The following is a 57,671-nucleotide window of genomic DNA, read 5'->3' on the forward strand; positions in this document are numbered from 1 at the left end:
TTATATTTGCACTTCTAGATGTATTTTAGAGAGGATTAAATTATTGATTAATCCTCTCTAAATTGGTTATCTACAACTATGAAACTAAAAAACTTCTCTTTTTACTAGTTTCTTGTTCTATTTTAATTGGTATATCTTATTAAAATAGTTCTTTCAAAAAAGAACTTTTTTAATCTTTGTTTTTCTAATATTCCTTTGCATTATCAAAAATTTTGTCTGCCAATATATCTTTGAAAATTTCTTTCTCTAATTTCAAATAATCTCTCTTACTTATACCTAACTGATAAATCGTCAGATTATTATTAGATTTTACAGTTAGTATTTTATATTTTGAATCATATGAACAAATATATCTAGTACAAGTAGTGTAATTATACTTTTTGTTTCTAGCAAATCCATTTGGCATAGTCATTGCAGTCATTATATTATAAGAGTATGAAAGTCCTCTCTAAAACTATTGGGTTTAAAATATTCATTTATATTTATAATATTTAAATCCGTGGTTTAAGATTTCTTACTACTATCTCTTAAGATAAAATTCTTCACCTATATCAAAATGCTTAAGTCCTCCTTCATATATTAGCGTATCTCCTTTTATTCGGAACTTCATAATGACTTTATCACCATCATAACAAATTAGCTGGTCGCCTTCTTGGATATAGTCCCCTTTAGGTGCATAACCATATAAATATCCGAGATTTGCCAAGTATTGTCCATTTTCGTCTAGCTCTATACTTCCATAATCAGGTATATCTTTTTTATTTTCATAAAGACCTTTTTTTACAGTATATCCGTCTGTAAAATATGTATCAAAAATTCGATATTTTCTACTACCTGAATCATAAACTAGTGAACCTACATCAGAACCTTCAATTATCTTACCATTGAGTTGTCTAGACTTAGTTAAATTTTCATCATAGAGAATTCTCCTCAAATTATCTCCTATTAAGTTATACTCAAACATTATATCGTTTTGGTCCAAAAGCCAAATTCTAATTGTCATTTCACTTTCATTAAAGCTTACAGAACTAGCATTGTCACCTGCTACAATCTCACAATTTATGGGTTTTAAGTCTAAGACTCCCACTATCTTGTTTGCCTTTAAATCATAAACAAATAGACCAAAATAACCATGCAGTACTACATAATTTTCCGAGTCATAATCTAAAACCACCTCAACACCACAATTAGTTTCTGAAGTAATCTCAGGTTTCTTTTTAAGTTCATCAATAATAAACTTCTCATTATCTTTTTTCTTTTCTTCTTCTATAATAGAAATTAAGTATAATTGATTTTCAAATAATATAAAAAATAATAAAATTTTTGATAGATTTTCTTTACTTTATACGAAGTATTAAATAAGAACACAAATATATACATATAGAAATCAAAATACGAGGAAGGTGGTGCTATTGAAAATAACTGAGGAAAATTTTATTAAACAATTAAGAAAAAGAAATGAAGAAGCCTTAGATTATGTTATTGATAATTATGCTTGGATTCTTAAAACTGTTATAAAAAAACATTTATTTTATCTACCACATTTTTATGAAGAATGCATGAATGATTGTCTCCTAGCTATTTGGAATAATATTTACTCTTATGATCCTACAAAAAGCAGCTTTAAAAATTGGGTTGGAGGAATTGCAAAATATAAATCTATAGACTATGTAAGAAAATACTTAAAAGATTTAGATAATGAAAATATAGATGGTTTATCTATACCTGTAGAAGATAATTCTTTAAAGGAAATATTATCAAATGAAATCAGCGAAGAAACCAAGAATATGCTCAATAGTTTATCTAAAGAGGATAAAGAAATTTTTAAAAAATTATATTATGACGAAAAAAATATGGATGAAATATCTAAAGATACAGGCCTTAGTAAATCTATTTTATACAATAGAATTTCTAGAGGAAAGAAGAAAATGTATAAATCAGCTAATATCGAAGGAGGTTTTAAAAATGAAGGATTCTAAAAATATCTATGAATTTTTAAATCAGATATACTTTGACATTGAAGATTATGAAAGAGAACAGTTAAATGATATAGAAAAACAAAATTTCAAAAAGACCTTTAGAAAAAATATTAAAAGAAAATTTAACCTTAAAAAACTTGGTAATATAGCTGCAGTTTTAATATTATCCATAGGGGCGTTAAGCCAAACAGATTTTGGGAAGAATGTTTATGCTATTACAGAATCAAAAATTTCAGAGATTTCTTCTTATATAATATCTTATTCTATAGAAAATACTCTCGGTGTTAGAAAAAATATCGAATCTTATTCAAATGCAGTTAATCAAATAGTAAAGCATAATGGAATAGGTATAAAATTAACAGATGTATTTATAGATAAAGATGAATTAATACTTTGTATATTTTTAAACGCAAATGAGCCTATAGAAAACTCTATACTAACTCGTCATATATTTATAAATGGTAAAAAGGTAAACCCTCCTGTTATTAGTTCCAGAGTTACAAAGATTGTAAATTATAAAACCATGGCTAAAGTTGAGTTTATAAATATTAAAAATATTGAACTTAAAGAAGATATTAATATAAAAGTTATATTTGATAATTTACAATATTCTACAGGAGATTCTAAAAAAGAGATAGAGGGAAAATGGGAATTTGAATTCACTGCAAACGGTAAAAATTTACTAGAAAACACTCATACTTCTGCATTGGATTACTCATTTTATATAGATAATAAAAAGTATATGTTAGAGGAGTTTAGATACAATCCTGTAAATCAAAAAATACATGGAAAAAGAAGAATAAAAGATAGATATGAATCAATTGGCTATAATATTGAATTAAGGGGAAATGACAATTTAGGAAATCAAGTTGAATTTCATTTATTACCTTTATCTGATGCTGAAGAAGATTTAGTATTTAAATACCAAAATTTATTTAGGGATTTATCTGACGAAATCACTTCTATCACTTTAACTCCATATGCTGCAAAATATTCTGGAGAGATTAGAAGAAATGACTGGAAACAGGTTGGTGAGGAATTTACCATATTTTTAAATAAATAATCATACTATTGTAAAAGTAAAAGCTCTTTTCTGGAAAGAATTAAAATATTATTAAACCAGAAAAGAGCTTTTACTATATTGTTATATAACCTTAGTTCCCTATACTAATATATAATACAGTTGTTTTTTGATAACCCATTAATTTAAAGTTTCAACTTCAATGAATAATTTTTTTAATCTATTAACCAATACCATTATAAATATTCTCAAAATAACTCCTATAAGGGATACAAAAAATATTAACTTATTAATATTAAATAACAATGCAAAGTTCATTAAAACAATGTTAATAACTGAAATAATAGTATAACCCTTTAATTTTGCTATATTCTCATTGGCTATATCAGTATAATTATTAGAATCTAAATATTCAATAGAAGATTCTAATATCTTAAAAAATAAAATTAGTTCAATTATATTATATACTGCCATAAAAACCAATATAGGTATAGAATAATTTATAGGTTTATCAGAGAAATAATTCAATAATCCAGCTATAAAAGATATACTTGCAGCCAATACCCCTATAACTTGTGTCTTATGAAATGATTCTACCTTGGTTTCTTCATATAGTTTTCTTAGTCCAATTGATATTAATAATAATCCTACAAAAGCAGGAAGAATTTTTATGGGGCCTAACTTTATATTAAATGTTGCAATAAAGATTCCCCAAAAAATCTGTTTATATCCTTTGAACATTAAATTTCCCCCCTAGCCCTTAGATATTTCACTATTTCCCAAGTATTAATATTATAATTTGTATATTCAATATTATATACTCTACTATAGAAGAGATCTCCATTTGAATCTCTATAATAAAGCTTTGGCTCTAAACTATATAATGCAAATTTCTCTAAAATATTCTTTTTTGGCTGTCTAAAGGCAGATTTTATTCTTATAACATCATTATTTTTATATTGAACTTCTGATATATCTGTATAACTAATATCTCCTACTTTTATTTCTATTAAATCATTTACATCCTTTAATAATGGCGACTCCATATTTGTTATAGTTATATCTTCTTTAACATCAATTATCACTGAAGAAGTTCCATCTGAAGAACTGGTGCTACTTAAGGATTTCAAATGTTTACTTTCACAATCGTTATTATCCTTATAGTAATTATAAAATATTATTCTACCAAGATCTATATCCATTACCTCACCATTATCAAAAGTAATCTTTGCCTTATTTAATTCAATTTCATCAAACTCTCCCAAACTTCTTACATCTATTGTAACGTAAAGGTTACGAAAAATATATCTACCATAAACTTCTTCCCTAAAATTATTTCCTCGTAAAAATACAGGAAATATATCTCTCATACTACTAGAGTTCCCTGCATATGCTACAAGATTAGGATATTCCTCAAAATAAATATCAGTAATCCTTCTATTATCTGAAACATTAGTTAGGTATTTTAAAATAAGTTCTCTTTCCTTATATGAATTATTAGAAATATCAAACATTGTTTCTACATAATTCTTAAAAAATACTGGTTTATCTAACTTCATAAACATAGCAACTCCTATAGAAATTACTAATGATAAGCTAATAGTGAATATCCCTATTTTTAATGCTTTTTTATTTAATCCCATAGAATTCCCCCCATAAAATACATCATAACACAATAGGTATTAATTTACCTGTTATTTTTATTCTGCTTTCAATCAATTTCTATGGTGTAATAAAATGGACACTAATATTTACTTTATTCCCTTCCTCTTCTTACCTTTTCTTTTATCAATACTTCTAATGGTCTTCTTTTTACCTGACTCTTTATTCCATCTAAAATCTTGTTTGTCATTACTTTGCTCCTTAGAGTTTTTCTTGCTAATCTTATGATTTACATTGTCTTTTACAATTTTTCTTGTCTTTAGGTTCATCCTTATCTTCTTTTCTATTTCAATTAACTCTTGTTTATCCCTAGGTGTAACAAATGTAAATGCTTCTCCAGTTTCTCCAGCTCTACCTGTACGTCCTATGCGGTGAATATAAGATTCTGGATCTTCAGGTATATCATAGTTAAATATATGGGTTACTCCTTCTATATCTAAACCACGAGCAGCAACATCTGTAGCAACAAGAAGTTGTATCTTCATATCTCTAAAAGCTTTAATTACTTTTTCACGTTTGTTCTGACTAAGATCTCCATGTATTTCATCTGAATTATACCCACGGCTTCTTAGATCATCATTAAGAGCCTTTACACGTCGCTTTGTACGGCAAAATATTATAGCCATAAACGGTCTTTCTTCATCAATAATATTACAAAGTGCATCTTGTTTACCTCTATCTGTAGTTTCTATTACTACTTGATTTATTTCATCTAACGTAATATTTTCACCTTGTATCTGTATCTGAACAAAGTCTTTCATATATCTAGCAGCTAGAGTTCGAAGTGTATTAGGCATTGTTGCTGAAAACAACATTGTCTGACGTGATTTTGGAGTTCTATAGATTATATCCTCAACATCTTTTAAAAATCCCATATTTAACATTTCATCTGCTTCATCTAAGACAATCATCTTTACTTTTCCTAAATCAATACTATTCCTTCTCATATGATCTAATAATCTGCCTGGCGTTCCAATTACAATATTAACACCTTTGTTTAATTGCTTTAGCTGTTTCTCAACATCTTGCCCACCATATACTGCTAATATATTTACCCCCTTAACTTGCACTAGTTTTTTAGCTTCATTAGTTATCTGAATTGCCAATTCTCTAGTGGGTGTAATGATTAGAGCCTGGATATATGGTTTTGATATATCAATAGTTTCCAAAATAGGTAACATAAAAGCAAATGTTTTACCAGTTCCTGTATGAGCTTGAGCTATAACATCTCTTCCTTTTAATAGATGAGGAATAGCTTGCTCTTGGATAGGAGTTGGCACTGTAATACCATTCTTTGTTAATATATTTTCTAATTCCTTACTTATTCCAATTGTTTCAAAATTAATTGCCATTGTATCATCACCGTCCTTTTTAATTTATTATTAGCCTTCCCGAATAAATTCATTCAATTAAACTTCCTGTCTTTCAATAGTAAATCATAACTAATTGTTCTATAAAATTAAACTTAATTTTATGGATTGTAAAACAATCCACTAGTATAATTTTCCTTTTGTATCCCTTTGTTCACCTCAATAACTATTGTTTCCTATATTTAATATATAACCAGATCATATCTTAATCCGTCAATTTTCATGACATAATCACTTTAATATTAAAAAAGTGGGATATCTCAAATGAATATAGAGGATAGAAAGCTTTAGCTGAAAGAATTGTAATTACAAAATGAGCTGAAAAATAATATTTCTGTTCACAAACTACTTAGATATCATAACAATAAATTTGTGAATTTCATTGTCATTTTAATTTTATATTTATTATTATTACAAGTCAACTTTTAAAAAATATATGAAAAATTGGTTTTACTATCTTTCAGTAAATACCTACTTCTTACTATATATTCTTTTAATCTTCATCATTTACAAATCTTGCTTCGAGTATTTAATTTGTATAAATGACAAAAGCAAAAATCTATAATTATATAAATGCTCAATTATGGATAAAATATATTGATACAAGTTGATTTATAGACTTCAACCTTAAAAAGGATGGTTTTATGAATATAAAAAAAGTTTTCTTTGAAGGAAAAAATTTAAGAGTATTAGAATTGTTTATTAGAACCTCAATATTATATTTTACATTATGTATATCAACTAAACTAATGAAGTTTAGTCAAACTAGTACAATTACTCCCTATAATTTTTTAACGGCAGCCATAACTAGTAATATTGCCGCATTCCGAATAGTTGATCCAAAATCTCGGTTAATTGATGGAATTTTAATAATATTATTATATACCTTAATTCATTTATGTATTTCTTATCTATATTTTAAAGTTCCATCAATAGTTACACAAAAGCCAATAATATTAATTAAAAACGGTAAAATTATTAAAGAAAATCTTTCTAAAGCAAAATTAACAATAGATAATTTATTTTCAATATTAAGAGTAAAAAATGCTAATAGTATTGAAAATGTAGAATATTTACTTGCTGAAGCTGTTGGTGATTTCAGTATCGCCATAAATAATAATAATCTTCCTCCAACAAAATCAGATATGAGTATAGAAACTAAGGAGGATATCCTATCTGAAATAATTATATATAAAGGAAGAATTGATAACGAAGTTCTAAATAAAAACAATTTAAATTATAGTTGGATTGAAAATCAGCTTAAATTAGCAGATATAGATAGTATTAACAAGGTCTACCTAGGAGTTTTGACTCCAGATAAAAATTTATATGTAAATTTATAAATTAGGAGGAAATTTTATATGAGTGTTTTCGGAGTTATCAAAGACATTTCTTTATTAGAGTATTTAGTTAGAACATTTTTTATAGGAATAATATCTTTCTTAATAGGCAGATTTATTATGAAAAGAGCCATAAATCAGCTTACTGCCTACGATTTTACAGTATTTTGGATGCTAGGAGCTATTATAGTAGCGCCTTTAACAGATGGTGAAATCTCTTTTAAATATATAATAGTTCCATTATCAACTTTACTTTTCTGGCATTATATAGTAAGTCTTCTATCCTTTAAAAGCAGAAAGTTAGGATTATTTCTCAATGGTAAACCTACCATTCTAGTTGAAAATGGCAAGATACTTAGAAAAAACTTCAAAAAACAGTTTGTAAATATTGATTTGTTTTTAAGTCAATTAAGACTTAAAAATATTTTCGATATTTCAGAAGTAAAATATGCTATTTTAGAACCTAATGGAAATCTAAGTGTTGTAAAAAAGGAAACAAATAGGTATGTTAATTCTACTGACCTTAAATTAAATCCTAAACCTGTAACTTTACCTGTAGTAGTTATTAATGATGGAAAATTATTTGAAGATAACTTAAAAAATTTAAAATTAAATAAAGAATGGCTTATGGACAATCTTAGCATTTATAATATAGATGATATTTCTGAGGTTTATCTCGCTACAATAGATAATTCTAAAAACTTATATGTAGCTAAAAAAAGTATATAGTATTATTAATATAAATTCCGTAATTATGTATTTATCTTATATTAATTTTTCAACCTTTCTTCCTAAAGAATTAACTATGATAAATAATTCAAACTATTAACACAGAATAAATATTTAGATAGGTTTTTATTTAAACATATTTTCTAATCAATGTTTAAATAAAAACCTATTTATCTATGAATATTGTAAACTCTCCTGCAATTTGCTTGTAATGAAATATGATTTAAATATAATCATATTTTTTTATTTTATTTACATAGGATGACATCACCTTTTCTGCTTTTCACTTCCATATATTTTTTAACCTCAATTATTACTTCATATAAACTATCGCAAATCTATAGATATTTCATTATTTTTATATTAATTAAACAAATTAATAAATTATAATATACAGATAGAGAAGTTAAAGTTTAAAATAATAGGATTAAAAACATTTAATTATATTACGAAATTGTTTATCTATATAATGAAATTAATTAAAATCAGAAAATATTTTATTAAAATACAACATTTCAATCCTCCAGATTGTATTATTAATAGAAAACATTACAAGGAGGTGTGAATTTGGAACACTCTTCACTTTACACCAATGATGAGATAGTAGAAATATATAACCGCCATGTAGACACTGTATATAAAATTTGCCTAATGTATCTAAAAAATATTTCTGATACTGAAGACGCAGTTCAAAATATATTCCTTAAACTTATACATGGAAATCATAGGTTTGAAAGTCTAGAACATGAAAAGGCATGGTTAATAGTTACATCTCAAAACTATTGTAAAAATACTCTTAAACATTGGTGGAGAAAAAATAGAGCTGATATTGACAATATACCAGAGCTTTCATATAAAGAAGATTCTCATCCCGATAACACATGGGAAAAAATACTATTATTACATGATAAATATAAGATAGTGATTTATCTATATTATTATGAAGGCTACTCAACAGAAGAAATATCTAAAATGCTCAATGTAAACAGTTCAACAATACGTACAAGACTACGTACAGCTCGTAGAAAACTAAAAATTATTTTAGAGGAGGATGATATATATGAAAAAAGAAGATTTATATAATAGTTTTGACTCCATTAGACCAAATGATTATCAGAAGTCAAGGATGCTAAATGGAATATTAAATCCAAATAGGAAACTCGTAAGTACCAAGCCTAGAAGAACAAAAATAGTAATAGCCGCTGCTGCTATTTCCCTAATGACTACGACTGTAATAGCTGCTAACATTCCAGCTTTTCAAAATCTTTTAGAGAAAATAAATCCTAATATTGTAGAATTCATAGAACCTGTGGAAAAAATATCTATAGATCAAGGAATTAAAATGGAAGTTGTAGCAGTTGGTCGCTATGATAATATGGTTAAAGCCTATATCACTTTTCAGGATTTAGAAGGAAATCGCATAAAGGAAGACCTTAGCTTTTTAGATTATTATAATCTTGAAGGTGCAAATAGTTGTGGCTGGTCGTTAATAGATTATGATGAAGAAAATAAAAAAGCAACAATTTTGGTGGAAGCAGAAAACAGTACAAAATTCGAAGGTGAAAACTTAACCTTTAAAATCGAAAATATTTTTTATGACCATAAAGAATTTAAGGACTATAAAATAGGAATCGATTTAAATAAAATGATGCAAAATCCATCTTATGTCGATGCAACTACTGAGCAGTTTTTGTCTTGGTCTAGTGGCAGATTATATGGAGGACTTGCTTCTGATGATGAAATAATTCCTATTTTAGAACCTCATGCTATAGATTTTAAATTTCCAGATATAAAAACATCCATGATTTCCAATATTGGAGTTATAGACGGAAAACTGCATGTACAATTATGGAGGGATAAAAGCTTTGAAGGTCAAGGTGTTAATATCTATCTAAAAAATTCTAAAGGTGAAAAAATTAATAGCGACACTGATATTAACTTTGGGATTGATAAATCTAAGAAACCTACAAATAATACGGACTATCCATCCTATAAGGAATATATATTTGATATAAATACTGATAATTTAAGCGGATATGAATTATTAGGCAATTTTAATAGCTCACAGCAATTAGAAGGAAATTGGCAAGTAAGTTTTAAAGCAGAGGAAAATAAAATATTAGAAAAGTCAGATAGCCTAGACTTAGGAGATGTAAAAATTGAGAATATTAGCATCAACCCTTTTGCCATATATTTTAGAGGCGAAGGAATAAACGGATTTGATCTTTCTGAATTAGATATAAAAATTAAGGCAGAAAATAATGTAATTAGCGATACAAAATCTGATATTATATTTAGCAGTTGTCGTTGGGAAGGAGAAGAACTTAGTAATTTCATATTATCATATGAAATTGAAAATCCTATTGATTTAAATTTAATAGAATCCATTACTGTTAATGGAATAGATATCCTACTTAAATAATATCTTATATCTAAAATAGCTGTGATTCCTATGAATCATGGCTATTTGGTATAGTGATACAGGAACTCCTCGTATCTAGTTCCCAGATATAATTGTCTAATTTCTTCACAAATAATAAATCTATATATTTTGGTATTTTTCTCACTCTACAATATAAATTATATTACTCTATAATTATAAAATATTAAATTTTTAATTAATGCACTTCTGATAAAAACTATAGTCTATAAATTCTTTATCAATCAACTAATTGATCTATCTATATTCAATTAGAATCCTAATATTAAGATAATAAACCCTATAAATCTTTGTTTTTAAAGATATATAGGGTTTTCTTCCATTGTTTGCATTTATTTTTTATACTTATTGTTTCTTTTTACTTAAACCTGTACCCAAAGCTATTCCAATAGATACTCCAATACATATTCCCAAAGCAATATTATCCATTAAAGCACCAATGGCTGTCCCTAAAGATAAGCCTATGCCTATTCCAATAGCTAATTTATCATCTTCATCTTCTTTTTCCCCTTCATCTGCACCTTTTTCATTTTTCATAATAAATATCCTCCAATTATGTCTTGTTTCTTTCAATTTATTATACCATAAATACTTAAATAACAAAATTAACTTACATGTTAAAATACTCCAATAGCATAATTTACTTATGATTATATTTCATACCATTAAAGATTAAGATAACTAATTATAAACTTATTCCTGCACTTAATTATATTATTTCATCAGATTAACCTATATTTCTATATAAGGGTTTCAATCTAAAAAATTTACCATTACTTTATTTTTTATATTATAGATTTTTTAACAGTTTAGTTAAAGGTCTTTACCAACATCTACTTTTCCTAGCTCAAATAATATAACTCCAATACTACAATCTAGATTATCAAATTCGTCAAATGATTCCACTTTTTCTTTGAACGCTTCTTTTACATCTTCTAATTTCATTCCCTTAATATTAACACCATCTACTAATATATTGTCTGCATCATAAGTTAAATAACCTGTTGGATCATCATATTTTATTTCGTATTCATAGACAATACAATCTTCAAGATGAATTATGCTTTTTGTGTTATTTAAAAAGTTTACTTTAACTGCTATTTTATCATCTTTACTAATATAAGTAGCTATATCGTAACTCATAGGAGGCATTGTTTGTCCTGCGATATCTTCTTTTAGATCCCTGTCTAATGTTACTTTATATCCTGCATCAATAAATGTTTGCAGTGTTGATTCTCCAACTAGGACTTCGGTATCATTTACTGTTAAAGGTAATGAATCAAACCTTCTTTCTTTTTTTCCACACCCTGTAATAGAAACTAATAATAATACACTTAATAGAACAATTGCTATTTTCCTTGCTTTGAACATTTAACTATCTCCTTTGCTTAATTTATGCTATAAATATTGACATATCTTTCCAATGAACAATAATACACTCTTTGTATTGGAAAATCAACTGAAATGTCCATTATATGATAAATAGAAAAATTTTATTAACAATTTATACCTATTTTACATATCCTATTATGAGTACCTTTATTTTCACTTTTAAATTTGAATAGGGGGTGTTCTCATGAGTGACTTATTAGGTAGAAGAGGTTCATGTAATAACGATAGTTCTTTACTATTTTTCTTCTTATTGTTGGTTCTCATCTTCTGTAACGATGATATGTTTGGTGGATGTAGAAGATATTAGATTTTGATATTAATCGGGGCTAGTCCCCGATTTTTATATATTAGTGTTTTACTTTAAAACTATATTTGAAATCCATCTCTAGTATTCAATAATTCTTTACTATTTAGGGATAACTATTTCTTTTCCTTCTTTTCTCCACTGTCTAAATTCAGCAACAGCTGTTAAAAGTACATCTGTTGAAGAATTAAGTGCAGTTTCACAGGAATCTTGAATGACTCCTATAACAAAACCAACGCCAATAACTTGCATAGCTATATCATTTGGAATACCAAACATACTGCAAGCGAGAGGAATCAGTAATAGTGATCCGCCTGCTACTCCTGAAGCACCACAAGCACTGACTGCCGAAAGTATACTTAGAAGAAATGCCGTACCTATATCTACTTTAATGCCTAATGTATGAACTGCTGCAAGTGTTAATATAGTTATTGTAATTGCTGCACCTGCCATATTTATAGTAGCTCCAAGTGGTATGGATACTGAGTAAGCATCTTTATCTAATCCTAACTTCTCACACAATTTCATATTTACAGGAATATTTGCCGCTGAACTACGTGTAAAAAATGCTGTAATTCCACTGTCCTTTAAGCATTTTAAAACAAGTGGATATGGATTTTGGTGAATCATTACAAATACAATAATTGGATTCACAACAAGAGCTACAAAAATCATGGTGCCAATTAATAAAATAAGCAATCGTCCATAATTCAATAAAGAACCAATACCATATACAGCAATTGTATCAAATACTAAACCCATAATACCTAATGGCGCTAAACTAATTACCCATCCTACTATTTGTGATAATGCATCTGAAAAATTACTAACCATAATTTTTGTAGATTCATTTGCAGCTTTCAATGCAAGCCCAAGGAATACTGCCCAAACTAAAATCCCTATATAATTAGCATTAGAAAGAGCAGTTATAGGATTATCAACTATATTAAGTAATAATGATTTTAATACCTCATTTATTCCTCCAGGTGGAGCTATATCTTGAACACCTTCACCAAGTATTATTGATACTGGAAATACAAAACTTGCTATAACAGCTGTAAGTCCTGCTAAAAATGTTCCTAGAAGATAAAGAAGTATTATAGATTTCATATTAGTCCTCTGACCACTTTTGTGCTGAGAAATAGCAGACATTACTAAAAAAAGTACTAATATTGGTGCTACTGCTTTTAAAGCACCTACAAATAAAGCCCCTATAATTCCAATTGGTTTTGCTATATCAGGAATTGTAACAGCTAAAATAATACCTATAATCAATCCTATAATAATCCGTTTAATTAAACTCAATTGATTCCATTGTCTTAATAATTTTATCACTTTTTCTATTCTCCTCTACTGATTATTTTATAAAATTCTTAGGAACTTCGTTTTCCTTAGATATATTTTAAAAAGAAAATATTGTATATAGAAAACAAAAAAATAATTCTTATCATATTTATCCTTCCAAATTGATACAAATAATTGCACTTTATTAGTATTAATATATATTGTTTCCTTATTAGGATATTTAATTAGAACTTTTATTATAGAAATAATATAATTTTAAAAAGAAGGATTTATATGGAATAATCTATAAAATCCATAAGGAATTTAATATATTTTATTGAGGATAGGTATATTAGGGTTATTTCTAAATTAGAAATAATATGAAAAATTACATTATCACTTATGAGTATATTTGTTATGAGTATTTATCTATAAATAAAACTCCACCTAAAAGATGGAGTTTTATTTATTTTACTTCACAACTATATTATATATCTTGCCTGGAACAAATATTTCTTTTACTATTTGTTTTCCTTCTAAGAATCTAATAATGTTCTCATCAGCCTTTGCTTTTTCTCTAGCTATATCTTGAGAATCATCAATATTAATTTCTATTGTTCCTCTTACTTTTCCATTAACTTGTACTGGAAGTGCAATTACTTTATCCTTTGTTTTCTCTTCATCATATACTGGCCATGTAGTATCATGTAGATATCCTTCTAAGCCTAAAACCTTCCACAATTCTTCAGTAATATGAGGTGCTACTGGATTTAACAATATTATAAATGTCTTAAGATCTTCTTTTGTTATACTGCCATAATCATTAAATTCATTTAATAAGGACATTAAAGCTGCTATTCCTGTATTGAATTTCAATGTTTCAAAGTCTTCAGATACCTTTTTTATGGTTTTGTGAATACTTGATTCTAATTCATTTGTATATCCTTCGCCATCAACTATAATATCTTGAAGTTTCCACACTCTTTCTAAGAATCTTCTACATCCTTTTACTCCATTTTCTGACCAAGGTACTGATTTTTCAAAATCACCAATAAACATTTCATACGTTCTAAGAGTATCAGCTCCATAATCCCTTACTATATCATCAGGATTTACCACATTTCCACGGGATTTTGACATTTTCTCATTATTATCTCCAAGTATCATACCGTGTGAAGTTCTCTTTGCATAAGGCTCAGGAATAGGAACTACTCCAATATCATATAAGAACTTATGCCAGAATCTTGAATACAATAGGTGAAGTGTAGTGTGTTCCATTCCACCATTATACCAATCTACTGGTAACCAGTATGCCAACGCTTTTTGAGAAGCAAACTCCTCTTCATTACATGGATCAATATATCTAAGGAAATACCAAGAAGATCCTGCCCATTGCGGCATTGTATCAGTTTCTCTATGAGCTTTACCTCCACATTTTGGACATGTAGTTTCTACCCAATCTTTTATATTAGCTAATGGTGATTCTCCAGTATCTGTTGGCTCATAGTTTTCTACTTCTGGCAACATAACTGGTAATTCTTTTTCAGGTACTGGTACCCATCCACATTTATCACAATGTACTAAAGGTATTGGCTCTCCCCAATATCTTTGTCGAGAAAATACCCAATCCCTAAGCTTGAAGTTTACTTTTCTAGTACCAAGATTTTTCTCTTCTAACCACTTAATCATATATTCCTTTGCTTCTACTGCATTCATATCATTGATAAAATCAGAGTTTACAACTACTCCTTCCTCTGTATCAGTATAAGCTTCTTTTTCTACATCTCCGCCTTTTATTACTTCTATTATAGGAAGATTAAACTTCTTAGCAAATTCCCAGTCACGAGTATCATGAGCTGGTACTGCCATAATTGCTCCTGTACCATAGGACATAAGGACGTAGTCAGAAATCCAAATAGGGATTTCATTTCCCGTAGCAGGATTTATAGCTCTTAATCCTTTTATTTCTACTCCTGTTTTTTCTTTAGATAATTCAGTTCTCTCAAAGTCTGATTTCTTACTTACTTCATGTTGATATTCTCTAATTTCTTCTAAATTTTCTATTTCATTTTTATATTTTTCTATTAGAGGATGTTCAGCAGAGATAACCATATATGTTGAGCCAAATAATGTATCAGGTCTAGTAGTAAATACTCTTAATTTATCTTCCTTTCCTGAAATTTGAAAGTCTACTTCTGCTCCCTCAGATTTACCAATCCAATTTGTCTGTTGAGTTTTTACTCTATCAATGTAATCAACATTATCTAAGTCTTTAATTAATCTATCGGCATATTCAGTAATTTTTAACATCCATTGATTCTTTACTTTTCTTACTACTTCACCACCGCATCTTTCACAATTGCCTTGAATAACCTCTTCATTTGCTAATCCAATTTTACATGATGGACACCAATTAATAGGCATTTCTTGCTTATATGCTAGACCTTTTTCAAATAATTTTAGAAATATCCATTGAGTCCATTTATAGTAATGAGGATCTGTAGTATTTATTTCCCTTGACCAATCAAAGGAAAATCCAATTGATTGTAATTGGGATTTAAAACGAGAAACATTTTCCTCTGTAACTATAGCTGGATGAATCTTATTTTTTATAGCAAAGTTCTCTGTTGGTAATCCAAATGCATCCCATCCCATTGGAAATAAAACATTATATCCTTCAAGTCTTCTCTTTCTTGAAACAATATCCAATGCAGTATATGGTCTTGGATGCCCTACATGTAGCCCATTTGCTGATGGATAAGGAAATTCCACTAGTGCATAAAATTTTGGCTTATCAGACTTATTTAATGCCTTAAAAGGCTCTCTTTCTTCCCAAATCTTATGCCATTTTTGTTCAATTTCACTTGGCTTATATTCTCTCATATTATTTCCTCCTTCATAATACAATTCTCATGTTAGTAAAACTCATTTAATTAAGTCGTTTATCCCAGTCTCGAATCTCAAATCTATTTACTCCCTTTCAGTAATATAAATTTGGATCTTTGTGCGTTTGACCTACTAAAGCTCACAACCTCTATCTACCCCGTAGGGTATAATTCAGTGGTGTCCCTTAGGACCTATCGTTCACTAAGTTAGGTCATCTTCCGCAGTCTCACTGCACAAATTCATTCGCTCGTTATCACTCACATGAATTTGGCGTTCGTTGCGTTTGACCTACTAAAGCTCACTATCATTCGCTAAGTTAGGTCATAAAAAAACCTTTCATCTCATATAGAGACGAAAGGTAAATTCCGCGGTACCACTCTTATTGATATTTCTATCCACTCAAAAATATAACGGCATTTAACCGACTAAGATTACTTTTTCACCTTAGTAACTCTAGGACGAGTTCAGCCTTCATCAATACTATCTTCCACCAGCCGATAGCTCTCTATAATTAATTAGGACTTACTACTTCCTTTCACAGTATTTATCAATTTAAGACCTATTATAACCAATAAATCATTTTAAATCAAGATATTTTTATAATTTATAGTTTTACTATTATATTTTATTTAATCTTATTCAATAATTCTACTATTTTACCTAGATATATAATCTGTCAACACGAAAACAAATACCTAATTTAAAATTAAATGCTTCTATAGTATATTCTAATTTAAATATTTTTTCTACTATATTCTATATTTTATACAATCATATGGCGTTGCCCAAGCTATTGTTTCTCTTTATTCAACCTTAGCATTACTATTATTTTTTCAATATCATATCAATCATTAATAGCTATAAATATCACCTTCACAAATGGAAATATTCGCTTTATATAATACTATATAGAAAATTGAAATAAGTTCCTTTTTGTTATAGATAAAAATAATAATCTTAATACTCCTCCCATAATAAATGGAGGAAAATATTTTGAAATAGATGATTGGCAAGAAAATATGTATACCATGGCTAATAATCTTACTTATGAAAATATAAAAGATTTCAGTGCTACTCTAAAAAAACTTAGTAATAGTCTGTATTATGAGGAAGCAGAAACTGATTTGATTATTGAATTATTGAAATTAATAAAAAATATGGATATTAGAAAGTTTAGAGATTCAAATCATAAGCAAATAGCTAAATACATCCATATACATTTGCGAAAAAGAACCTTGAATTTGCTTAGAAATAGAAAAAAAGAGTTATCCGACTTCATGGAAATTAACCACGACATATTAGCAGATACAAGCGAAACTAATATAGAGAGTACAGTTTTAATCTCTATATTAATCAAATCATTAATTAAAAAGCAACAAGACATTATTATAATGAAATTTATACACGGGTTATCTGAAAAAGATATAGCTAAAATATTAGGTATTAGTAGACATAGCCACAAAGGATAGCATATGGGCAGTATTAACTGTGGCTCTTATATTTTATATCCTAAAAAATCAAGAAAAAAGGGATCTTCGACAGGAAGAAAGAGAAATGAAATATCAAAATATTATATCTAGCTTATGTGAAAAATTGAGTTTAATAGAAGATATTAAAGATGATGTAAGTAAAATCAAAAATTTTGTTTTAAAAAATAATCTTAAAACCTAAAAGCTTAAACAAATAAAAAAATTATTCAAGGAGGTTTACATTTCACTTCAAAAAAGTGCTTGTATATAGTGAGAAGGAAATAACCGGTTATAAAATTCTCAAGATATAGTATTAAGGTATGAGTAGGATGAATATTATAGAAACGAATATAGTATTTAAAAACTAGCCTAGGTAGTTTAATAAATCTTCTATGGTAATAATTCATCATACTAAACATAGCAGTAAAAATCTATTTAGTAAAAATTAATATTTAATTAAAAGTCTTTAATTTGAAGCTTCTGATAATATTCGTTTATAGGGCTATAATCAGATATTTGGTTTTCATTAAGTAACAAGCATGTTAATTTGCTAAGCTTTTTTAAGGAATTTATGTCATATATTTTATTAGAATTTAACTTTAGCTCCGTTAAATTTTCTAAATTACTAAGGGCATTTATGTCTGAAACCTGATTATTAGATAAATCTAATTTTATTAAATTCGTTAGATTCTGTAAAGTGCTTATATCACTTATTTTATTGTTATTTAATTTTAGCTCTGTTAAATTTTCTAAATTTTCAAGTGCACTTATATCAGAGATTTGATTATCAGATAGATTCAGTTTGGTTAAATTTATTAGATTATGCAAAGGACCTATATCACTTATTTCTGCATTGAACAAATTTAGCTCTGTTAAATTTTCCAAGTTATTTAAAACACTTATATTCTTTAGATTACTTTTGCCTCCAGAAATATAACCTGGCAAATGTAATTTTTGCAAGTTGGATAGGTTGCTTAGAGGACTTATGTCTGCATTCCCATCATACCCTAAATACAGTTCAGTCAAATTAGTTAAATTTTCAAAAAAGCTTAAATCAATAGATTCATAAACTCCTAAACTTAGCCAATTTAATTTTGTCAATTTACTTAAAACTTTTACATCGTTAGATTCATTAAGGTATAAACTGAGCTTAGTCAAATTTGGTATATTACTTAAGAAGTTTATGTCGCTAATTTCATAAGAATAGAAGTATAATTCAGTTAAATTGCTTAAATCTCCTAACACATTAATATTTGTATAATCAATATGCTCACAATGTGAAATATTAAGTATAGTCAAATCTGATAGATTACTTAAAGGGGTTATATCCTCTATCAAAGTATGACTTATATTCAGTTGAGTTAAATTCTTTAAATTATTTAATGACCTTATATCATGAATATCATTGTAAGCTAGATTTAACTTAACTAAATTAGTCAAATTACTCATGCTACTTATATCCCTAATATCATTCCATGACAGGTCTAACTCTTCTAAATTACTTAGATTCTCAATTCCACTTAAATCTTTAATATTAGCTGAAGTAATTTCAAGGACAGTAATGTTTTGCAAATCTGATTTATGTATTTCACCTGTTATTTTTGATGTCTTTTCTCTAATTGCTTGCTCTAAATAAGGATCTGAAAAGGTAATGAAATCATTATTGTGATTATTTATTGTATTGTTAGAATTTTGAGTTAATCGATTGGCTCTATCTTGATTATAATGCATACCTATCCATATTATACAAATGCAGACTAAAATAACAGTAAAATATTTTTTCATTTAAAAACCTCCCTAGATATTAATCTTATATTGTATATTTTTTCTATTAGAATTAGATTTGTCATCCTTCATCTCTAACATAATAAACGAGTTATTTTCATTTACTTGTAAAAATATGATATCATTATTCTTATTTTTATCATCTACTACATGTAATCTATTATTTAATGTAAATACAACTTATCTTTTTTCGAATTATTAATATATAAAAATGCTGCTTTACTCGCACTAAAAATTATTTAATTCCCTTTAAATATTACTGAAGGACATAATGATAGTAACTCATTGGATTTATCTACTAATCTATTTCCCTTACCCTCAATAAATTCCCTTAATACCCCACAGCATTTTATAAGAAAGTCTTGCAATGCTCAAAATTTAACATCTTCATATTATATAATAGCTATTTTCTTCATGAAACTCTTTTATTACAATATAAATATATAACTTACTTATATAATTTAAAGTCACCTCTTTCCAAGATCCTACAAGTTTTTTAAGAAATCCATTTCCATTTTTAGTTTTTTATTTTAGTTTTTTTATTTTCTATTTTTAAGTTCCGTTTTTGCCTTAACAATCCATCCTTTTTTCCTTCTTCGTTTCTCTATTAAACCCTCCACTCTAACTTCATATTTCTTAACCCACTGATGCAACTTTCGATATAAAACCATGAGTATATCTACTATTATAATTATTCTTCCATTAATAATAGACGTATTCATTATTCAACAACAATTTCCTCTTCATTTATATAACAATTATTCAGAACATAATACCATAAATCAAAATTACTTAATAGCTCATTAATTTATGTTAATTCTCTATTCAAAAAAAGATTTTAATGTTTCTTCATAACTTGGAATATCCATAATTTCCAATTCTACTTCTTCCCCAAATAAATCTAATATTATTTTTTTCATATGACAAATCAACCTCCAAGGTGCTAGATCATTTCTTTCCTTAATAAATACATCAGCATAATATGGAGATTCTCCTTGGCTATTTCTTGCATCTAACAAATTACCAGCTTTATATTTAGGAAATATTTTGTATTTGAAATTATTCTTAAATATACTTGTAGGATAATAAAGGATTGTGACCAAGTGAAGTTTTTCTCCATTTAAAAACTCCTTGTAAGATTCTAAAAATTTATGATACCCTTCATCTCCTTTCTCTATATAAAGATTATTTTCTATATAATATTCCATACAATCTAAGTCCATTAAATCAAAATGAAATACTATATCTTCACCTCTTAAATCCGACGTTATATCAAATTCAACTTCAGTAGGAAATTCAGAAAATCCATATATACCAAACCAATAATCCCAATGCCGAATCTTTATGTATCTTTTCACTTACATCTCTCCCTATAAATTATCTTTAAGCTTGTCTTTAATATATTCTTCATAGGATTCATCAACCTTTTTAATACATATATCCTCCCATCTTTTTATTTTAGTTATATATCTATACTTAATTACCTCCTTTCCATAGCCTTATAATCAATCCTTGTATCATACTTAATCTCTATACATTCTAAAGATTTACTATTTATAAATCTTGTAAATAGTTCATTATTACATCCTACAACAGTAAATTCTAAATCATAATCCGTACATATACATATTGTTTTATTTAAATCCCACCAATATGATGGTGAAAACTTCTCATTTTCACCAAAAGCATCCCTTAGCTCTTCTAATTTCATTAGCTCATAAATATCCTCTAAACTACCTTTAAATAGTTTATCTTGGCTCCAATCTAATGTCTTTAGCCAGTCATAATAGAAGAAGTATTTTTCGCAATTTAGAGGTCTTAATATACTTGTGATTTCATCAATTTGTTCTTTTTCTAAGGTTCCCTCATCTGGTGCTAAAAGATATCTTGGCCATCTCCTACCATTTTCTTTAAAAAAAGCATATGTATTTATTTCTGGTCTAAATTCCACATTATATTCTAAAGCCAATTGTCTCCATAATATTCTCTCTCCTAGAACAGCTTCATCACAAACATCTTCTGCCCAAAGTGTACTTCTATCTGTAAACAATTTATCTTTATACATGGGATGCAAAATTTTAATATATCTACTAAAGTTATTTGGCAATAAATTACCTACAATATTACCCCTATAGTTCTCATCAGTTGAACTTATGATTATTTCTATTCCATTTTTAATCCATTCAAATTCTTCTATATCTCCGTTTTCAAGCATAAGGATACCTCCAATTTATTTACACCTTATGTTAAAAGATTAAGGCATATATAAGATTCATTATACTTACTGTAAAATAATCTCTTTTGCAATAATATATCCACACATCCCTAAGGATGCTGTTAAATAAAATACCCTATACCTATTTTCTTTTAAGTAGTCACCTAATTCCCTAACATTACTTACTCCAATAGTCGGAAATCCATATTTTAAAGTTTCTGAAAGCTTATTAGCCTTATCTAATAAAAAGTGTTCTATTTTAACTTGATAAATTTCTAAAATAATATTATTCAAAATAACATTTTCAAAAGCATGTGCAAGTAAACCTTGAAATCTAATAATTATTTTTTCATCATCATAATTTTTAGTATTTATTTGCAAAATTTGTTTTTCAAAGTCAACCATATAAGAAATAATCATATTATCATGCACAACCCCATATTCTTTAATAATATTATTTTTCACTTTCTAAATCTCCTTTTCTTCTATGCCATTCATTCCAAAATGCTATATATCCATTTCTCTCAAATTCATCTTCTGGTATATTTTTAGTTAATGACTCTTTATAAAACTTTTCCACCGTATCAGCAAAACGTAATACCTCTTCTTTATATTGAATATAATAAACAAATACAGTATTTCCTTTTTCAGTAATAAGCCTAACCATCTCGTCCTCATGTAAAACGGTCCAATCAATTCCATTATTACATCCTATGATTTCTACTTCGTCTAAAGTTTCATTAGGAATCATAAAATGTCCACAGCAAGGTAGCATCTGGTCTCCATTAGTTAATAAATGGTCCTCAGATAAACTCTTTAACATTCTAAGAGCTGCTGCACTAACAGTACATGAATAGGATAATTCTTCTTCTCCTATAGTAACAGTTACATCTCCATGAAGACATAAATCATTAGGGTCATCCTTGGTTTCATCTATCCAATAAAGTTCCTTTACTTTTATTTTGAAATTTTGATAATCTAACTTAAATTCTATTATAAAAACTCCTTCCATACATCAGTAAGATATTCTTCTTTTAAGGCAAATCTATTCTCTAATTTTTAACAACAATGCAGACACCTGTATTCTCTAAAACGAATGAGATATCTTTTCTGCTCATCATAGATAAATTTATTTCCTTCTTTATAGGTTTAAAATAATATTCTGTAAAATAATCTATTTCATCATTAACCATTAATAAATGTTCTAATGGTATATTGTTTAATCTTGGCATTATAGTATAATGCTTTGAATAATCACCTCCAAGATAAATACTCCATATCTCTATCTCAGTATGAGGTTTCATATATTTAAATAGATAATTCTTAAAATTTTCTATGCTTGAATCTTCCTCCTCCAACTCAACATCATGACAATACTTTCTAGTAATTAAATTAGATATTTCCATATAGTCCTTTGAATGATAGCAATTTATCACTGAAAACCCTTGTACAAATTCAATTGTATTTTTAGAAACAAAAACTTCTTTAGACTGTTCCATATCCACCTCTGGCAATGGAAAATCATAGGCTAATAAATGTATTATACTCAACTCATATCACCTCATTTTTCCATAAATTAAGATTAATTGGCAGCAATTTAAATTTTATTCCTTAGTCTTCAAATTGAAACAGAAATTCAAGATAGTTAGTCCCTCATTATTTTAAATTCTGTCACTATATTCTTCTCATCAAACCATATAGCCAGCCATTCACTATCTATTCTTATTAATCCTCTTTCTGGTCCTAAATAATATACTATATTATCTAACTCCTTGAAATATTCAGTATCTGAAGGTTCACCCAGCAACTCCACAATGTCATTTTTATCCATACCTATTATTTCATGATTTCTCAATAAATCATCTACCATCCAAACTCTTTTTTCTTTTTCTGCAATCCATCTTTTATGATTAAATTTACTTCCAAACTCATTTAATCCTAGTAATCCAAAAGATACAATCATAGGAAGTAAGGTTAATATAAGACTTATGTAAATATACTTCTTATTTGTTAAATCTGAAGTCCTGAATAAACCATATATTATAAAAGCAAAGCAAATAAATGGTAATGAAACACCAGTTATACTATATAAACTAATTCGAGAATGAAACAAACTCATTCCAAATATAACTATACTAAAATATACTAAATAAAAAGTTAATAATATAATAAGTATAATTTTTGATTTTTTTGACATTTTATCTGTCACTATCTCCCTCCTAAAACAAAGAATAGTATTTAGATTTTTAAATACTACAATTTAAATATAATCTATAGACCCTTTATTTCCTTAACAAAATCCATAGCATTCTTTAAATCATCGTTATCTGGCCTACCTTTGGCAATACCTCCAATTACTTTGAAAGGTCCAAAAGTATCATATCCTTTACAAGCAAAACTTCCGATAATTTGAAAACCTTTATTTTTTAGGCCTATTTCTATAGAACTATTATAGGATTTCTTCCCTTGACCACTTGTTGAAAAAACAAATGCTTTTCTGTTTAACAGTTCTGGTAAATTATCTATTAATTTAATTATATCCTTATGAAATTTCCCATAATAGATTCCCGAACCAAATCCAATTAAATCATAATCCGCTAAACTTTTTGGATTTAATTTAGACATTTTCATTAAATCAGCATTTAAACCTTCTGCCATTACATTAGCAATTTTTTCAGTATTACCATGATGGATAGAAGCATAGATAATTAACGTTTTCATGATTTTCCCCCTTAATCATATTAATCATGGAATTTCTTCACTTATATTATAATTCATTATGTATTAGTTTGCATCTTATATATATTATAAATATTCAATATATTTCTTAATCCTTAATAAAGTAATGAACTCTCCTATATAGAGTTTCTCCTATTTCTTATTGATTTCAAATATTTATCTAATATAAAAAATAAGACCCTAGGAATCTAAATCTTTCCTAGGGTCTTATCCTTTAAAATTCTGCCGATTTAACTGTTCTTGGGAATGGGATAACGTCTCTAATATTTGTCATACCTGTTATATACATAACAGCTCTCTCAAATCCAAGACCATATCCTGCATGTTTAGTGCCTCCGAATTTTCTTAACTCTAAATACCACCAGTAATCTTCTGGTTTCATACCATTATCTATTATCTTTTGTTCCAATACATCAAGTCTCTCTTCTCTTTGAGATCCACCTATTATTTCTCCTACACCTGGAACTAAAAGGTCCATAGCTGCTACTGTTTTATTATCTTCATTCATTCTCATATAGAATGCTTTTATTTCCTTTGGATAATCAATTACAAATACTGGTTTTTTAAATATCTCCTCTGAAATATATCTTTCATGTTCAGTTTGTAAATCAATTCCCCATTCTACTGGATATTGAAATTCTTGTCCTGATTTTTTTAGAAGATCAATTGCCTCAGTATAAGTTATTCTACCGAAATCTGAATTAACTACATTTTCAAGTCTTTCAATCAAACCTTTATCTACAAAGCTATTAAAAAACTCCATCTCCTCTTTAGCATTTTCCATAACATATTTAATAATATATTTCATCATATCTTCTGCTAACTGCATATTATCATTGATGTCAGCAAATGCAATCTCTGGCTCTATCATCCAGAATTCTGCCGCATGTCTAGCAGTATTAGAATTTTCAGCCCTAAATGTAGGTCCGAAAGTATATACATCTTTATATGCAAGAGCAAAGGATTCTGCTTCTAACTGTCCTGATACTGTTAAACTTGTTTCTTTACCAAAGAAATCCTTTGAGAAATCTACTTTCTTGTCTTCAGTTAAAGGTACATCTTGTAAGTCTAAAGTAGATACCCTAAACATTTCTCCTGCACCTTCTGCGTCAGATGCTGTAACAATTGGAGTATGAACATATACAAATCCTCTCTCTTGGAAGAATTTGTGTATTGCATAAGCAAGTATAGATCTTACTCTAAATACTGCATTGAAGGTGTTAGCCCTAGGTCTTAAATGAGCTATTGTTCTCATATATTCAAATGTATGTCTTTTCTTCTGCAATGGATAATCAGAAGCTGAATAGCCTTCTATTTCAATATTACTTGCTTTTACTTCAAATGGTTGTTTAGCTCCTGGAGTTGGAACTAAAATTCCTTTTACTTTTATAGATGAACTAAGTGGCAATTTTTCTACTTCCTTAAAATTGTCTAATCCTTCTTCAAAAACTATTTGAATATTTTTAAAGAATGTTCCATCGTTTAATTCTATAAATCCAAAAGTTTTAGATGATCTAGAAGTTCTTATCCACCCTTCTAGCTGAACCTCTTGATTTAGATATTTATCCGTTTCTTTATAGAGCATTCTAACTGTTGTTTTCATTTTTATTCTCCTTTCTTATTTCGATTACTTTGACCTATCATCTCTCATTTTCTATCTATTCTAGTCCTTGGGCTGAGTTCGCAGTCTCGAAACTCAAATCTATTTGCTCACTATCGTTCACATAGATCTGGTTATCGTTGCGTTTGACCTACCATCGATTTGCAAAAAGCGCAAATCGGGTTAGGTCATAAAAAAAGCCTTCATCCTAAAAAGGACGAAAGCTTAACTTCCGCGGTACCACCCTAATTGCAATAGCCACTTAAACACACAATAATGTGTTTCACTAATAACGGTGTGATGCCGTCTAAGTCTACTTTCCTAAGATTTCGGTTAGAAACTCAGGGATGTTCTTCAATATAAGCTTCGTACCTATTTCCCACTATCATAGGCTCCCTTTAACTACTTCTTATATCTACTCTTCCCTTCAAGGTTTTCTTTACTTTTATACTATTATAGTTATTTTACCTAATGTTGTCAAGGAATATAACTAATAATATAATTAATAGTGAATAGTAAAGAGTTTTAAGTAAAAATTTATGATCTTTTAACTATTCACTATTTATTGTAACTTTATCTCAACTTTTGTTCTTCCTCTATATAGTCTAACTCTTCTTTGAATACTTCTCTTGCTGTTTCTATTTTTACAGGGTCCTGAGTTTTAAGTGCAGATTCAAATTTTGAAATTGCATAATCTAATTGATTCCTTATATCCCCTATACTCTCCTCATACATTCTTTCACTTCTGAATAAAAGAAGTTTATTTTTTTCCTGCTCTCTAGGAGGAATCTTTAAGTAACTTATTTCTTCCATTCGTTTCTCTATCATTTCATCGGTCATATCATTATTTTTATTCTTAATAATTTGTTTGACTTTATTTCCTGTAGAATTTACTTTAACTTCTACTTCTAATATAGAGTTAATATCGTAAGTATATGTCACGTCTATACTTTCTTGCCCTGCTAAGGCTAATGGAACTTCTACAAATAGTTCCCCTAATGATATATTATTCTTTGCAAATCTACTCTCTCCTTGAAGTATATTTATTCTTATTTTACTTTGATTATCATATACTGTATATAGAGTTTGAGTTCTGCTAGCAGGAATTACAGTATTTCTATCTATTATTGGACAGAAATAACCTGATTCTATTCTATTATTTTCTCTTTCCATAACAACCTCTGTTCCCAGAGTATATGGGCAAACATCTGTTAAAATTACTTCTTTTATATATTGGTTCCTTTCTTTCATAGCAGCTTGAACTGCTGAACCTAAAGATACTGCTTCATCAGGATTAATTGATGTGTTGGGAAACCTTCCAAAAAGCTTGTTTACAAATTTTCTTACAATAGGAAGTTTCGTAGAACCTCCTACAAGTATTACATCATCTATTTGAGATAATCTCAAATTCGTATCACTTAAACTTCTTTTTATAGGATTTCTCATTTTTTCTAAAAGAGGTTCACAAGCCTCCTCATAATCTTCCATATTTATTTGAAACTCAATTTGTTCACCATTTATAATACAGTTCATAGAAGATATTTTACTATCTGAAAATCCCCTTTTACATTTCTCTGCCTGATCTAATATATGTGATAAAATTTTCAGATCCAGAGAATTTATATCTATATTATTTTTTTTAATAAATAGATCAACTAGAATTTGAGTAAAATCCTCTCCACCTAAATAATTATCTCCTGCAACCGCTCTAACTTCAAGTATATTGTTAAAAAGTTCTAAAATAGAAACATCAAATGTACCTCCGCCTAAATCAAATACTAAAATTTTAGCATCAGCTCTTTTTTGATACAATCCATAAGCTATAGCTGCGGCTGTAGGCTCACTTATAATACGTTCTACTTTAAAACCAGCCATTTCTCCTGCCTTTTTAGTTGCTTTTCTCTGTTCATCGTTGAAATATGCAGGAACGCTTATTACTGCTTCTTCTATTTTTTCGCCAAGAAAATGCTCTGCATCTTCTTTTAGATATCTCAAGATAAATGATGATAACTCTTCAGCTTTAAATTCATCATTGCCTAATTTAAAAACTTTTTGACTTCCCATATCTCTTTTAAAAACTTGTGCTGTATTATCATAATAAATTGCACTTCTTTCTAGTGCAGTTTCACCTACATATATATTAGAATCTTCATCTATGCTAACAACAGATGGTGTTATATTTTTCCCTAAACGATTGGGAATTATTCTAGGACCATTTTCTGTAAAATATGATACTGAACTATTTGTTGTCCCTAAATCTATTCCTATTATCATTGTATTCTCCCCTTATTTTTCAGATGCTAATCTTTTAATTGCAACATGGGCATAAACGTAATCCGGCTCATATTCCAATAATATATTGTAATACTTCAGTGCTTCTTCCACCTCTCCTTTGGCTTCTGCTAACATCCCCATCAAAGCAAATTTTTCATAACATTTTCCATAGGGACAGTCTTTACATTTTTTGTATTTATCCATTTCAGCAATATAGTATTCAGTCTTTTCAATATCACCCATATTTATATATGACCTTGTTATATTGTATAGTCTGGCAGGCATATATCCTGTATCTGTAAAATATTCTTTTTCATCGCCTATATCTTTGATACAATATTCAATTGATTTTTTAAAATACTTCTCTTTTTTAAATCCTAAAAATTTATACATCATTGCCATACGAAAATAGATATCACTCAGATTATCATAATCTGTTTTGTCAACATATTTTAATGCTTTTTTGTAATACTGTAAAGCTTTTCTATATTTATTTTGATATATATAAAATCTTCCTAAATCAAAATAAGCATCAATATTATTTTTATCTTTACAAATTGCATCTTCATAATAATATTTTGCCTTCGACAAATCACCCTTAAGTCTATAAAAATCTCCCTTTGTACGTATGATTTCATTTATATCTGCATCTTCTACATTTTCCATATGTTCCTCACATATTTTAATGCCTTCATCATATTTACCCATTATTGGATATAGTTTACTCAAACTCTCATAAAACACATTACTATTAGGAAATCTTTCTAATCCCTTTTTTAAATATTCCTCAGCTTTGTCATATTGTTCCAATATCCTATAAGTTTTTGCTATATTATTAAATGGTAAATATGTTTCATCTTCTTCCACATATTCTATAGATTTAAGGTAATACTCCAAAGCCTTATCATATTCTTCCAAATTATGATAGTTGACTCCTAAATTGTTATATGAATACGGATTTGTAGGATCTAACTCAATTGATTTTAAATAATTATCTATACATTCTTCAACTCTACCAAGTCTTGAAAGGGTAAGTCCTCTTACAAGATAGTTATATCCTGTTTCTTGTATCTCAATTAATTTATCTCTATATTTTAAAGCTTCATTATAATAGTTTCTTCTTTTACCTCCTGTTGAGTGTTGTGCTTTTTCCTCTAACATACTAGCAATTGCAGAATAGGCTTCTGTACGTTCTGGATTAATATCGAGAAGTTTCACATAATATTTTATTGCTTCATCAAGATTATGTTCTTCCTTATAAGCTGCTGCTAAACGATAAATAATTTTTTCATCATTAGGATACTCCTTATTAAGCTCTGTAAATATATTTATTGCTTCATTATATTCTTCCAATTCATGATGTATATATCCTTTATAAAATACAAATTCAATTTTTTGAGTTAATTTAACAGCTTCATTCATAGCATTAAGAGCATCTTGAAATTCATACATAGCTACACATACATCTGCTTCCGTATATAAAATATCCAAATAAAATTCTTCTTTATAGTCATTTTTTACATGCTCGTCTTTTAAATCTAACACTAATTTATATGCTTCTTCCTTTACTTCCGCTATGGTTTCCAATGTTTGCCTTAAAGCTTTTACTTTATAAAGCTTTATTTCTTCATTATTTATACCATTGTCTTCAGCTCTTTTTATAATATCTAGACAATCTTCGTATTTGCCAAACAGATGGAATGTCTTTATTGCTAGAAGATATGGTATATAATATCCTGGCTCTATGTTTACAGCATTATAATAATCATCAATTACATCCTGATACCTTTCCATATTGTAATAAGCTTCCTGTCTACATAAATATGCTGGATAATAACCAGATGCCCTTCTAATTATTTCATCACATATATCTATACATTCTTCATTATATTCATATCTTAAAAATGTCTGTGCTTTATAATTCATATATAGTAGTTTGTTGCTTTCATCTTTTTCATTTTGAATTGCCTTTTCTAAATAATTTAAAACTTCTTTCAAATTTTCTTCACTTTGTTCTTTTAAGTTTGAAAGAGTCATTGCAATTGTATAATATGAATATCCAAAATTTGTTAATTTTTTTGCTGTTTCTTCACTTCCATCATCTTCTATTTTTTCTAAATCATCTACCCAAGCCAGTAAAAGAGGGTATGCTTTTTCATAATTGTTTACAGATAAATATGTTCTTCCCATTAAATTATTATATAATGGTTTTTTATCTTCAGGAATCTCTACATCTTTTAAAATATCTATAGTATCGTCAAATCTATAGTTTTGATACAAGCACCATCCTAATTCTATTAATGTTTCAAAGTCATTGGGATTTTCATCAAGTTGTTTCTTATAGCTTTCTATTAAATATTCATTTGCTCTCATCATTTCATTTAAAGCATTTTGGTCGCCAGAAAAAACATATAGCATATCAAGGAACCATTCTTTTGCTTTAAGATATTCCTTTTCTACTAAAAAACATTTACCTAATCCTAGTTTTGCACTATAATGATTTGGAAATTTTTCAAGAAGTTTTTCATAATATTCTTTTGCTCTGGAGATTTCACCTATCTGAAAAGAGACTTCTCCTACGTATAAGATAATATAGTCACAATTAGGATATTTATTTCCCAATTCCATTATAATTTGTTCTGCATGTTTATTGTTTCCTAATTTTAAATAATGTCTAACAACTTCCACATCTTCATAAGGATGATAGATTATATTACTTTTCATTATCTCAATTTCTTTTTCTATGCCTTCTAACTCATTATAATCCAGCATATCTTTTACTTTAAAATATTGCTTTATATAATCATCATATTCTCCCAATTCAGGACCTTCAAATAAATAAAAGTCCAAAAAATCCTCATAAATAATAGAATTGCATACGAAATCTATAAAATTTTTAGGGAATTTTTCGTAAAGTTTTTCCTTATCCTCTACAATACCAAATTGTTCATCTATTAACTTCCACACTTCGTGGGGCAGATAGTATTTATCCATAAAAAAAGCAAGTAATTTTTCTTCAATAATCCCTACTGTATCTAAACTTACACAGATATCATCATCTAATAACTCTTTCCATTTATCAATGGTTATTCTGTCTGGAAAATCAAAATATATTTCTTCTATTTTTCTCATCCATTTTCCAATATCATCTAAGTCATCAAATTCTTTAAATGTTTTTTCTTTCTTTAATTCTTGTATATATGTAATTGCATCTTCATATGATTTTCTAAGTTCTTTAAACCCTTCTGGATCATCTTCTGGATTTACATTTACAAGTTTTTTTCTGTATGCAGATTTAACTAGCTCTTCATCCTCAGTTTTTTCGATTCCTAATATCTTCCAAAACCTTTCCATTTTCTTTTCGCCCACCTTTATATAAGTCTATATTTCTATTAGATAAATTTATTCATACTATTATATGTCGGAATTTTTAATAGAAAACTTTAGTTCTACAAAAATAAAATCTTCATTGATAATTCTTCTAAAATCTTTGTTTATAAATTCTTAAGTAAATCTAAGTATAATGATAATTTAATAAATTGCAATCCTATATCACACTTAAATTCAATTTTAGAACAACCTATAAAACTGATTCTATAGGATTTCTAATCATTGACAATACTATTAATCCTAAGCTCTCAGCAAAAAGTAAAAAATTTAGAAAGCACATTCAACTAATCCAAGTTCATCTATAAACAAAATAAAAAAACTAGCTTTCTACTAGTTTTCTTTGTTTTCTTCCATGTTTTTTTCTTTTATATTTGATATAAAAAAGAATAAAAAATAATATAATAAACCCATTACGAAAAAAATAAAAATCTTAAAAACAAACACTTTAAATCAAGTTCTTCTGAACCAGTTAACATATGAATAAGATCAAATGTAAAATTTAAAACAGTTAAAATAATTGATACCTTAAATGCATTGAAGATAATGGGTTTATACAATATTCTCGCTCCTTTTAAAATTTCTTATCCTGCTACACAATAGCTTTCTTTATAGATTAATAGGTTCAAACTTAAATTATATAATCTAAAAACACTTAAGTGATCTATGAATTACTTATCTAATTATTTTTCAATAAATTCATAATGGTTTTATATACTAATTGAGGCGCTATTTCAAAGGAGTATTTCTTCTCAATTCTCTCTGTGAATTTATGTGCATCTTTACCAAAAGCTCCTATATCCAATACTGGTAAATCCAACTTTTGCATATCTTCTAATGGCAAATTATATTTAGTCCCAAAACCAGGCATATTGTTTTTTAATGCTGCTATAATTTTAGGATCCTTTGGTGCTGCTCCATAGCTTAAATCTGAAATATAAGGGAAAAATTTCTTGTATACCAGATTATAATCCGATTCTGTTGTGTTTATAGCATCGGCTACTGCATCAAGTAGTGCTTTTTCTTTTGGTGCACTTCCTTCTACATAAATATGAGGATAATATGGGGGCGTATAATATATTATAACAACAGGTTCCCTATAAGACCATAGATTATGAGTCTCTTCTACTAATTTTAATGAAAATTCTCTTTGGTCTATTGACTCATTTTCTAGCATTTCCTCAGTAATTTTCCTAATTTTTTCATCAAGCTCATTTCCAATTTCCGACTTTACTTTTTGATATAATTCCTCATACGTTAATACTTTTGCTTTCCAAGGAAGTTCTTCATATTTTCTTCCTGCCAATTTACAAAATCTTTCATATTGTGTATTTAGACTATCAATAGTTGACTGAAAAGCTTCCAAAGCAGCATTCTTCATCTTTATCAATACTTCATCTGGCGTACTGCAATGTGTTGCATAATTGAAAAATAGAGTAGAGGTTTTTGCTATTTGCACTGAATATTCCGGCTTTAAATCTCTTTGTTTTAAAGTAATTGGAGGAAGGGAAACCTCTCCTTCTGCTACATCACAAAAATCAACATTTAAATTAATTCTATTTGTAATAGAAGAAGCTATTTGATTTGGATCTATTCCTTTAAATGATTCTCCAACATGTGTTTCTTTTCCTACTATATAGAATGATGGCATCAATTTACCTACCGTGCCTATATATACATATTTATTTTCATCACCTTCAAATTCAGATGTCATATAATCGGTATCTAAAAGCGCCAAATACTCAAGCTCTTCCTGCTCTTTTATCTTAATTAATTCTGGTATAACAGATAGCATACCACCAGAGTTCCCTTCTTCATCACAAACAGCAGCGTATATTAAATTACCTTCAAAATTTTCTATATTCTTTGATATATATTCCATCAATGCTATTATAATAGCATCACCAGTCTTCATATCGAAAATTCCTCTGCCAAATAAATATTCACCTGATTCTAAATCACGTCTTACCTCTTCTGGTAATGTAGATGATATCTCTTTAAATTTCTTTGTTAACTCATATGGCTTATTGGCATATTCTTTTAAACTACCATAATCAGAAATACCAACTGTATCACTATGACCTATCATTAATACAGTATTTTTACTATTTCCTTTCTTTCCTTTTAACATTGCCATAACAGATTTTCTACCTAGATTATCATTAGGCATATGTACAAATTTTATATGATTAGGATTTTCTTTATAATAATCCATCTCTGAAAAAATATCATAAATTTTTTGTACAGAATCTAACTCTCCTAGTGTTTCTACTACGCTTAGTTGATTTGTTAATTCCACTGCAATCTGCTCAATTCTCTCTGCAATCTGCTTATTCATAACATACCTCCTAAATCTAAATTCTCCATTCTCAATTATTTATTTTCTCTTAGCCTCTGGATAAAATGCAGGATTATTGAAAAAATCATCCTTCAATTCTCTAACTTGGTTTCTCATTAATACTAATCCTATCATATTAGGAATGATAATAGAAGCTAAAAGTATATCTAAGAAACTATATAAAAATTCTATACCTCCATATGCACCTAAGAATATTGCTATTAGATAAATAAATTTCATTACTTGAGAAAACTTTGTTCCAAATAAATATTCAGCTTGTTTTTCACCATAAAATACAATAACTATTATAGTGGACATTACAAATAATGTAATGCTCAAAGTTACGATTCCTCCTCCAAGATTTGCCCCCATTAACGCCTGAAATGCTCTTGCAGGCATACTAGCTGCTTCTGATGATGGAATTGTCTTCCATATGCCAGAGGTTAAAACAACCATAGCTGTCATGGTACAAACGATTAAAGTATCAACTATGATTTCAAATATACCCCAGAATGCTTGTCGAACTGGATGGTCGGTTATTGCAGCTGCATGAGCTATAGGTGCTGTACCCATACCAGCTTCGTTAGAATAAGTGCCTCTTGCAATACCACGACTAATGGTTTGTGATATCATTGCACCGCCAAAACCGCCAACTGCTGCCATAGGTGTAAATGCATGTTTAAATATTAATACAATAATAGATGGTAATTCGGTGATATTTACAATAGTAATGACTAATGCACCTAATAAATAAACTCCTGCCATAAAAGGAACTAACCTTTCTGAGACTTGAACTATTCTTTGAATTCCGCCATAAACAACAATACCAACTAATACAGCAATAGCTGCACCTGAAACCCAATTTGGAATATTAAGAGTAGCAGCTGTTTGCACTACTGAAATAGTTTGAGTAGCTACAGATGGGATGATTTCAAGCATTAAACAAAAAGCAAATAATTTTCCCAACCAAGGAGCATTTAACCCCTTATCCAAATAATATTGAGGTCCCCCAACATATTCACCTAATTCATTTTTTTCCCTATATTTTATACCTAAAACAATTTCACTAAACTTTGATGCACTACCTATAAAAGCAGTTAACCACATCCAGAAAACAGCTCCTGGTCCGCCAAAGGCTATGGCCACAGGTACACCAACAATATTAGCTGCACCTATGGTAGATGCCAATGCAGCAGAGGCAGCTTGAAAAGGTGATACAGTACCTTCACCTTTTTCTGGTTTTTTTAACATCTTACCAAAGGTTTCTCTGCAGATAAAGCCAAAATACTTAAATTGAAAAAAACCTAAAGAAAAAGTTAAGATTAATCCACCACCAAATAAAATGACAAGCATTGGAGTTCCCCAAATCCAATTAGAAATACTGACAATAAAGCTCATAAAAGTATCCATGATTTTTCCTCCTAAACCTTTATTTTTATCTCATATATATTAATATAAAGATATTCATTCTTAGAAAAAACATGTCTGAATATAGTGAATATTAAGTTATTTTTCTAAATTTTAAAAAATAAAAAAGATATTTTATAGTAAACATTTTTTACTATAAAATATCTTTTGCGATTTATAACCTTATTATACTATTTATTATATTTAGCTAATCTTTCCTTTATTGCTTTTTCATATCCATTTTCTGTAGGTTCGTAATATTTCTTACCTACAAATTCACTTGGCAAATATTGTTGTGGAATAAAAGCACCTTCATAATCATGGGGATATTTATATCCTATACTATTTCCTAAATTTTTAGCTCCAGGATAAGATCCATCCTTTAAATGGGTGGGAACTTTTCCTATTTCCTTAGATTTTATATCTTCTAACGCTCTATTTATACCAACATATGCCGCATTACTTTTTGGGGCAGTAGCTATATATACTACAGCTTGAGCTAAAGGTATCCGCCCTTCAGGCATACCTATTACATTTACAGCATTGAAAGCTGATACTGCTATGTTTAATGCATTTGGATCAGCATTTCCTACATCCTCTGATGCACATATAATTATACGTCTTGCAATAAACTTAGGGTCTTCTCCTGCATTAATCATCTTTGCCAGCCAATACAAAGCTGCATCTGGATCCGAACCCCTCATACTTTTTATAAAAGCAGAAACAGTATCATAATGTTCATCTCCATCTTTATCATATCTAGCTGTTTTTATCTGAATAGAATCCTTTATTGTATCTAAATCTATCTGTATTATTCCATTTTCATCTGCAGGTGTAGAAAGTACTCCTATTTCAAGGGAGTTAAGTACAGTTCTTCCATCTCCATCTGCTATAGTGATTAAATAGTCTATTGCTTCCTCTGTTATATTTATATTATATTCTCCTAATCCCTTTTCTTTATTGGACATGGCATTTTTTATAAGATTTCTTAGATCTTCTCTAGTCAAAGATTCTAGTTTTAAAATCATGACTCGAGATAGTAATGCCTTATTTACTTCGAAATAAGGATTCTCTGTAGTAGCACCTATTAAAATAATTATTCCCCTTTCTACAAAGGGAAGAAGTGCATCTTGTTGAGATTTATTAAATCTATGTATCTCATCAACAAAAAGAATGGTTCTCTTATTATATAATTTTAAGTTTTCTTCTGCTCTATTCATTACATCCCTAATATCTTTTACTCCAGATGTTATGGCTGACAATTTTTCAAATGTCATATTTGTAGTATTGGCTATTATCATAGCTAAAGTAGTCTTACCTGTTCCAGGAGGTCCAAAAAATATCATGGAAGTAATTCTATCTGCCTTTATTGCTCTACTTAAGAATTTACCTTGTCCTAAAATATGGTCCTGCCCTACAAATTCATCTATTTTTTCAGGCCTCATCCTATCGGCTAAAGGTGCGTTTGTTTTAAGTTTTTTTTCCATACTTAAAGTAAATAAATCCATATTATCACCTAATTAATTTATATTACCAGCTTTACTGGTTCCTATTTCTGAGAAGCTTTAAACTCTTCCATTATTTTTTCAAATAAATCTTTATCTTGAATAACTTGAATTCCAGTTTTTACTAAAGCATTAATTGTTATTATCATATTTTCATAAGCCTTATCTGTTAAAGTTGCATCCCTAAATTCCCTAGTATGTGCAGCAATACTATCATCACCATATATACCAAAGTAAGGATGAATAGCAGGACAAACATGGCTTACATTACCCATGTCTACAGAACCAAAAGATACTTTTGTCTTATCAGGATTTTCTATACCCTGAGCCTTTAGGTTTTGACTAAATATCTCAGATAAACTTTCGTTAGTCACTAAATCATCATATGAAAACTCATAATTAGACATTTCCAAACTGGTTCCTGTAGCTAAAGCAGCACCTTTAGCACAATTTTTAACCTTTTCTATTAATTCTTTCATATAGGCCTTAGTTGTAGTTCTTACATAAAATTGAGCAATAGCCAAATCTGGAACTATATTAGCAGCCTTGCCCCCTTCAGTTATAACTCCATGAATTCTAGCAGAAGGCAATATATGTTCTCTTAATGCATTTATACTATTAAAAGTCATTATTACTGCATCCAATGCATTGATACCTTTTTCCGGGTCTGAAGCTGCATGTGAAGCCTTACCTTTAAATGTAAACTGTATAGGTTCTAATGCTAAGGATGTCCCGCTTTTACTATATGTAGATGCTGGATGAGCTAACATAGCTATATCAACATCATTGAAAGCTCCTTTATCTACCATTGTAACTTTTGCCCCATTAGTTTCTTCTGCTGGTGTCCCAAAAACTACAACATTTCCCCCTATTTCATCTAATAGATGTTTTAATACTATGGCTGCTCCTGTATTAGTGGTTCCAAGTAAATTATGACCGCATCCATGTCCTATTTCAGGTAAAGCATCATATTCAGATAAATAACATATTGTAGGTCCTTCTTTTTTGCTTTTATAATAGGCCTTAAATGCAGTTTTTATACCTAAATATTCTTCCTCTACTTGAAATCCATGCTTTTTTAAAATATCTATATGAGCCTTTGAAGATTTAAACTCTTCATTTCCCAATTCTGGATTGTGATAAATATACTCATTTAATTTTTTTAAATCATCTAATATGCTATAAGTAATACTGTTAATCTTTTTCATTATATTCATCCCACCTAAAATTATTTTTGAATTTTATTAATAACTTCCTATAATCTATTTTAAAATATTGGATTATTTTCTAAAGCTATTTATTATTTATTATAACATATAATATTTTCAAAATTATTTCAATAACCAAATTTTCTATTGCTGCAAATTCTATTCTTTATTATATAAGCCATAGTAATCAATGACTTTTTCCATTATTAAAATATTATATTTGAACTATTGAACCTATTTTACATAAAACAATTTCATTTCTAATCATATAATTAAACAATTTAATAATTTCCATATTTAATGGTTCAAGAAAGTATATAAATAAGGAGTATAATTATTTAATTATAGATAAAAAATTTAAATGTAAATTATATGATAATTGCAAGGGTAAAATAGATTGTTTTAAATTATAATTATATGAATTATCTAAAATACATTCTACAAATTTAACTAATAAACGATTAAAGCTCTGGAAAATTTAATTTTCCAGAGCTTTAATATACTATTATAAAATGACTTTTTCAATATACTCAGAGGTCATTCCCCTTAAAATACTGACGTAGGACATCCTAAATTCAATTATATCTCCTACTTTATAATTTATCTTACTGTCCGAACCATCTAATATCAGATGGTCTGAGCTACCGCCAAGAATAATTATTCCCTCATCTAATGGATGAAGAGTTCCAAAATCAACATCCTGTTTTCCCACTGCACAAATAATTCTTTTTCTAATACCTCTATCTATAAATGTAGGTATATTTCCAAAAGCATCTCTACCTATTTCTCCAGTAGGAATTGAAGGTTTTTCTTTTACTTCAATAACCTCTACTTGAAGTTTAAATGCATCGTTTTTAGTACCTTCAATTTGTTCTCCATATGCTGATTCAGTTCCTAGCACTAGTGATTCCCCTAATCTTAAATTATTTAATCTATCAATTTTATTATTAGGCAGTAGATGTACTGTACTTGAATTTCCTCCAGATAATATATCTAATCTTAAATTATACTTTTCTTCTATCTGAGTTTCTAACTTAGCTAGCCTATCTAAAATCTCCTTAGATGGAATGACCCCTCCATAACAAGTTAGATTAGTACCTAGTCCTACAATATTAACTCCCTTTAGCCCTATTATTTTTTCTATAGTCTTAAATAATGATTCTTCATCATAATATCCTTCTCTTAAATCTCCTAAATCTACCATTAAAATAATATTGTGAACTTTGTTTTTCTTAAAGGCTATCTCTGATATAGCCTTTATTGTAATTAACTCTGAATTAAGAGAAATATCTGCATACTCTACTATCTTTTCAACTTCAGATTTCATAGGTAATCTTAGCATTATCTTAGGTATATTTAAATCTTTTAATCTCATAAGATTTTCTATTCTAGAATCTGCTAAATAGGAAACTCCTCCCTCCACATATGCTTTAGCAATTGTAGGATCTCCACAGAAAACTTTAGTTACTCCTGCAACCTTTATACCATTATCTTTACATAATCCAACTACAGTTTTTGCATTATTTTTTATTGTTTCTAAATCAATTGTCATTCTGGGATAGCTCATTGTTTTATTCCCCCTTAAGACTATTTTCCAAAAGCTTTAATGCTTCTTCTGGATATTTTTTAGCCATTACTCCAAGAGAAGCCATTATATAATGATTATCAATAAGTATTTCAGCCTCAGTATTTGGAAGTAAATCATTTCCTTTATTAGAAAGAGCTATTTCACTAAGTATTACCTTTCTATTAGGCAATCGTGTCAGCGCACCACCTGTACCTATTATATATTTGGTTTTAGTTAAATCTTTACCTTCTGCAATAGTCTTCTTACCTGATGGTCCGTATAAATGTTTAAGCTGTCCAGCATGTCTTTTCACTGCTGTAACAGTGGCATGTAAAGTTAAGGCTTCTACAAATTGTTTTTCCAAATCTGTTTTTGGAATTGGCCTATGGTTGACAATTAAATCTTCCAACTCTTCCATTGAAACCTGTAGTTCTTTAACCAGTTCTTCTTTCCCTACCATTTCCACTATATTCTTCATATTTACATAGACACCTAAATCTCCTTCTACAGTCCTTTTAGCCTTAGGCTCTGGATTTATTAAGATTCTTGATATCTCATCACTGTCTTCTGTCACAGAATGAACATCTGTTGTAGCTCCGCCTACATCTATTGTAATTAAATCTCCAATATCATCATATAAAAGCTTAGAGGCTTCCATTACAGCCCCCGGAGTAGGCATAATAGGACCATTTACCATATCACGTACACTTTCCATACCAGGTGCATGGATTATATGTTTTTCAAATACTTCTTGAATAATCTTTCTTGTAGGCTCTACATTTAGTTCGTCAATTTTTGGATAGACATTATCAACTATATAAAGTTCATTTTCTTTATCTTCAAATATATCTTTTATGTCCTCATGATTTTCTATATTACCTGCATATACTACTGGTATATCTAAATTCATTCCAGCAATAAGCTCTGCATTATGAAGTGCTGTATCTCTTTCACCATAATCAACTCCGCCTGCAATTAAAATAATATTAGGTTTTATTTCTTCGATCTTCCTTAAATCAGATTTTCTAATCTTCCCTGCCGTAATGAATTTAATATTAGCTCCAGCGCCTAATGCAGCCTCTTTAGCAGCCTTAACAGTCATATCATATACCAACCCATGAACTGTCATCCTAAGTCCTCCTGCAGCAGAACTAGTAGCTATTAGTTCCTTATAGTCTATAGACTGGGTAGAAAAGTTATTGGCTAAATCTTCTATTGCACCTATTAGTCCAATATTCACATCTCCCTCTAAAACAGAGGTAGCCGACTGACCCTGTCCGATAAACTTAGGATTGGACTCTAAATCGTTAAATGCATTAACTACAGTTGTAGTACTGCCTATTTCGGCAACTAATAAATCAACTTTCATTTAACATCTCTCTTCTCTTCTCAACTAAGAAGGTAGCTACATGAGAACCTTTTGTTCCTCTTCCGAATCCTACATCCATGCCTGATTCAATGGCTAATTCATTAGATACCTGAGTTCCGCCGGCTGCAAGAATAATCTTATCTCTTATACCTTTTTCAATACATAATTCGTGTAATTTTTTCATGTTTTTATAATGAATATCATCATGAGATATAATTGTTGATGAAAGAATAGCATCAGCATTTAATTCTATAGCCGCATCTACTAATTTTTCAACTGGTATTGATGTACCTAACATATGACATTCAATACCATATCTTTCTATTCCACCATGTTTAATATCTATGATTTCACGAATTCCTACGGAATGCTCATCTTCGCCAACTGTTGCTGCAACTATTTTCATTGGTCGAGCCTTTATATCGGCTCTTATTTCTTCTTCAGTCAATTCCTTTGGCTTTGGAGGTATGACTAAGTCCTTAGTATCTATAGTAAATGCAACTTTACCTTTTAACTCTACACGAGTTCCCTCGGCTTCTTGCATTATTTCTTTGTGAATTACTTCCACATCTTCTAATCCCATTTTCTTACCTATTTCAATAGCTGCGAATTCTGCCGTTCTTTCATCAGTAGGTAAGAATAAAGTGATCAATATTATACCATCGCCTAACCATTCCATCTCAGGCTTAATCTTAGATGTAGTTCTAAGCTCTTTAACTTCTTCTAATCTTACATTTACATTATCATTCTCATCTAATTCATCTATAAATATTATCTTAGATGGGTCCTCAAATGTTCCGCCACCAATTAAAGCAGCTGGATTATCTACTAATTTTTCATCATATTGAGCTACATTATTATATCCAAAATGAGCAGTTACTGGAGCTAAATAATCTTCATCTCTTTCATATACAGTTCCTACTCCAACACCTGCATCAGCTTTTCTAATTATACCATCTTCATTTCTTTCTGGATAATATCCAGAGTCAACAAAAAATCCTGCTTCTACTGCATTGAAATATCCTCCAACCTCAAGGATTTCTTCCATAAATAGAATAGCTCTTTCCTTTAATTCTCTAACCTTATCTGCTAACTCACCTTTATTCCTTTTAATCTCAACCATTTCTCCTAATCCATCCATACCAGCAAAGGCTTGTTTCGCTGTATCTACTGCATCAATATTATATATATGCCATGGTACATTTCTTCCTTCATCAGGAGTAATTGTAGATTGAATATCCGCCCTAGTTAATTGAGAAATAAGCAGATTAAGTACATGAGTTACAGTGGCTTCTCTAGTTGAGGATTCCATGTATTTTGTATTCATCTGTGCTCTCATCTTATATTCTCTAAAAAGGTCCCTTAATGCTACAGCATAAGGCAAATCAAGTCTCATACATGGTGCTGGCGGTGCTGTTGGCGGTACTGTTGAAAGACAGATATTTTCTTTTTTCATTCCAACTTTTACAGAGAATATTGAATTTATAGCATGCTGTACCATAAGTTCTGGCATTACCTTCCATGCTTCCCTTGCAGTAGCATTTGCATTATGAGCTCCGTCTATTTGTGCTATATCTGCCCAAGCCATAACCTGTTTTGCCTCTGCTGCATCAACGAAAGATCTAACCATATTAATATTTCTATAAAGAACATTATATTGAGGGTCTTGATGCGCTCCATTTACTCCTTCTTCAGCAAACATTACTGCAATTTCTGGTCCTGCTACACCTGAAACATATGAATGGTAGTTAATTGGTCTGCCAACTTCATCTTCTATAAAATCTAAAGCTTTTCTTTGAGCCCTAACTTGCTTTCTCGAAATAGGAATTCCACCTACACCCTGAGGAGTTCCTTCTATAAGACTTTCAAAATGAGATTGTCCTGCAGTTCTAATAACCATTATATGGTCTGCTCCATGCCATGCAGCCATTCTCATACGTCTTATATCATCTTCAAATCTACCTGAAGCAATTTCTGTTGTAATAACTGCTTTATTTTGCGGGTCTATACTATCAAAATATTTTGCCGCTGGCAGTGGTTGGCTATTCTCAAGATTTACAGATGTATCATAATATTTAAACTTGCCAATCTGTCTATTTTCTCCTACTCCTTCTCTCCAGTGCCAACCTCTTCTTCTAGGCCTATATTTATCAATATCTTTAAGAATAAATTCTATATCTAATTTTTCATTTGGCTTCAATTCCATTAGTTGACACCTCCTTTAAACAAAGCTACTGCATCATCCCACATTTCACCTTCAATTAGCTTAAGTCCAGTTTCTCTAATATCCATATTCTTTTCCTTAGCTAATTTATATAATATATGTCCTGCACCTTTACCTATAATACCTCTATCAATTGCCCCGTCCACAATAGATTTGGCTTCGATACTTGAAAAACCCATTCTTAATAGTACAGATCTTTCAATGGATGGAGATGTATTTTTTCTAGCCAGTTCGACTATCGGATCAACAATCTTTCCAGCTAATTCCCAAAATCTATGTTCTAATTCCTCTTCTGTTAAATTAGCCAAATGTTTTCTTCTTTCTTCGAAATCATCTGTTCTACTCATTTTCTGACCTCCTATTAATAACTTATTCCTAGCTCATCTAATACAGACTTAACAAATTCAACATTTGATTTTGTATCTTCAGCAAGGAAATCTAAGTCTTCTTTATTTACTTTAGTTACATTAACATGGTCTACAGCATTTCTAATATAAGACTTTCTATTTCTATCTAAATCTATTTCATCTAGTTTAATATAGGATGGGTCTTTTGGTAATATAATATTTTTTCCAGGTATTTCTTCAGTTGGATCACCTATTAAAATTTCTATACCATTTTCCTTAGCAAATGTAAGCTGAGGATTAATATGTTTACCCGCACCTGTATATTCTGTTTCTTGTACTACTATTATTTGGTCCTCATCCATTTCTTGGGCTAATTTAAATGCAGCTGATAAAGCAGTATTTCCTGCCGGTCCTCTTTCAAGTCCTTCTAGCTGAGCCAATAATTCAGTCATATAGAATACTGTACCTTGATTCATAGTAACATATCTATCAATATATCTTAATGGTCTAGCAGCTGATCTTGGAACATCTGATCTATCTGGCCAATTAGCAAAAGGTATACCGAATCCTGTGTGTCCAGTAGTAAAAGATTTTTTATTAAACTGTATATCCGAAGCCATATGAAGTCCTTTTAGACTAACACTTGCCCCTACAATTTGAGTATTAGTTGCTCCTGCTTTGATAAGTCCTCTAGCAGTACCAGTTAAGTTTCCTCCACCTGCGTTAGTAACAACTACAACATTTGGGTCTTTTCCTTCTTTTTCTCTAAATTCCATAGATAATTCATACCCTAAAGTCTCAACCCCCGCAATTCCAAATGGAGAATATAAAGAAGCATTAAAATAACCAGTTTCTTCTAATAATATTAAGAAAGTATAAAATAATTCTGGCCCAACTGTAAGTTGAACTACTTCTGCACCATAAGCCTCACAAGCCCTAGCTTTTTCAATTATTTCCGGTTGACCTACTCCCCTTGAATCATAACATTCTTGAACTATAATACATTTTAAACCTTGCATTGCAGCTTGAGACGCTACTGCAGCACCATAATTACCTGATGTAGCAGCTATAACACCTTTATAACCTAATTTTTTCGCATGATAACATGCTGTAGCCGCTCTTCTTGCCTTGAAGCTTCCTGAAGGATTACTTGCTTCATCTTTAACAAATATTCTTGCTCCTTTTCCTTTAGGTGCAAATTTTCTTGCTAATTTAGTTAAATTTCTTAACTCAAGTACAGGTGTATTACCTACTCCTGTTCTTCCTTGAATCTCTTCAATCTCTTGTAAGCTATATCCAGTTTCTCTCATCATTTTCTCATAATCAAAGGCTACGCTACCTGATTCAAATATTTCATAATCTATGCCTAAAGCCTTTTTCATTATCTCATCTTTTCTTGCCATAACTCCTTCATAACTCATATCTCTAGCCATTATTACTCACCATCCTTTGATAATAATTCCCTTGCTTGACGTCCTATATATAATAGTTCGGGAACACATTTTCCAAAATCATGTTTATAATAAGGATTAACCTCTAATAAATTACCTTCTACTGTTCTTCCTATATAAGTTTCTACTTTTACTTTATCACCTATATTTGCACTATCATTAAGTAAAAACCCTTTAACCCACATTTCCAATGGTACATTTTGTGTATCCCCTGGAATAGTTGTTGCTCTTTGTCCTACTTCCAATACTATATTATGAATTCTTACCCAATCACCACGTTTTGCATCCATTATTTATATCCCTCCAATTTATTATACAGTGAATAATTAATAACAAATAACATTTTAACATAGATCCTTTTATTCATACAAAATATATATCCTAATTTAAACCTATGTTATTGGGCGAACATAGTTCGCCCATATATTTATATTTACTCATTCACCTTCATCATTAATTAGTCTTCTATAAGCTCTCTCATGTCTCCCATAATAGCCCTTGGAACTGGCAAATCTATCATTGTCTTTAAGCCTGGTTTTGCATTAATTACATTTGGAATCATATTAACTGTCATAGCTATAGTTCCAATGCCTCCTGGTACTTCTGGTGTAATTTGCATATTAATATTTGGAGTACCCTTTATTGTTATATAATCTCCTGTTGTACCACCTTCTAATTGGGGTTCAACTTGTTGTGGATGAAGCATTTCAATTTTCACTTCGCCGTCTACATAACCAAATCCCTTCATATTACATCCTGCTACATCCCCAGCTTGTACTTCTGCATAAGGAGCTTTTCTATATACAGACGAAACAATAGGTGATCTATCTAATTTAATTTCGTCACTTAATTTCCAGCCTAAAGCATTTGCTATCATAGTAATTGACTCTGGAAAACCTACATGACCTGCCAAATCATTTTCTGCTACCCTTTTATTAAATGTATCTACACTAATACCTACTCCTTGACCATGCATTACTGCTGGACCAAATGGTGAAAGATTATTTATTCTCTCAGCCTTAATACTTTCTACATCTATACATGCTCCAGTCAAGATAATTACCAACAAGTCCATAATAAGTCCTGGGTTAATACCTGTACCTAGTACTGTAACCTTATTTTCTTTAGCTATTTTATCTAATTCTTTAGCTAACTCTGGTTCTTGTGCCTGTGGATATGCCATTTCTTCAGCAGTAGATACTACATTGATTTTTCTTTCAAGGCAATATTTCATTTTATCAAAAGAATCTCTAGTAAAAGAATCAGTAGCGATTACAACTATATCCGCTGCTCCTTCTTTAATTACATCTTCATATGATCCTGTAAGTAAATCTGGTCTTTGTCCCCTTTCAATATCCAAGAAATCATACATTGATTTCCCTATCTTTTCTCCTCTAACAACTGCTCCAACTATATCTACACCTTTTTTGCTTAAAAGCATTTCTGCAATTCCTTTACCCATTGCTCCTAATCCCCACACAATTACCCTTACATTATCTTTTCTCATTTTATAACCTCCCTAAGTTATTTTCGCCTAATTTAATTACACAATTTATATATGCAAGATTTTTGCCAACTCTTAAATAATATACTTTATTTCATGAAATCCTTTATTTTAAAGGCTTTAAAATATTTAAATAAGTTAAATTCTAATAATTTAGAATCTTTTAAATAAAAAACGCAAAAATATTTGCATATAAACGCTTATATTTTTGCATTACTTTTGTATTTTTTTAATTTATGTTGTAAAGTTTGTCTTTTTATTCCTAATTCTTCAGCAGTTCTAGATATATTTGATTGATTATTATTTAAAGTGTTAAATATAATGTCTCTCTCCAAATCCTCTAAAATCTTAGGTAAGGATTTATTTTTTTCTTGAAAAATAGACGAATTTTTCAAAGGTCTATCTTGCATTATGTGAATAGATGAAATAAAATCTTCTCTCTTCAATGTTTTTTCATTACTACTTACTATATTCATGGCTCCCTCTATTACATTACCTAATTCTCTAACATTTCCCGGCCAAGAATATTCCATAAAAGAACTTAATACATCTTCAGATATGTTTTCTACCTTTTTCCCAAATAGCGGATTATATTTATTAATAAAATGATTTGCTAATAGAACTATATCATTTCTTCTTTCAATTAATAATGGTATCCGTACGAAGATAACATTTAATCTATAATATAAATCCTTTCTAAGAATTCCTTTTTTTAAACTTGCTATAGGATCCTCATTTGTTGTGGCTATTATGCGTACATCAATTGGTATATCCTTTATACCTCCAACACGTCTTATATATCCTTCCTGCAGCACCCTTAAAAGCTTTGCTTGTAATGATAAGGACATAGAGTTAATTTCATCCAACATTAAGGTTCCCCCATTAGCCTGCTCAAAAATACCTTCTCTTTCTATGGCTCCAGTAAATCCTCCTTTATCGGTTCCAAATAATATTCCTTCAAGAAGTGTTTCGGGTATTGCTGCACAATTTTGAGCTATGAAAGGTTTATTAGCTCTTATTCCTCCATAGTGAATACTTTGAGCAAATAGTTCTTTACCTGTACCTGTATCCCCGTATATCAATACAGATGAACTTGAATTACTAGCTTTTTCTGCTATCTTCTTAGCTAATGAAATAGATGGATCTTCACCTATAATATCATTAAAATTATATCTCTTTATTTTAGCTTTAAGATTTTTCTTTGAAAATTTTGCTGACGATAATTCATTTTGCAGTTCTATTAATTGATCTGATAAATTTTTAATATGAGTTATATTATTAGCTATTTCAAGAGCCCCTATTATCTTTTCATCAGCGTAAAGGGGTATGGTGGAATTTATAGTAGTTATTCTTTGTCCCTTAAAATTCAAATAGGATTGAGTGCTATTTAAAATAGCTTCCCCAGTATGCAGAACTTTTATTAATGTAGAAGTTTCTTCATTTAAACTTGGAAAGATTTCTAAAATATCCTTTTCAACAACCTGTTCTGTATCTAAGCCCTCCAAACGAGCCATGACCTTATTATATATAATAGTACGTCTTTCCTTATCTATTACATGAATACCTATATCTGCATGATGCAAAATATTTTGCATTATAATTTTATTTAAATCAATTTTTTTCATTCTATCATCCTTAGCTTATGGATTTAAGGTTATAGCAGCAATCATCCTATTCTTTGTTCCCTTTTCTCCTCTATACGAATATAATTTATCCATATTACAAGATGTACAAAAATTACTTTCATAAATATTTTCATCTTTTATGCCTAGATTTAATAAATTCATCTTATTTACTTTCCATAAATCTAGATATACCTTATTATCCTTATATATAATTATATCTGAATACTTTGGATATTCATCTTTAAAAAGTTTTTCTACATCATGTCCGATTTCATAGCAGCAGGAACCAATAGATGGACCTATTGCTGCGGAAATATCTTTTATATTACAATTAAATTTTTTCATCATATTTTCTATTATTACTTTATTAATATTTCTTAATGTTCCCTTCCAACCTGCATGAGCTAAAGCTATAACCTCTTTAACATTATCATAAAAATAAATAGGTACACAATCAGCATGATAAGTACAAATTGCTATGCCTTTTTTATTTGTTATAAGCCCATCTCTTTCTAACGTATTTATTTCCATATTATTCTGATCATCTATAACCAAAATATCTATTCCGTGAACTTGTTTTACCCTATATATCTTTTCATCAGGTATATTAAATACTTCAGATAAATTATTAAATAACCTGTCCTGCTGCCAACCAAGCCTTGAGGAAAAAACATGATTCATATTTTCATCAAAGCTAAATCCTTCTATTTGATAATATAAAATATCATTTTTATATCTTTCTACAATTCCCATATTCTTATCTCCTATTTTCATTTCCTTCGTCTAATATCTTTTTCAGTTCTTCCATAAATGAATTCAAATCTTTAAATTGTCTATATACAGATGCAAATCTTACATATGATACTTCATCAATATCTTTTAATCTATCCATTACTATTTCTCCAATTTTTTCAGATTTAACCTCTCTTTGTAATGAATTATCTAGATTTTTTTCAACTTCATCTACTACATTTTCAATGGTACTCATTGAAACAGGTCTTTTTTCACAAGCTTTTATTATGCCATTTAATAATTTATTTCTATCATAGGATTCTCTATTTCCATTCTTCTTCACTATAATAAGAGGTATTTCCTCGATTTTCTCATATGTGGTAAACCTCTTATTACATTTTATACATTCCCGCCTTCTACGAATGGTTTGTCCTTCGTCAGTAGGTCTAGAATCAACTACCTTTGATTCAAAGTATGAACAAAATGGGCATTTCATATTTTCACCTCTTTTAGTCTTCTATAGCTTATTATATTATAATGAATATAAAATGTCTAACCAGATATTTCATTCTTATAATCAACTAAAATAGTATCTGTACCTATTTTTATTATATCATTCCAAGCTATAACCATTTCAGAATTCTTTCCAAAGAAACCTAAAACTCTTCCCATTCCATTTATTACTATTGCATCTACACGCCCTTCCTCTAAATTCAACTCAAAATCATCAATATATCCCATTCTTTCACCATTATTTATATTTATTATTTCCTTTTCTCTTATTTCTGATAATTTTAACACAATCCCACCTCTTTCTAGTTATTTACCCTATACTATGTATATATCATAATAAAATGAAAATATGACTAAAATTTAATGAAGCAGAACTAATTAAATGAAATAAAATTAAATTTCTAGGTTTATAAAGTACAATAACAGAAAAATAGATTTGCATATTTATCTGCAAATCTATTTCTGTTAAATAATTCTATGAAATCTTTTATAACTCAAATTTTATCTTGATAACTTTTATGGTATTAAACATATTTTCTCATTTGTCTTAATGCATTTTTTTCAAGTCTTGATACTTGTGCCTGTGAAATCCCTATTTCTTCTGCAACTTCCATTTGAGTTTTTCCCTCATAGAATCTTAAATTTAAAATCTGTTTTTCTCTATTATTCAATTTATCCATAGCTTCTCTAAGTGCTATTTCTCTCAGCCATATTTCATCTTCAGCTTTTTCATCCTTAACTTGATCCATTACAAATATGGCATCGCCACTATCATGAAATATTGGCTCAAATAAGGAAACTGGTTCTTGAATTGCTTCTAATGCAAATACTACATCTTCCTTTGGAAGGTTCAGCTCCTCTGCTATTTCATATATGGTAGGTTCTTTAGAATTTCTATTAATCAACTGTTCTCTGGCATTTAAAGCTTTATAGGCAATATCTCTAAGGGATCTTGACACCCTGATTGAATTATTGTCCCTTAAATATCTTCTTATTTCTCCTATAATCATAGGTACAGCATAAGTGGAAAAGCGTACATTTTGACTTAAATCAAAATTATCAATAGCTTTTATTAAACCAATACAGCCTACCTGAAATAAATCATCAACATGTTCTCCTCGTCTATTAAATCTCTGAATAATACTAAGTACCAATCTTAAATTACCTTGTATGAATTCTTCCCTTGCCTTCAAATCTCCCGCCTTTATTTTAATAAATAATTTTTGCATTTCTTCATTAGTTAGTACTGGAAGCTTTGAAGTATTTACTCCACATATCTCCACTTTAGACATATGCATTTACATTCATCCTTTCATGCTGTATTGCCCCTTTCGTATAAAATTATTGCCTCTAATATTATTTTTATTCAAAAAATAATATTAGAGGCAGACCAATTTACATCAATTTTACCATTTCTTTCCTAAGCCTTTTTATTATCCTTTTTTCTAACCTAGATATATATGATTGGGAAATGCCTAGTAAATCTGCTACTTCTTTTTGAGTCTTTTCTTTTCCATTATAAAGACCAAACCTCATCTCTATTATGACTTTTTCCCTGCTAGATAGTCTATCTATTGCTTGTTTAAGAAGTGTTTTATCTACTTCCATCTCAATATCTTTAAAAATTATATCCCCATCGGTACCTAAAATATCTGATAGTAAAAGTTCATTTCCATCCCAATCAATGTTTAATGGTTCATCTAATGATATCTCTGATTTCATTTTGCTAGTTCGCCTTAAATACATTAATATTTCATTTTCTATACACTTCGATGCATATGTAGCCAGCTTTATATTTTTATCTGGATCAAATGTATTTACAGCTTTAATTAATCCTATTGTACCTATTGAAATAAGGTCTTCTATAGATATTTTAGTATTTTCAAACTTTCTTGCTATATATACTACAAGTCTTAAATTTCTTTCAATAAGAACACCTTTAACACTTTCATCTTCTTTCAGTAAGGATAAATAATATTCTTCTTCTTCAGGTTTTAAAGGCGGAGGTAATACTTCTCCACTGCCAATATAATAAATTCCTCTATTTAATTTTAACTTATTTAATATCCTATTTAATAACATATGTAATTTCATTTTAATTTTTATTAGCATACAAATTCCCCCTATTTAATATACTCAAATTTAATAAGCCACTATATTTATTATCTATGGAAAGCTTATCATTAAAAATCCCTATTAATAACTCATCATGGATTTTTTCAAAACCATTATCCAAAATAGATATATAATCCGGTTTAAATCCTATTAGCATGCCATTATTTGAACCAATTGATTTATATGGAATAAATCTAATCATTAATTCTTCTCTTAGTTCCTTAATAACTTTTTCTATAGCAATAAAATCATTTTCTTTCTTACAATTGAAGATTTGTTTTATTGGTTCAGGTAATAAATCATTTAGAACACTATATTCTACAACAAAAACTGGTAATTTAGATAATGGTTCGATTAATGAATTACCTGTATCAGTCAATGCTGTAAAAGTTGAGCTTTTATTATTTAAGTAAATAGTTACCTCTAGCAATTCCTTTTCTTGTGATAATTTTTCTTGATAATAATGAACCATGTTTTTAATCATAATTCCACCTAATATTACTCCTAATATTATATATTTAACAGGAAATCCACCTACTGTTTTATCAGGATTAAACAATATATTGTGATAATTATTATTAAAATAATAAAAACCAATACTTGCTCCTGCGAATATGAAAGATATAACATAAAAAGCAGATAGCTGTTTTATATAGAGAACCATAGACTTAGAATTATATGCTAGTTTTACTATAATAATTGATATAAGCATTTTTATATAAAATTTTGTAAGAAAGCTTAAGGACGGAAAGAATAAGGCAAATGGGTATAATGCAGATATTGCTGCGGTGATGAAAATTCTACTTCTCTTTGCTTTTGTTCTAGTAACAATTTTTGTGCTTTGCAATATAGCATAGTTTATAATAAAATTTTCAATGAATAAATATTCTGCTATTATATACAAAGGAATACCTCCTTTGATTTATTTTATTCCTTAATAAAGATTATAGGACATAGAATCTATTTTTTTTGTCATTTTATAGGCAAAATAAAAAACGTATCTCACCAATAAGATACGTTTTTCTACCTATTTTTATTACAATCATTTTTTATCTCTTCTTCTAAGGAAAATTGGAATATCTAGTTCATCACTATCAAGATCAGTGGCTGCCTCATCTTTCGCATTATCATTAACATTATTATTAATACTATTATCATTTATTCCTGATTTCATATTATTTTTATCCACAGATAATATATCGAATCCTGTTGCAATAACAGTTATTTTAATTTCATCTTTTAGAGTTTCATCAATACCTGCACCAAATATTATATTTGCATCTTTATCTACAGCAGATCTAATTAGATCTGCAGCTTCATTAACTTCAAAAATACCTAAATCTTCTCCACCTGTAATATTTAGCAGTACAGATTTTGCACCTTCTATGGAAGTTTCCAACAACGGAGATTTTATTGCCTGTTTTGCAGCCTCTGTAGCTCTATTATCTCCTGCTGATTGGCCTATCCCCATATGAGCAATACCTTTATCATGCATTATTGTCTTAACATCCGCAAAGTCCAAATTTATAAGATTAGGAACTGCTATTAAATCTGATATTCCTTGTATTCCTTGTTTAAGAACCTCATCTGCCATTACAAATGCTTCAACCATTGTAGTCTTCTTATCTGAAACTTGAAGCAATCTATCATTTGGTATAGTAACTAAAGTGTCCACTTTAGACTTCAGTTCTTCTATTCCTTGTTCAGCATGTTTTAACCTTCTAGGTCCTTCAAATGTAAATGGCTTAGTAACTACGCCTACTGTAAGAATACCTAATTCCTTAGCTATTTCTGCAACAATCGGTGCTGCTCCTGTACCAGTCCCGCCACCCATCCCAGCAGTAATAAATATCATATCAGCACCCTTAAGAATTTCCATAATTTCATTTCTATTCTCTTCTGCAGCCTTTGCTCCAATATCTGGATTAGCGCCAGCACCTAATCCCCTAGTTAATTTTTCTCCTATTTGAAGTTTCACTTCTGCTTTTGAGGAATATAGTGCTTGTCTATCTGTATTCAATGCAATAAAATCAATACCTCTAACTCCATGTTCAACCATTCTATTTACCGCATTATTGCCTCCACCGCCGACACCAATAACTTTTATCTTAGCAAATTGATCTACATCAACATCAAAATCAAACATTCTTTTTCCCCCTTGTATTATTATAGATACTCTCATACTTAATATAAATTTCTATAAATTAATTAGATTCTTTTCTTTTAAATAGTAAAATCCTCCTAATCTTTGCAAAATTTTCAAAGAGTCGTCCGCCAAATGTAAATATGGCAGCATAATATAAAGGCACCCCTAATCTGTCACCTAAATATGCAAGAAATGCTGCTAATGCTGCATTTCCAAAAAAACCTGAAATAAATATATTTATATTAAAGTTTTTTTCAAGATTAGACCTTATACCACCAAATACTGAATCTAAGCAAGCTAATATTGCTACAGATATATAAAGTGAGTAGGATGTATTATAAGTATATGGCAAGATGAAGCCTATTATAGCCCCTATTAAAATTCCAATTAGTGCAAAAAACAATTTAATCACCCTCTCCTAGTATTTTAGCATATTTAAAATTTAATATTCCAGTAAAAGCCGGAATTACAATTGAATCCTCTACTGATGTTTCAAAACCTATTTGATACACATTTTTTAATATATCGCCATAAGTCCCAGGTGCAACAACGGAAGCATGTAATAGTTTGGGATCTCCAATAGCTTTAATAATAAAGGGAGTTACTGAGCTTCTTCCATTTATCCTAATAATAGGACCACCACATTTTATTTCTGAAGTAGCAAGTACCCTTTCTCCATTTATACTTATAGCTTCTGCACCTGCTACCCTTAAATCATTTATAATATTCAGTATATATGCATCATGGATAATATCATTATTAAGATCATATCCATCGCTTCTTTCCTCTGGATTATCATACATTGAAATAACTATGCCTGGTCCTTTTAGAGCAGTTTGTCCAGAATGTACCTTATTGTATTTAAGCTCATCTAAAAGGAAATCAATAATATTATCATCACCTTCTGCAATATTCTCCAACAATTTCAATTCATCCTCTTTAACTTTTATCATTTTATTTAGTTCAGAAATTTCATTATTGATAGAAAGAATTTCGGCTTTTGTAGCTTGTAATGATTTAATAGTTACTGGAGCATATGTTTCTAGTTTCATTTTTATTTGAGTAGATATAAAAACACCTACTATTACACTAAATAAGGTCAGGATGATCTTTGGATTATCTCTTTTCATTACAATCACCCCTATTGCTTAGTATTTTCTTCAACTGGATTAGAATAAATAAATTCTTTAATTCTTCTACATTTAGGTATAACAATATTAGATTCTTGATTTACTCGAACAAGGTAATCATAATTTCTAAGTAATGTTACTATTCCACCTTTAAGGTTTAAAGCAGACTCTAAGGTTTCGGGCTTACCAATAGCTTTGATAACAATTGGTGTACTTGTTGATACTCCATTAATCTCTATATGATTTCCAGCCTTTTCTATTTCTGTAAAAGCCGTATATCTTTGATCATTAATGGATATAGCCTCAGCGTCGGCTGCATTTAAAACAGATATTACTTGAAGCACTAAATCTAATTCATCTGCTATACTATATTCTTCACCATATTCTAAGTCTACAGGTGGGTCATTTATTTCCATTACAATTCCAGGTCCTTCTAATTCCAAATATCCTGCAAGCATTCTATATTTCATTGTATCCTTATATAGATTTTCTGCATATACGTTTTTATCCACCTCACCCATTTCATATTGCTTTATTTTAGCTTCCAGTTCCTCAATTCTTTTGGTTTGGGATTCTCTTTCATTTTGAGCCTTCTTCAACTCTAGAGCTAATTGTTGTGCTCTTTGGGTAGGTAAAACTCCTTCACCAATAGTTTTATTTATAGTTTTAAACTGGATGGATAAAATAATTCCCAAAAAAATTGATACCAAAGTTAATGCAATATATTCCTTAGCATTTTTCACTTTATCCCTCCCCTTCTTCATTAAGTACAATAATCGGATTATCTCCTCTATCCATTAAAATCATTTTACATGGTAATTGTTTCTCCTCGATATCTTTTAGAATTTCATTTAATAAACTTACCTTATATTTTACATTATAAAGGGTACCAAAGGCAACAGTAATACCATCAATTAATACTATATTAACATTGTTATTATCTACCATATCAATTTTCTTCATTTTTGATAACACTCCAGCAGCTTGTCCTTCAGTTATAAACTCAATTCCCTCTTTAATTTCTGTCATGGAAAATATATTATTTCCTATTTTTTTATCTCCTATATTTAAACCTAATAATAGTGGTAATTTTTCATCTTCGCTATCTACAATATCTAATATATTTCCTTCAATATCAAGTAACATAATAGATGATATTTCTTTTATTTGTATTATTGCTTTACGTTCTATAATATCAATAATAATTCCTCTAGGAAACTTCCTTTTTATTTTTACTTCTTTTATATATGGTAATTTTCTTAAGTTTTTTTCTCCGGATCTTGTACTTATCTTAAATATATTTTCTCCAATATTTATGGAAGATACATTGATTGCATTATCTTTCTGAACTTTATTATTTCCTAACACCTTTATATTATCTATAATGAAAAGATTTGAATTAAGAGCAAATGCAGACAATAGCAAAATAAAAGATATTAATAATAAACTTTGAAAAAAAAATCTTCTTCTTCTCATTTTCTTTTCTACACGTGAAAGTTTTTTCATTGTTTCCACCCCTAAGCTTGTCCTTCTAGATAACCAGCAGCAAAAGCTGCTAGTTTACCTTGTTAATATCTGCACCTAGTTTTTGTAAGGTTAGATGAAGATTATCGTATCCTCTTTCAATATGATGAATTCCGTGAACTTCCGTAGTTCCCTTTGCCGCAAGGCCAGCCAATGTTAGAGCAGCTCCGCCTCTCAAATCCTTAGATGTAGTTTTAGCTCCTGTTAACTCTTTTACCCCTTTAATCACTGCAATCCTGCCAAATGTTTTAATATTGGCACCCATTCTAGCAAGTTCTTCTGCGTGTTTGAATCTATTTTCAAACACTGTTTCAGAGATTATACTAGTTCCATTTGCTATTGATAAAAGAGCCATCATTTGTGCCTGCATATCCGTTGGAAATCCAGGATAAGGAAGGGTTTGCAGCATCTCAATAGAATTAAGTTTTCTTGGTCCTGTAACTTTCATAGAGCTTCCATTACTATATATAGTAACTCCTGCTTCTTTTAATTTTGCTATAATTCCAAGGACATGATCTACAATAACATTGTTAATTATTATATCTCCCCCTGTTATTGCTGCAGCAGTCATGATTGTACCTGTTACAATTCTATCTGGTATTATACTATGTGTTACATCATTAAAAACCTTTGTTCCTTCTATTGTAATAACAGATGTTCCAGCTCCCGAAATTCTTGCACCAGATTTATTTAAGTAGTTTTGTAAATCAACTATTTCTGGTTCCCTAGCTGCATTTCTAATTATAGTTGTGCCTTCTGCTGTTACACCAGCTAAGATTATATTTTCTGTAGCTCCAACAGAAGGATAATCCAGTTGTATATCACAACCTCTAAGCCCTGTTGTCTTACAATATAAATGTCCATGAGATTCCTCAATCTCTGCTCCCATATCTTTTAAGGCTTTGAGATGTAAGTCTATAGGCCTAGGTCCAATTTCACAACCTCCCGGATAAGATATAATAACCTCTCCAGTTCTTGCCAGCATGGCACCCATTAATATAATAGAGGATCTCATTTCTCTAACTAATTCTTCCTGAACTACTATTTGATTCAATGGTTTAGAATCAACTACCATAGTATTTCCCTCTAC

The 57,671-nt window shown here is 29.2% G+C and carries 54 protein-coding genes and 2 other annotated features (1 of these 56 only partly in view); of the genes, 9 read left to right on the forward strand and 45 right to left on the reverse strand.

Features of this window, described 5'->3' with window-relative positions; translation table 11 throughout:
* Positions 1–184 precede the first annotated feature (184 nt).
* Together ABWP20_RS03975 and ABWP20_RS03980 are read right to left on the reverse strand one after the other, a co-directional pair.
* Positions 185–412, reverse strand: coding sequence for a hypothetical protein (locus ABWP20_RS03975; protein ID WP_353093964.1), 228 nt, complete (start codon positions 410–412; stop codon positions 185–187).
* A 108-nt stretch (positions 413–520) separates the two neighbouring features.
* Entirely contained in the window at positions 521–1,174 is a 654-nt protein-coding gene (locus tag ABWP20_RS03980; protein WP_353093966.1) for a hypothetical protein, read from the reverse strand.
* 238 nt (positions 1,175–1,412) lie between these two features.
* Here ABWP20_RS03980 and ABWP20_RS03985 point away from each other — a divergent pair, with 238 nt between their 5' ends.
* Both ABWP20_RS03985 and ABWP20_RS03990 read left to right on the forward strand, forming a co-directional pair.
* Complete coding sequence (locus tag ABWP20_RS03985) at positions 1,413–1,979, forward strand: sigma-70 family RNA polymerase sigma factor (RefSeq protein ID WP_353093968.1); 567 nt, start codon at positions 1,413–1,415, stop codon at positions 1,977–1,979.
* Positions 1,966–3,042, forward strand: coding sequence for a DUF5643 domain-containing protein (locus ABWP20_RS03990; RefSeq protein WP_353093970.1), 1,077 nt, complete (start codon positions 1,966–1,968; stop codon positions 3,040–3,042). The genes ABWP20_RS03985 and ABWP20_RS03990 overlap by 14 nt, the downstream gene beginning before the upstream one ends.
* 138 nt (positions 3,043–3,180) lie before the next feature.
* Here the strand turns inward: ABWP20_RS03990 and ABWP20_RS03995 are convergent, their stop codons facing one another.
* The 3 genes from ABWP20_RS03995 to ABWP20_RS04005 form a co-directional block, all read right to left on the reverse strand.
* Positions 3,181–3,741 (reverse strand): hypothetical protein, encoded by a 561-nt coding sequence (locus ABWP20_RS03995; protein ID WP_353093972.1) that lies wholly within the window; start codon positions 3,739–3,741, stop codon positions 3,181–3,183.
* Entirely contained in the window at positions 3,741–4,643 is a 903-nt protein-coding gene (locus ABWP20_RS04000) for a hypothetical protein (RefSeq protein WP_353093973.1), read from the reverse strand. The genes ABWP20_RS03995 and ABWP20_RS04000 overlap by 1 nt, the downstream gene beginning before the upstream one ends.
* Before the next feature lie 108 nt (positions 4,644–4,751).
* The gene (locus ABWP20_RS04005) at positions 4,752–6,014 is read right to left on the reverse strand and encodes a DEAD/DEAH box helicase (protein WP_353093975.1); all 1,263 of its coding nucleotides are present in this window, start codon (positions 6,012–6,014) and stop codon (positions 4,752–4,754) included.
* 662 nt (positions 6,015–6,676) lie between these two features.
* Here ABWP20_RS04005 and ABWP20_RS04010 point away from each other — a divergent pair.
* The 4 genes from ABWP20_RS04010 (at position 6,677) to ABWP20_RS04025 (ending at position 10,523) form a co-directional block, all read left to right on the forward strand.
* Positions 6,677–7,375 carry a DUF421 domain-containing protein gene (locus ABWP20_RS04010; RefSeq protein WP_353093977.1) on the forward strand — a complete coding sequence of 233 codons (699 nt, stop codon included), beginning with the start codon at positions 6,677–6,679 and terminating at the stop codon, positions 7,373–7,375.
* An 18-nt stretch (positions 7,376–7,393) separates the two neighbouring features.
* Complete coding sequence (locus ABWP20_RS04015) at positions 7,394–8,101, forward strand: YetF domain-containing protein (RefSeq protein WP_353093979.1); 708 nt, start codon at positions 7,394–7,396, stop codon at positions 8,099–8,101.
* Positions 8,102–8,668: 567 nt separating this feature from the next.
* Positions 8,669–9,184: an RNA polymerase sigma factor gene (locus tag ABWP20_RS04020; protein WP_353093981.1), complete on the forward strand. Its 516-nt coding sequence runs from the start codon at positions 8,669–8,671 to the stop codon at positions 9,182–9,184.
* Entirely contained in the window at positions 9,162–10,523 is a 1,362-nt protein-coding gene (locus ABWP20_RS04025; RefSeq protein WP_353093983.1) for a hypothetical protein, read from the forward strand. The genes ABWP20_RS04020 and ABWP20_RS04025 overlap by 23 nt, the downstream gene beginning before the upstream one ends.
* A gap of 363 nt (positions 10,524–10,886) precedes the next feature.
* On the opposite strand, the gene ABWP20_RS04030 is transcribed toward ABWP20_RS04025, so the two are convergent.
* Both ABWP20_RS04030 and ABWP20_RS04035 read right to left on the reverse strand, forming a co-directional pair.
* Complete coding sequence (locus ABWP20_RS04030) at positions 10,887–11,078, reverse strand: glycine zipper domain-containing protein (protein ID WP_353093985.1); 192 nt, start codon at positions 11,076–11,078, stop codon at positions 10,887–10,889.
* Between the two features lie 276 nt (positions 11,079–11,354).
* The gene (locus tag ABWP20_RS04035) at positions 11,355–11,912 is read right to left on the reverse strand and encodes a hypothetical protein (protein ID WP_353093987.1); all 558 of its coding nucleotides are present in this window, start codon (positions 11,910–11,912) and stop codon (positions 11,355–11,357) included.
* A 205-nt stretch (positions 11,913–12,117) separates the two neighbouring features.
* Between ABWP20_RS04035 and ABWP20_RS04040 the strand changes: the two genes are divergently transcribed.
* Positions 12,118–12,240: a hypothetical protein gene (locus ABWP20_RS04040; RefSeq protein WP_353093989.1), complete on the forward strand. Its 123-nt coding sequence runs from the start codon at positions 12,118–12,120 to the stop codon at positions 12,238–12,240.
* A gap of 99 nt (positions 12,241–12,339) precedes the next feature.
* Here the strand turns inward: ABWP20_RS04040 and sstT are convergent, their stop codons facing one another.
* Positions 12,340–13,572, reverse strand: coding sequence for a serine/threonine transporter SstT (sstT, locus tag ABWP20_RS04045; protein ID WP_353093991.1), 1,233 nt, complete (start codon positions 13,570–13,572; stop codon positions 12,340–12,342).
* Between the two features lie 420 nt (positions 13,573–13,992).
* Complete coding sequence (gene leuS / locus ABWP20_RS04050; protein ID WP_353093993.1) at positions 13,993–16,404, reverse strand: leucine--tRNA ligase; 2,412 nt, start codon at positions 16,402–16,404, stop codon at positions 13,993–13,995.
* Between the two features lie 347 nt (positions 16,405–16,751).
* Positions 16,752–16,955, reverse strand: a binding site (T-box leader).
* Positions 16,956–17,426: 471 nt separating this feature from the next.
* Between leuS and ABWP20_RS04055 the strand changes: the two genes are divergently transcribed.
* Both ABWP20_RS04055 and ABWP20_RS04060 read left to right on the forward strand, forming a co-directional pair.
* Positions 17,427–17,876, forward strand: a complete 450-nt coding sequence (locus ABWP20_RS04055) for an RNA polymerase sigma factor (protein WP_353093995.1) — start codon at positions 17,427–17,429, stop codon at positions 17,874–17,876.
* Between the two features lie 19 nt (positions 17,877–17,895).
* Positions 17,896–18,078 (forward strand): BhlA/UviB family holin-like peptide, encoded by a 183-nt coding sequence (locus ABWP20_RS04060; protein ID WP_353093997.1) that lies wholly within the window; start codon positions 17,896–17,898, stop codon positions 18,076–18,078.
* 254 nt (positions 18,079–18,332) lie between these two features.
* Here ABWP20_RS04060 and ABWP20_RS04065 read toward each other — a convergent pair whose 3' ends face one another.
* The 36 genes from ABWP20_RS04065 to murA all read right to left on the reverse strand — a co-directional run.
* Complete coding sequence (locus ABWP20_RS04065) at positions 18,333–19,661, reverse strand: leucine-rich repeat domain-containing protein (RefSeq protein ID WP_353093999.1); 1,329 nt, start codon at positions 19,659–19,661, stop codon at positions 18,333–18,335.
* A 539-nt stretch (positions 19,662–20,200) separates the two neighbouring features.
* The gene (locus ABWP20_RS04070) at positions 20,201–20,383 is read right to left on the reverse strand and encodes a hypothetical protein (RefSeq protein WP_353094001.1); all 183 of its coding nucleotides are present in this window, start codon (positions 20,381–20,383) and stop codon (positions 20,201–20,203) included.
* Positions 20,384–20,482: 99 nt separating this feature from the next.
* Positions 20,483–21,019, reverse strand: coding sequence for a hypothetical protein (locus tag ABWP20_RS04075; protein WP_353094003.1), 537 nt, complete (start codon positions 21,017–21,019; stop codon positions 20,483–20,485).
* A gap of 122 nt (positions 21,020–21,141) precedes the next feature.
* On the reverse strand, positions 21,142–21,876 hold the full coding sequence (locus ABWP20_RS04080; protein WP_353094004.1) for a hypothetical protein: 735 nt from the start codon (positions 21,874–21,876) through the stop codon (positions 21,142–21,144).
* 66 nt (positions 21,877–21,942) lie between these two features.
* Positions 21,943–22,341, reverse strand: a complete 399-nt coding sequence (locus tag ABWP20_RS04085; protein ID WP_353094006.1) for a hypothetical protein — start codon at positions 22,339–22,341, stop codon at positions 21,943–21,945.
* Complete coding sequence (locus ABWP20_RS04090; protein WP_353094008.1) at positions 22,331–22,888, reverse strand: hypothetical protein; 558 nt, start codon at positions 22,886–22,888, stop codon at positions 22,331–22,333. The genes ABWP20_RS04085 and ABWP20_RS04090 overlap by 11 nt, the downstream gene beginning before the upstream one ends.
* Positions 22,889–22,928: 40 nt before the next feature.
* Positions 22,929–23,426: a hypothetical protein gene (locus ABWP20_RS04095; RefSeq protein ID WP_353094010.1), complete on the reverse strand. Its 498-nt coding sequence runs from the start codon at positions 23,424–23,426 to the stop codon at positions 22,929–22,931.
* Between the two features lie 95 nt (positions 23,427–23,521).
* The gene (locus ABWP20_RS04100; RefSeq protein WP_353094012.1) at positions 23,522–24,085 is read right to left on the reverse strand and encodes a hypothetical protein; all 564 of its coding nucleotides are present in this window, start codon (positions 24,083–24,085) and stop codon (positions 23,522–23,524) included.
* A 62-nt stretch (positions 24,086–24,147) separates the two neighbouring features.
* Entirely contained in the window at positions 24,148–24,597 is a 450-nt protein-coding gene (locus ABWP20_RS04105; RefSeq protein ID WP_353094014.1) for a flavodoxin family protein, read from the reverse strand.
* 232 nt (positions 24,598–24,829) lie between these two features.
* Positions 24,830–26,218, reverse strand: coding sequence for an asparagine--tRNA ligase (gene asnS, locus ABWP20_RS04110; protein WP_353094016.1), 1,389 nt, complete (start codon positions 26,216–26,218; stop codon positions 24,830–24,832).
* A gap of 207 nt (positions 26,219–26,425) precedes the next feature.
* Positions 26,426–26,655, reverse strand: a binding site (T-box leader).
* Positions 26,656–26,788: 133 nt separating this feature from the next.
* Entirely contained in the window at positions 26,789–28,489 is a 1,701-nt protein-coding gene (locus tag ABWP20_RS04115) for an Hsp70 family protein (RefSeq protein ID WP_353094018.1), read from the reverse strand.
* Positions 28,490–28,501: 12 nt separating this feature from the next.
* Positions 28,502–31,843 carry a tetratricopeptide repeat protein gene (locus ABWP20_RS04120; protein ID WP_353094020.1) on the reverse strand — a complete coding sequence of 1,114 codons (3,342 nt, stop codon included), beginning with the start codon at positions 31,841–31,843 and terminating at the stop codon, positions 28,502–28,504.
* Positions 31,844–32,555: 712 nt separating this feature from the next.
* On the reverse strand, positions 32,556–34,214 hold the full coding sequence (locus ABWP20_RS04125; RefSeq protein ID WP_353094022.1) for a M20/M25/M40 family metallo-hydrolase: 1,659 nt from the start codon (positions 34,212–34,214) through the stop codon (positions 32,556–32,558).
* A 39-nt stretch (positions 34,215–34,253) separates the two neighbouring features.
* Positions 34,254–35,624 (reverse strand): alanine/glycine:cation symporter family protein, encoded by a 1,371-nt coding sequence (locus ABWP20_RS04130; protein WP_353094024.1) that lies wholly within the window; start codon positions 35,622–35,624, stop codon positions 34,254–34,256.
* Positions 35,625–35,812: 188 nt separating this feature from the next.
* Complete coding sequence (locus ABWP20_RS04135; protein ID WP_353094026.1) at positions 35,813–37,129, reverse strand: replication-associated recombination protein A; 1,317 nt, start codon at positions 37,127–37,129, stop codon at positions 35,813–35,815.
* Positions 37,130–37,170: 41 nt separating this feature from the next.
* Positions 37,171–38,334, reverse strand: a complete 1,164-nt coding sequence (locus tag ABWP20_RS04140; RefSeq protein WP_353094028.1) for a M20 family metallopeptidase — start codon at positions 38,332–38,334, stop codon at positions 37,171–37,173.
* A 505-nt stretch (positions 38,335–38,839) separates the two neighbouring features.
* On the reverse strand, positions 38,840–39,901 hold the full coding sequence (gene orr, locus ABWP20_RS04145) for an ornithine racemase Orr (protein ID WP_353094030.1): 1,062 nt from the start codon (positions 39,899–39,901) through the stop codon (positions 38,840–38,842).
* A gap of 4 nt (positions 39,902–39,905) precedes the next feature.
* The gene (locus ABWP20_RS04150) at positions 39,906–41,270 is read right to left on the reverse strand and encodes a GlmL-related ornithine degradation protein (RefSeq protein ID WP_353094032.1); all 1,365 of its coding nucleotides are present in this window, start codon (positions 41,268–41,270) and stop codon (positions 39,906–39,908) included.
* Positions 41,260–43,476 carry a D-ornithine 4,5-aminomutase subunit OraE gene (gene oraE, locus ABWP20_RS04155; RefSeq protein WP_353094034.1) on the reverse strand — a complete coding sequence of 739 codons (2,217 nt, stop codon included), beginning with the start codon at positions 43,474–43,476 and terminating at the stop codon, positions 41,260–41,262. The genes ABWP20_RS04150 and oraE overlap by 11 nt, the downstream gene beginning before the upstream one ends.
* Positions 43,476–43,841 carry an ornithine aminomutase subunit alpha gene (locus ABWP20_RS04160; protein WP_353094036.1) on the reverse strand — a complete coding sequence of 122 codons (366 nt, stop codon included), beginning with the start codon at positions 43,839–43,841 and terminating at the stop codon, positions 43,476–43,478. The genes oraE and ABWP20_RS04160 overlap by 1 nt, the downstream gene beginning before the upstream one ends.
* Before the next feature lie 14 nt (positions 43,842–43,855).
* A complete protein-coding gene (gene ortB, locus ABWP20_RS04165; protein ID WP_353094038.1) occupies positions 43,856–45,274 on the reverse strand; it encodes a 2-amino-4-oxopentanoate thiolase subunit OrtB in 1,419 nt (472 codons plus the stop codon).
* A gap of 2 nt (positions 45,275–45,276) precedes the next feature.
* A complete protein-coding gene (ortA, locus tag ABWP20_RS04170) occupies positions 45,277–45,582 on the reverse strand; it encodes a 2-amino-4-oxopentanoate thiolase subunit OrtA (protein WP_353094040.1) in 306 nt (101 codons plus the stop codon).
* Positions 45,583–45,749: 167 nt separating this feature from the next.
* Positions 45,750–46,799 (reverse strand): 2,4-diaminopentanoate dehydrogenase, encoded by a 1,050-nt coding sequence (ord, locus tag ABWP20_RS04175; RefSeq protein WP_353094042.1) that lies wholly within the window; start codon positions 46,797–46,799, stop codon positions 45,750–45,752.
* A 197-nt stretch (positions 46,800–46,996) separates the two neighbouring features.
* Complete coding sequence (locus ABWP20_RS04180) at positions 46,997–48,421, reverse strand: sigma-54 interaction domain-containing protein (protein WP_353094044.1); 1,425 nt, start codon at positions 48,419–48,421, stop codon at positions 46,997–46,999.
* Positions 48,422–48,436: 15 nt separating this feature from the next.
* Positions 48,437–49,174, reverse strand: a complete 738-nt coding sequence (gene pgeF / locus ABWP20_RS04185; protein ID WP_353094046.1) for a peptidoglycan editing factor PgeF — start codon at positions 49,172–49,174, stop codon at positions 48,437–48,439.
* A 4-nt stretch (positions 49,175–49,178) separates the two neighbouring features.
* The gene (gene nrdR, locus ABWP20_RS04190) at positions 49,179–49,649 is read right to left on the reverse strand and encodes a transcriptional regulator NrdR (protein ID WP_353094047.1); all 471 of its coding nucleotides are present in this window, start codon (positions 49,647–49,649) and stop codon (positions 49,179–49,181) included.
* A gap of 56 nt (positions 49,650–49,705) precedes the next feature.
* Positions 49,706–49,954 (reverse strand): YlmC/YmxH family sporulation protein, encoded by a 249-nt coding sequence (locus tag ABWP20_RS04195; RefSeq protein ID WP_353094049.1) that lies wholly within the window; start codon positions 49,952–49,954, stop codon positions 49,706–49,708.
* Between the two features lie 236 nt (positions 49,955–50,190).
* Positions 50,191–50,964, reverse strand: a complete 774-nt coding sequence (gene sigG / locus ABWP20_RS04200; protein ID WP_353094051.1) for an RNA polymerase sporulation sigma factor SigG — start codon at positions 50,962–50,964, stop codon at positions 50,191–50,193.
* A 97-nt stretch (positions 50,965–51,061) separates the two neighbouring features.
* The gene (sigE, locus tag ABWP20_RS04205; RefSeq protein WP_503012509.1) at positions 51,062–51,778 is read right to left on the reverse strand and encodes an RNA polymerase sporulation sigma factor SigE; all 717 of its coding nucleotides are present in this window, start codon (positions 51,776–51,778) and stop codon (positions 51,062–51,064) included.
* Positions 51,762–52,685, reverse strand: coding sequence for a sigma-E processing peptidase SpoIIGA (locus ABWP20_RS04210; protein WP_353094053.1), 924 nt, complete (start codon positions 52,683–52,685; stop codon positions 51,762–51,764). Before ABWP20_RS04210 ends, sigE begins: the two co-directional genes overlap by 17 nt.
* A gap of 138 nt (positions 52,686–52,823) precedes the next feature.
* The gene (gene ftsZ, locus ABWP20_RS04215; RefSeq protein ID WP_353094055.1) at positions 52,824–53,927 is read right to left on the reverse strand and encodes a cell division protein FtsZ; all 1,104 of its coding nucleotides are present in this window, start codon (positions 53,925–53,927) and stop codon (positions 52,824–52,826) included.
* A 58-nt stretch (positions 53,928–53,985) separates the two neighbouring features.
* A complete protein-coding gene (locus ABWP20_RS04220; protein WP_503012510.1) occupies positions 53,986–54,339 on the reverse strand; it encodes a small basic family protein in 354 nt (117 codons plus the stop codon).
* Complete coding sequence (locus ABWP20_RS04225; RefSeq protein WP_353094059.1) at positions 54,332–55,057, reverse strand: DUF881 domain-containing protein; 726 nt, start codon at positions 55,055–55,057, stop codon at positions 54,332–54,334. Before ABWP20_RS04225 ends, ABWP20_RS04220 begins: the two co-directional genes overlap by 8 nt.
* An 11-nt stretch (positions 55,058–55,068) precedes the next feature.
* The gene (locus ABWP20_RS04230; RefSeq protein WP_353094061.1) at positions 55,069–55,800 is read right to left on the reverse strand and encodes a DUF881 domain-containing protein; all 732 of its coding nucleotides are present in this window, start codon (positions 55,798–55,800) and stop codon (positions 55,069–55,071) included.
* 1 nt (position 55,801) lies between these two features.
* Entirely contained in the window at positions 55,802–56,563 is a 762-nt protein-coding gene (locus ABWP20_RS04235; RefSeq protein WP_353094063.1) for a cell division protein FtsQ/DivIB, read from the reverse strand.
* 49 nt (positions 56,564–56,612) lie between these two features.
* Positions 56,613–57,671, reverse strand: the 3' portion of a protein-coding gene (murA, locus tag ABWP20_RS04240; protein WP_353094065.1) for a UDP-N-acetylglucosamine 1-carboxyvinyltransferase. It continues 195 nt past the right edge of the window; the window shows 1,059 of its 1,254 coding nt (coding positions 196–1,254); its start codon lies beyond the right edge, outside the window; its stop codon occupies positions 56,613–56,615.

The organism is Tissierella praeacuta (genome assembly GCF_040396155.1).
GTDB lineage: Bacteria > Bacillota > Clostridia > Tissierellales > Tissierellaceae > Tissierella > Tissierella praeacuta_A.

Bases quoted from the DNA above. Each gene is read 5' to 3' on its own strand.
- ABWP20_RS03975 (WP_353093964.1), bottom strand. From the start codon at position 412: ATGACTATGCCAAATGGATTTGCTAGAAACAAAAAGTATAATTACACT.
- ABWP20_RS03990 (WP_353093970.1), top strand. From the start codon at position 1,966: ATGAAGGATTCTAAAAATATCTATGAATTTTTAAATCAGATATACTTT.
- ABWP20_RS03995 (WP_353093972.1), bottom strand. From the start codon at position 3,741: ATGTTCAAAGGATATAAACAGATTTTTTGGGGAATCTTTATTGCAACA.
- ABWP20_RS04000 (WP_353093973.1), bottom strand. From the start codon at position 4,643: ATGGGATTAAATAAAAAAGCATTAAAAATAGGGATATTCACTATTAGC.
- ABWP20_RS04005 (WP_353093975.1), bottom strand. From the start codon at position 6,014: ATGGCAATTAATTTTGAAACAATTGGAATAAGTAAGGAATTAGAAAAT.
- ABWP20_RS04010 (WP_353093977.1), top strand. From the start codon at position 6,677: ATGAATATAAAAAAAGTTTTCTTTGAAGGAAAAAATTTAAGAGTATTA.
- ABWP20_RS04015 (WP_353093979.1), top strand. From the start codon at position 7,394: ATGAGTGTTTTCGGAGTTATCAAAGACATTTCTTTATTAGAGTATTTA.
- ABWP20_RS04025 (WP_353093983.1), top strand. From the start codon at position 9,162: ATGAAAAAAGAAGATTTATATAATAGTTTTGACTCCATTAGACCAAAT.
- ABWP20_RS04030 (WP_353093985.1), bottom strand. From the start codon at position 11,078: ATGAAAAATGAAAAAGGTGCAGATGAAGGGGAAAAAGAAGATGAAGAT.
- ABWP20_RS04035 (WP_353093987.1), bottom strand. From the start codon at position 11,912: ATGTTCAAAGCAAGGAAAATAGCAATTGTTCTATTAAGTGTATTATTA.
- ABWP20_RS04040 (WP_353093989.1), top strand. From the start codon at position 12,118: ATGAGTGACTTATTAGGTAGAAGAGGTTCATGTAATAACGATAGTTCT.
- leuS (WP_353093993.1), bottom strand. From the start codon at position 16,404: ATGAGAGAATATAAGCCAAGTGAAATTGAACAAAAATGGCATAAGATT.
- ABWP20_RS04055 (WP_353093995.1), top strand. From the start codon at position 17,427: ATGTATACCATGGCTAATAATCTTACTTATGAAAATATAAAAGATTTC.
- ABWP20_RS04065 (WP_353093999.1), bottom strand. From the start codon at position 19,661: ATGAAAAAATATTTTACTGTTATTTTAGTCTGCATTTGTATAATATGG.
- ABWP20_RS04070 (WP_353094001.1), bottom strand. From the start codon at position 20,383: ATGAATACGTCTATTATTAATGGAAGAATAATTATAATAGTAGATATA.
- ABWP20_RS04080 (WP_353094004.1), bottom strand. From the start codon at position 21,876: ATGCTTGAAAACGGAGATATAGAAGAATTTGAATGGATTAAAAATGGA.
- ABWP20_RS04090 (WP_353094008.1), bottom strand. From the start codon at position 22,888: ATGGAAGGAGTTTTTATAATAGAATTTAAGTTAGATTATCAAAATTTC.
- ABWP20_RS04105 (WP_353094014.1), bottom strand. From the start codon at position 24,597: ATGAAAACGTTAATTATCTATGCTTCTATCCATCATGGTAATACTGAA.
- asnS (WP_353094016.1), bottom strand. From the start codon at position 26,218: ATGAAAACAACAGTTAGAATGCTCTATAAAGAAACGGATAAATATCTA.
- ABWP20_RS04115 (WP_353094018.1), bottom strand. From the start codon at position 28,489: ATGATAATAGGAATAGATTTAGGGACAACAAATAGTTCAGTATCATAT.
- ABWP20_RS04120 (WP_353094020.1), bottom strand. From the start codon at position 31,843: ATGGAAAGGTTTTGGAAGATATTAGGAATCGAAAAAACTGAGGATGAA.
- ABWP20_RS04125 (WP_353094022.1), bottom strand. From the start codon at position 34,214: ATGAATAAGCAGATTGCAGAGAGAATTGAGCAGATTGCAGTGGAATTA.
- ABWP20_RS04130 (WP_353094024.1), bottom strand. From the start codon at position 35,624: ATGGATACTTTTATGAGCTTTATTGTCAGTATTTCTAATTGGATTTGG.
- ABWP20_RS04135 (WP_353094026.1), bottom strand. From the start codon at position 37,129: ATGGATTTATTTACTTTAAGTATGGAAAAAAAACTTAAAACAAACGCA.
- ABWP20_RS04140 (WP_353094028.1), bottom strand. From the start codon at position 38,334: ATGAAAAAGATTAACAGTATTACTTATAGCATATTAGATGATTTAAAA.
- orr (WP_353094030.1), bottom strand. From the start codon at position 39,901: ATGAGCTATCCCAGAATGACAATTGATTTAGAAACAATAAAAAATAAT.
- ABWP20_RS04150 (WP_353094032.1), bottom strand. From the start codon at position 41,270: ATGAAAGTTGATTTATTAGTTGCCGAAATAGGCAGTACTACAACTGTA.
- oraE (WP_353094034.1), bottom strand. From the start codon at position 43,476: ATGGAATTGAAGCCAAATGAAAAATTAGATATAGAATTTATTCTTAAA.
- ABWP20_RS04160 (WP_353094036.1), bottom strand. From the start codon at position 43,841: ATGAGTAGAACAGATGATTTCGAAGAAAGAAGAAAACATTTGGCTAAT.
- ortB (WP_353094038.1), bottom strand. From the start codon at position 45,274: ATGGCTAGAGATATGAGTTATGAAGGAGTTATGGCAAGAAAAGATGAG.
- ortA (WP_353094040.1), bottom strand. From the start codon at position 45,582: ATGGATGCAAAACGTGGTGATTGGGTAAGAATTCATAATATAGTATTG.
- ord (WP_353094042.1), bottom strand. From the start codon at position 46,799: ATGAGAAAAGATAATGTAAGGGTAATTGTGTGGGGATTAGGAGCAATG.
- ABWP20_RS04180 (WP_353094044.1), bottom strand. From the start codon at position 48,421: ATGAAAAAAATTGATTTAAATAAAATTATAATGCAAAATATTTTGCAT.
- pgeF (WP_353094046.1), bottom strand. From the start codon at position 49,174: ATGGGAATTGTAGAAAGATATAAAAATGATATTTTATATTATCAAATA.
- nrdR (WP_353094047.1), bottom strand. From the start codon at position 49,649: ATGAAATGCCCATTTTGTTCATACTTTGAATCAAAGGTAGTTGATTCT.
- sigG (WP_353094051.1), bottom strand. From the start codon at position 50,964: ATGCATATGTCTAAAGTGGAGATATGTGGAGTAAATACTTCAAAGCTT.
- sigE (WP_503012509.1), bottom strand. From the start codon at position 51,778: ATGCTAATAAAAATTAAAATGAAATTACATATGTTATTAAATAGGATA.
- ftsZ (WP_353094055.1), bottom strand. From the start codon at position 53,927: ATGTTTGATTTTGATGTTGATGTAGATCAATTTGCTAAGATAAAAGTT.
- ABWP20_RS04225 (WP_353094059.1), bottom strand. From the start codon at position 55,057: ATGAAAAGAGATAATCCAAAGATCATCCTGACCTTATTTAGTGTAATA.
- ABWP20_RS04235 (WP_353094063.1), bottom strand. From the start codon at position 56,563: ATGAAAAAACTTTCACGTGTAGAAAAGAAAATGAGAAGAAGAAGATTT.